This is a genomic window from Kitasatospora sp. NPDC058492 (genome assembly GCF_042720685.1).
GTDB lineage: Bacteria > Actinomycetota > Actinomycetes > Streptomycetales > Streptomycetaceae > Kitasatospora.
Window position 1 is genome coordinate 1 of the sequence record NZ_JBHXMU010000021.1, and the last position, 57306, is coordinate 57306.

Here is a 57306-nt window from a genome sequence, read left to right on the forward strand (position 1 = left end):
GGTTACATTCCGAACCCGGAAGCTAAGCCTTACAGCGCCGATGGTACTGCAGGGGGGACCCTGTGGGAGAGTAGGACGCCGCCGAACAATCATTCGAGAGAAGCCCCCGCCGGGTGAACCTGGCGGGGGCTTTTCTGTTGTAGGGTCAACGTGCATTGTCATCACACGGGACAGGAGGCCCCCGGGTGGAGGTCCAGGAGACGCGGGTCCAGACCGATCGCGTCCTCACCATCCCCAACCTGCTCAGCATGGGCCGGCTGGTCGGTGTTCCGCTTTTTCTCTGGCTGATTCTCTGGCCGGTTTTCGATGGCCCCAACAACGATGGTTGGGCGCTGCTGATCCTGATGCTGAGCGGTGTCAGCGACTACCTCGACGGGAAACTCGCGCGGCGGTGGGGGCAGGTCAGCCGGGTGGGGCAACTGCTCGATCCGCTGGCCGACCGGCTCTATGTGCTGTCCACGCTGGTCGGTTTGACCTGGCGTGAGATTCTTCCGTGGTGGGTGACGGCGATTCTGCTGGCCCGGGAAGTGTTTATCGGCGCGCTGCTGCCCATTTTGAACCGGCACGGTTACGGGCCGCTCCAGGTGAGTTTTCTGGGGAAGGCCGCGACCTTCAATCTGATGTACGCGTTTCCGCTTCTCCTGCTCGGCAGCGTGGACAGCTGGATCGCGCGGCCGGCCGAGGTGGTGAGCTGGGCCTTCATCTGGTGGGGGACCACGTTGTACTGGTGGGCCGGTATTCTTTACGCGGTTCAGGCCAGGCGGATCACCCGAGCGGGCTCGACGGGCTCCGCGTCCGCAGTCTGAGACGTGATCTGAGAGAAGTCCCACGCCGCATCGGTGCGTCGGACGATACCTTCCGGGTAGGGATCCCTCTGGAACGGTTTGATGGACCTGTAGGTCCACCACCGCAAAGGAGGACGCACCCGTAATGAAAGCCGTTGTCATGGCAGGGGGCGAAGGAACCCGACTCCGCCCGATGACCTCAAGCATGCCGAAGCCGCTGCTTCCGGTGGCCAATAGGCCGATCATGGAGCACGTGCTTCGGCTGCTGAAGCGGCACGGCCTCTCCGACACCGTCGTCACCGTCCAGTTCCTGGCCTCACTGGTCAAGAACTACTTCGGTGACGGCGAGGACCTGGGCATGCATCTGACCTATGCCCACGAGGAGACGCCGCTAGGCACCGCGGGGAGTGTCAAGAACGCCGAGGACGCGTTGAAGGACGACTCCTTTCTGGTGATCTCCGGTGACGCACTGACCGACTTCGACCTCTCGGAATTGATCGACTTTCACCGCAGCAAGAACGCACTGGTCACCGTCTGTCTCACCAGGGTGCCGAATCCCCTCGAGTTCGGTATCACGATCACGGACGACGACGGACGGGTCGAGCGCTTCCTGGAGAAGCCGACCTGGGGGCAGGTCTTCTCGGACACTGTGAACACCGGTATCTACGTGATGGAACCAGAGGTCTTCGACTACGTCGCAGCAGGTGAGTCCGTCGACTGGTCGAGTGACGTCTTCCCGCAATTGTTGAAGGAGGGCAAGCGGGTCTACGGCTACGTCGCCGAGGGCTACTGGGAGGACGTGGGCACCCACGAGAGCTACGGCAAGGCCCAGGCGGACGTCCTGGAGGGCAAGGTCGACGTCGAGCTCGACGGGTTCGAGATCTCGCCGGGCGTCTGGGTGGCCGAGGGTGCGGAGGTGGACCCGGAGGCGGTGCTGCGCGGGCCGCTGTACATCGGGGACTACGCCAAGGTCGAGGCCGGTGTCGAGATCCGCGAGCACACCGTGCTCGGCAGCAACGTGGTGGTCAAGCGCGGGGCCTTCCTCCACAAGGCGGTCGTGCACGACAACGTCTACATCGGGCCGCAGAGCAATCTGCGCGGCTGCGTGGTCGGCAAGAACACCGACGTGATGCGGGCCGCCCGGATCGAGGACGGCGCGGTGATCGGGGACGAGTGCCTGATCGGCGAGGAGTCGATCATCGGTGCGAACGTCCGGGTCTATCCGTTCAAGACCATCGAGGCCGGCGCCGTCGTCAACACGTCGGTGATCTGGGAGTCCCGCGGCCAGGAGCACCTGTTCGGTGTCCGTGGCGTGTCGGGGATCCTGAACGTCGAGATCACCCCGGAACTGGCCGTGCGGTTGGCCGGCGCGTACGCCACGACCTTGAAGAAGGGGGCGACCGTCACCATTGCGCGTGACCACTCGCGTGGTGCGCGTGCGCTCAAACGGGCGATGATTTCGGCGCTCCAGACGTCGGCCATAGACGTTCGCGACCTGGAGAACGTGCCGATGCCGGTGGCCCGGCAGCACACCGCGCGGGGGAGTGCGGGCGGGATCTTCCTGCGGACCACGCCGGGGGTGCCCGACTCGCTGGACATCCTCTTCTTCGACGAGCGCGGGGCCGACCTCTCGCAGGCCGGCCAGCGCAAGCTGGATCGCGTGTACGCGCGCCAGGAGTACCGGCGGGCCTTCCCCGGTGAGATCGGGGACCTGACCTTCCCGTCCAGCGTCTTCGACTCCTACGCGGGCAACCTGCTGCGGGCCGTCGACACCACCGGGGTCCGGGAGGCCGGGCTGAAGGTGGTCGTGGACACCGCGCACGGCAGCGCCGGCCTGGTTCTGCCGAGCATCCTCGGGCGGCTCGGAGTGGAGGCGCTCACCGTCTCCAGCGGGCTGGACGAGGCGCGGCCGACGGAGGACGCGGAGGAGCGGCGGGCCGGGCTGGCCAGGCTCGGCGAGCTGGTGGCCTCTTCCCGGGCGGCTTTCGGCGTCCGCTTCGACCCGGTCGGCGAGCGGGTCGCGTTCGTCGACGAACTGGGCCGGGTGATCGACGACGACCGGGCACTGCTGGTGCTGCTGGACCTGGTCGCGGCCGAGCGGCGCAGCGGGCAGGTGGCGCTGCCGGTGACCACGACCCGGATCGCCGAGCAGGTCGCCGCGTACCACGGCACCCAGGTCATCTGGACCACGACGACGCCGGACGACCTGGCGAAGGCGGCCGCCACCGAGGGCACGGTGTTCGGCGGGGACGGGCGCGGCGGGTTCGTGGTGCCGGAGTTCAGCGGAGTGCTGGACGGGGCCGCGGCCTTCGTGCGGTTGGTCGGCCTGGTGGCGCGGACCCAGCTCACGCTGAGCCAGATCGACGCGCGGATCCCGCAGGCGCACATCCGTCGCCGGGACCTGGCGACGCCGTGGGCGGCCAAGGGCATGGTGATGCGCTCGGTGGTCGAGGCGGCCGGCAGTCGGAGGCTGGACACCACCGACGGCGTCCGGGTCGTCGAGGCGGACGGGCGCTGGACGCTGGTGCTGCCGGACCCGGCCGAGGCGACCACCCACCTGTGGGCGGAGGGCCCGGACGACGAGGCGACCGAGGCGCTGCTGGACGAGTGGGCGGCGGTGGTCGACGGGGCCGGGCGGTGACGACACCGGCCTGATCGTCCGACGGTCCTGACGGTCGGGGCGCGCGGCATGGTCCGCGCGCCCCGCTGTCCGATTTCACACTGTTCGCAATGATCCGTCACTTTGTGTCGTGTGTGCAGCTCAGGGGGTGTGCGTGGGCCCCTTCGCCGACGTGGGACGATGGTCCGCATGCCAGCGACGCCGACGCCGAGTGCCCCGAACGGACGGTACAACCGTCCGGACGCCTCGATGTCCCTGCTGACCAACGTCATGGACCACAGCCTCGACGAGGGCTACGCCGAGGCGGCCGCGGCGCGGGGCGGAGACCACGACAGCCGGATACCCAGGACGGTCCGAGGCCTGCTCACGCTGGGCGCCGGGCTGGCGTTGGCCGGGGTCGTGGTGACGGTCGGCGCGGTGAACGCGCACAAGGCGGAGCCGACGCTGGCCAAGGAGCGGGACGCGCTGATCCACCGGATCAACGACACCAACGGCTCGGCCGACCACCTCCAGCAGCAGGTGCAGGACCTGCGGCGCAAGGTCGAGAGCACGCAGCAGCAGGCGCTCGCCACGGGCGACGGCGACGAGGGCGGTCTGACCGGCGCGGTGGGCCTCGGCGAGGTCGCGGGGCCGGGCGTCAAGCTGGTCCTGGAGGACGCGGCGGGGACCGGTGGCGGGGGGAACGTCGACCCGCGGGCCGGGCAGGGCTTCTCCAACAGCGGCCGGCTGCGGGACCGCGACCTCCAGCTGGTGGTGAACGGCCTGTGGGGATCCGGCGCGGAAGCCGTGGCGATCAACGGCCAGCGACTCACCGCGCTCTCGGCGGTCCGGGCCGCGGGCGAGGCGGTGCTGGTGGACAACCGGCCGCTCGTCCCGCCGTACAACATCCAGGCGATCGGCGACGGGCCGAAGCTGCTCACCGCCTTCGAGAACGACATGGCCGGGCAGTACCTGCGGCTGCTCCAGGAGAAGTACGGCATCAAGTCGACCATGTCCGCGCAGAAGAGCCTGACGCTGCCGGCCGCGGTGGGTGTGACGCTGCGGACCGCCCAGCCGGTCACGTCCGAGCCCTCGCCCCCGGCGTCCTCGTCGGCGGCTTCGGTCACCCCGACGCCGTCACCCACCGCCGGAACCTCCGGGAGTCCGAGCGCGTCCGTTTCACCGTCTGCGGGCACCGGGCGGCGTACGCCGAGCGGGTCCGCGAAGACCACGACAGCCCACTCGTCCACGACGGCCCCGACCGGGTCGTCGTCCGCAGGGACAGGAGCAGCTAGACCGTGATTGCCGTACTGGGTCTCGTGATCGGGGTGGTCGTCGGACTCTTCGTCCAGCCCGAGGTGCCGGACGCCGTCGTGCCGTACCTGCCGATCGCGGTGGTGGCGGCGCTGGACGCCGTGTTCGGCGGCGTCCGGGCGATGCTGGACGGGATCTTCAACGACAAGGTGTTCATCGTCTCGTTCCTGTCGAACGTGGTGGTCGCGGCACTGATCGTCTTCCTCGGTGACCAGCTGGGCGTCGGCTCGCAGCTGTCCACGGGTGTGGTCGTCGTCCTCGGCATCCGCATCTTCTCCAACGCGGCCGCGATTCGGCGCCATGTCTTCCGCGCCTGAGCCGGGCCGCGGGGCGGCGGAGGAGCACGCGGACGGCGGCGGGAAGGCGTTGGAGCGGGCTGCCGAGGCGCCAGGGCCGGAGTCGGCGGCCGAGGCGGGCCCGGTCGAGCCGGTGGTCGGGGCCGGAGAGGTCCAGCACGCCGACCAGGCCGACCAGACCGAGGAGCCGGAGAGGGCCGAGGGGCCCGTAGCGGCGGTGGAGGAGCCCGAGGAGCGGGCTGCGGCGAAGTCTGACGCTAAGCCTGAGCTTGATGCGGAGGCGGCGCCCGCGCCCGTGGTGCGGCTCGCGAAGGCCGCGGCGCCTGAGCCCGGGCCTGTGTCTGAACTCGGGCCTGCGTCTGAGTCCGAGCCTGCGTCCGAGCCCGTGGCGGAGCCGGCAGCGGTGGACCGCAGTGCGGGGCGGCGGCGCCTCAAGGCGGCCCTGTGGCCGCCGCGGATGTCGCGCGGGCAGCTGGTGGTGGCGCTGCTGCTGTTCTCGCTCGGCCTGGGGCTGGCGATCCAGGTGCGGTCGACCAACGACCACCACAGCCAGCTCCGCGGGGCCCGCCAGGAGGACCTGGTGCGCATCCTCGACGAACTGGACAGCCGCCAGCAGCGTCTTCAGCAGGAGAAGGCGGAGTTGGAGCAGTCCCTGGCCAAGTTGGAGAACAGTTCCAACCAGGCCAAGGAGGCCCAGGAACAAACCAGGAAGAAGGCGACGGAGCTCGGCGTGCTCGCCGGTACCGTCAAAGCCACTGGTCCGGGCATCGTACTCACGGTCGATGATCCCCAAGGGCAGGTGAAGGCAGATATGCTGCTGGACACCCTGCAAGAACTTCGAGCGGCGGGGGCGGAGGCGATTCAGATCAACGATGTGCGCGTGGTGGTCAACACCTACTTCACCGACGTGTCGGGCGGCGGGGTGCAGATCGACGGGAAGAAGGTCTCGCAGCCCTATCGGTTCACCGTCGTGGGGAACCCGCAGGATCTGACACCCGCGCTGAACATCCCGGGGGGTGTCGTCCGTACTCTGGAGAGTCACCAGGCTCGGGCGACGATCACCCAGCAGCAGAAGGTGGTCGTCGACGCCCTCGTGGATCTGAAGACGCCGCAGTACGCCAAGCCGGCTTCGAAGTGACGGGGCGCCCGACGAACAGCCCGTCACCCGCGGGCGGCACCCGGTGCGGGGCGCCGCCGTCGCGTGGGCGAGACTGGGTCGTACCAGCACGCACCGGAGCACCAATCGCAGTACCGACCGTCGGAGTACCACTCCAGCAGGCCCGGTCCGCAACCGGGCCCGCAGCCTGTCCGAGGTTCTCACCCTGCCCCGCGGGCGGGTCTGTCACACGCAAGGGGATTCGCCCGTGAGTTTCTTCTCGAAGTTGTTCGGTCGTAACAAGGGCCGTGGCGCGGCCTCCGTCGAGGCGCCCACCGCGCGGCACCGCCGGCCCGAGGACGAGGCCGCCGTGCCGGGCATGCGCCCCGCCCCCGAGGGGGCGGCGTACGCCGAGCAGCAGCTGTTCCGGGACGGCGCGGCCGCCCAGTACGCCGGGAATCCGGTGGGCTACGGCGCGTCGGTTGACCCTTCCGGCGACCCGCGCATAGGTTTCCAGTCAGGACCCTCAAGCTCTGGTGGAGGGTTTGCCCCGGACCCGTACGCCGGGCACAACCCGTCGGGTGTGCCGCGCCAGGAGGCTGTGAACATGGCTGGCCCCACTCCGTGCCCCAGGTGCGGCAACCAGAACCCGGCCGCGGCCCGGTTCTGCTCCAACTGCGGTACGGCCCTGCGCGGTGGCCTGCTTCCGGAGGGGGCGGCGGAGACCACGTCGACCATCTCCATCTCCGGCCTGGAGTCGTACGACCCCAACACCACGACCGGCACCGGCGCCACGCCGGCCCTGTCGGCCGAGGTGCTGTCGGCGATCGACGCGCTGCCGCCGGGCTCGGCCCTGCTGATCGTCCAGCGCGGTCCGAACTCGGGCAGCCGCTTCCTGCTGGACTCGGACGTCACCACGGCCGGCCGTCACCCGCAGGGCGACATCTTCCTGGACGACGTCACGGTCTCGCGGCGCCACGTGGAGTTCCGCCGGACGCGGGCCGGGTTCAGCGTCGCGGACGTCGGCAGCCTCAACGGCACCTACGTCAACCGGGAGCGGATCGACGAGGTGTCGCTGAACAACGGTGACGAGGTGCAGATCGGGAAGTACCGGCTGGTGTTCTTCGCCGGCCACAACCGGGGGTACTGAACCCAACGTCGGTAGGAGCCCGAGTGAGTACGAATACCCCTTCATCTTCTCTCGGGGCGGCCACCCCCGCATCGTCCGGTCCGCAGGCGGACCGCGGCGGGCGCGGGGTGGTCGCGGGCCCCAGGCAGCCGATCCGCCCGGACCGGCCGGGTGGGCGGCGGCGCGGCGGTGACGAGCTGCTGAGCATCGGCGCGGTGTTGACCTTCCTGCGCGACGACTTCCCCGAGGTCACCATCTCCAAGATCAGGTTCCTGGAGGCGGAGGGCCTGGTCGAGCCGCAGCGCACGCCCTCGGGGTACCGCAAGTTCAGTCCGGCCGACGTCGAGCGGCTGGCCTACGTCCTGCGGATGCAGCGTGACCACTACCTGCCGCTGCGGGTGATCCGCGAGCACCTGGACGCCATCGAGCGCGGTGAGGCACCGCCCGCGCTGCCGTCCGCCGACACCCGGCCCGGGCCCGTGGAGGAGGCGGACCGGGAGCTGGGGGCTTCGGCCGACGTCCCGTCCGGAGTCCGGCTGGGGCGTGCCGAACTGCTGGCGGCCGCCGAGTCCGGGGAGCGCGAGCTCTCCGAGTGGGAGTCCTACGGTCTGGTCGCGCCGGGCCCGGACGGCGGGTACGACGGCGAGGCGCTGCAGGTGGCCCGGCTGGTCGCGGAACTCGGCCGGTACGGGCTGGAACCGCGGCACCTGCGGGCCATGAAGGCCGCGGCGGACCGGGAGATCGCGCTGGTGGAACAGGTGGTGGCGCCGCTGCGCCGGCACCGGAACCCGCAGACCAGGGCCCATGCCGAGGCCACTGCGCGGGAGCTGGCGACACTGTCCGTGCGGCTGCACGCGGCGATGGTCCAGGCCGGTCTGCGCGGCCGCGGATAGCGTCCCCGCGGGGTTCCTGCGGGGTTCCTGCGGCTGTCCGCCCAGGGCCCCGGCTGACCGCGGTGCAGCGCGCTGACCAGGGGCGTCGGCCCTGCGCTTTCATATCCGGGGCCTGAGCCATAGGGTTGCCTGTGTGAATGAGCTCGACGTCGTGGGTGTCCGAGTGGAGATGCCTTCCAACCAGCCGATCGTGCTGCTGCGGGAGGTCGGGGGCGATCGGTACCTGCCGATCTGGATCGGTCCCGGCGAGGCGACCGCGATCGCCTTCGCCCAGCAGGGCATGACGCCGGTCCGCCCGCTGACGCACGACCTGTTCAAGGACGTCCTGGAGGCGCTCGGGCAGCAGCTCACCGAGGTCCGGATCACCGACCTGCGGGAGGGCGTCTTCTACGCCGAGCTGGTCTTCACCGGCGGGGTCGAGGTGAGCGCCCGGCCGTCCGACGCGATAGCGCTGGCCCTGCGCACCGGCACTCCGATCTACGGGAGCGAGGAGGTGCTCGCCGAGGCGGGCATCGCGATCCCGGACGAGCAGGAGGACGAGGTCGAGAAGTTCCGCGAGTTCCTCGACCAGGTGTCGCCCGAGGACTTCGGGGGCAGCGGTCCGCAGTAGCGCGGACCGGATTTCCCTACAGGTCAGGCCGTTGTTTGGCTTGCCGTTTTGCCAAAAACCGTCGACCTACCCACACTAGGGGCACGAAAAACCACTCTCCTGAGTGATGTGGTTTGGCTGGCCCGGCGTGGCGATCGTTGACGGGTCATAGGGGACTGCCTACCGTCAGGAGTGGCTGTCCGGGTGACCGATGCCCGCAGTTCGGGTTGCCCGCAGCACCAGTGGACGGAGGCAGGCATGAGCAGCACCGGCGATGGCACGGCCGTGGGAGGCCTGTGTGCCGTGCACCTGCCGCGCACCGCTCGCACCGTGACGGACCTGCCCCGGGTGGGCAGGTTCCCGGCCGTGCAGCCGGGTCAGCCCGCCATCGAGCGGCTGGCCCCGACGTCCGAACTGATCGGCTACCGCGGTCCGACGGCCTGCGCGGCGGCCGGCATCACGTACCGCCAGCTGGACTACTGGGCCCGGACCGGACTGCTGGAGCCCAGCGTCCGTTCGGCGTACCCGGCCACCAGCCAGCGGCTCTACAGCTTCCGCGACATCCTGCTGCTGAAGATCGTGAAGCGGCTGCTCGACGCGGGCGTCTCGCTGCAGAACATCCGGGTGGCGGTCGCCCATCTGCAGGCGGCCGAGCAGGGCGACCTGGCCGGGATGACGCTGATGTGCGACGGCGCCACGGTGTACGAGTGCACCACGCCGCAGCAGGTGGTGGACCTGCTGAAGGGCGGTCAGGGGGTGTTCGGCATCGCGGTGGGAGTGGTCTGGCGGGAGCTGGAGCTCACGCTCGGGCGGCTGCACGCGGAGCGCACCGACACCGGCGAGACGCTGGTCGGCCATGACCCGTCCGACGAGCTGGCCCAGCGGCGCAACCGGGCGGTCTGACCGCAGAACTGACGAGGCCGCGGGCCCGGACGGGGAACCGTCCGGGCCCGCGGCCTCGTCGTTGCGCCTGGTGAGGCGATCGAGGGAGGGCACGTGGGGTTCGGCACCGGGATAGCGGGTCTGCTGCGGCGTCGGGGCGGGCTGTTGAAGGTCCGGTTCCGGCGGCGGCCCGTGCAGCGCAGGGCCTTCCAAGCGGCGACGGTGCTCTGCTCGTTGGCGCTGGCGCCGAGCGCGTGGCTGTGGTGCTCGGCCGGGGACCGGGTCGGCACGGTGGCCAGCGTGCCGACCGCGCCGGTCGCGGTGGTCTTCGGCGCCGGGCTGGACCAGGGCAAGCCGTCGCCGTACCTGGAGCACCGGCTGAGCGCGGCGCTGGACCTGTACCGGGCGGGGAAGGTGCAGGCGATCCTGGTGACCGGCGACAACGGCCGGGACAGCTACGACGAGCCGGACGCGATGCGGACGTACCTGATCGAGCACGGGGTGCCGGCGGTCCGGGTGGTGGGCGACTACGCGGGCTTCGACACCTGGAACTCCTGCACCCGGGCCCGGCGGGTCTTCGGGGTGGAACGGGCGGTGCTGGTCAGCCAGGACTTCCACGTCCGCCGGGCGCTGGCCCTGTGCGAGGCGGCGGGCATCGACGCGTACGCGGTCGGGGTGCCGGAACCGCACGACGGCACCTGGCTGTACGGCGGGCTGCGGGAGATCCCCGGGGCGGGCAAGGCGGCGGTCAACGCCTGGCTGCGGCCGGACCCGCTGTTCCTCGGCCCCCGGGAGGACGGCATCCCGAAGGCTCTGGCGGACGCGGCGCAGCGCTAGGGACAGGACCTGGGCCCTGTGCGGGTTCGTACGCATTGTCGGACCCCTGCGGGATGATCGGCGGGTGCGATCACTGCCGAGCATCATCCACCTCGACATGGACGCCTTCTTCGCGGCGGTGGAGCAGGCGGCCAAGCCGAGCCTGCGCGGTAAACCGGTGGTCGTCGGCGGGCTCGGCGGGCGCGGGGTGGTCTCCACCGCCTCGTACGAGGCGCGGAGGTTCGGGGTGCACTCGGCGATGCCGATGGCGCAGGCGCGCCGGCTCTGCCCCAACGCGGCCTTTCTGAGCGGCCGGTTCGAGGCCTACCGGCAGGTCAGCGAGCTCGTGATGGGTCTGCTGCGCGAGCTGTCGCCGCTGGTGCAGCCGCTCAGCCTGGACGAGGCCTTCGTCGACCTGGAGGCCGGCCCCTACGGTCCGGTGCTGGCCGAGTCCGACCACGAGACCGGGGAGCGGCTGGTGCTCGCCCTGGCGGAGGACCTGCGGGCGGACATCCAGCGGCGCACCGGGCTGACCGGGTCGGTCGGGGCCGCCGGCTCCAAGCTGATGGCGAAGATCGCCTCCGAGCAGGCCAAACCGGACGGGCTGGTGCTGATCGAACCCGGGCAGGAGCGGGCCGTGCTCGGCCCGATGCCGGTCCGGGCGCTGCCCGGGATCGGGCCGGCCACCGAGCAGGTGCTGCGGCGGGCCGGACTGAACACCGTGGCGGACCTCGCCGAGGCGGGGGAGGGCGAACTGGTGCAGCTGCTCGGGCGGGCGCACGGCGCCGGTGTGCACCAGATGTCGATAGGGCTGGACGACCGGCCGGTGGTGGCCGATCAGGACGCCAAGTCGGTCTCGGTGGAGGACACCTTCGAGGTGGACCTCGCCGACCGGGATCGGGTGCTGCGCGAGGTGGAGGTGCTGGCCGCCCGGTGCGTGCGGCGGCTGCGCGCGGCCGGGCGGTCGGGGCGGACGGTGGTGCTCAAGGTCCGGCGGTTCGACTTCTCGACGCTGACCCGTTCGGAGACGCTGCGCGGGCCCACCGACGACGAGGCGGTGGTCATCGAGACGGCGCGCCGGCTGGCCTCCCAGGTGGACATCACCGGCGGGGTGCGGCTGCTCGGGGTGGGGGTCGCCCAGCTGGCCGACTACACCCAGGAGGACTTGTTCGCGCAGGCCCTGCGGGAGGAGGCGGCCGAGCACGCGGAGGCGGAGGTCGAGGCGGCGGAGGAGGAGCCGGAGGCGGCCGCGCCGCGCCGCTGGATGCCCGGGCAGGACGTCCGCCATGCCGAGCTGGGGCCCGGGTGGGTGCAGGGCAGCGGTGTCGGGCGGGTCACCGTGCGGTTCGAGACGCCGTGGAGCGGGCCGGGGCGCATCCGGACCTTCGCGGTGGACGATCCGGCGCTGGAACCGGCCCGTCCGCTGCCGCTGTGGGGGGCCGAGGGGCCGGAGGAGACGGGGGCACCCGGGGGGACGGAGGCGCCGGGGGAGACGGGGGCGCCGGGGGTGTGAAACGCGAAGCGGCCCCAACCGGTGGGGGGGAGTACCGGTTGGGGCCGCATACCGTGCCGGACTTCGTGCGGTCGTGATGCCCTCGCGACCGTCCGAAGGCCGGGCCGCCGCGCCCTGTCCCTGAGCGCGGCGGCCGGACGCCTGGTCAGGCGTCGGTCTTGGCCAGCTCGGGGCTGGAGTTCCGCTCGGCCGCGCCGCCCGAGGCGACGACGGTGGCGGCCGACTTGGTGCCGCGGATCAGGAACGGGACGACGCCGGCGACGGCGCAGACGACGGCCGCGACCCAGAACGCGTGCTTGTAGGCGTCCAGGGTGGGCAGCAGCAGCGGGATCTGCGGCGGCAGCTTCATGGTGTCGCCGGTCAGGATGGCGGCCATCACGGCGGTGCCGATCGCGCCACCGACGGTGCGCAGCACGGCGTTCATGCCGTTGGCGATGCCGCTCTGCTCCACCGGGACGGCGCCGTTGATGTAGGCCGGCATCGCGGAGAACGCCAGGCCGATGCCCAGGCCGAAGATCGCCGAGGAGGTGTAGATGTCGCCCTCGTGGCTGTGCCGCACGGCCAGGTAGGCCATCGCGACGGCACCCAGGACGCCACCGAGGACCAGCGGCAGGCGCGGGCCGCGGCGGGCGATCAGCATCGCGCCGACCGGAGCCGCCACCATCGAGCCGATCGCGGACGGCAGCAGCAGCAGACCGGCGTGCAGGACGGTCGCGGTGAAGCCGTAGTGGGTGAGCTTCTCCGGGGTCTGGGCGAAGTTGCTGATCACCATGAACGAGCCGTACATGCCGAAGCCGATCAGCAGGCCGGCCAGGTTGGTGAAGGCGACGGCCGGACGGGACATCATCTTCATGTCCACCAGGGGGTGCGCGACCTTGGTCTCGATGACCCCCCAGATCAGGGCGACGACGGCGGCCACGGCGAACAGGCCGAGGGTCTTGGTCGAGGTCCAGCCCCAGTGGTTGCCCTGGCTGACCGCGACGAGCAGGGCGGAGAGCCAGCCGGCCAGGGTGAGGGCGCCGAGCGGGTCGGCGCCGCCCTCCTTGTCGGTGACCGGGTCGGACGGGACGCGGAACGCGACCAGGGCGACCGCGATCAGGCCGAAGACCAGGCCCATCCAGAAGATCGACTTGTAGCTCCAGTGCTCCAGCAGGAGACCGGTCGCGACCAGGCCGAGGCCGGAGCCGACACCCATCGAGGCGCTGATGGCGGCGACGCCGCCGGTCACCTTCTGCTTGGGCAGCTCGTCGCGGACGATGCTGATCGCCAGCGGGAGCACGCCACCGCCGGCGCCCTGAAGGACGCGGGCGACGACCAGCCAGGTGAAGGAGTGGGTGCTGACCGCCAGTGCCGAACCGGCGACCAGACCGGCCAGCGAGATCAGCAGCATCGGCTTACGGCCCCGGAGGTCGCCGAAGCGGCCCAGCAGGGGAGTCAGCACGGCGGCGGAGAGCAGGTTGGCGGTCATCAGCCAGGTGATGCTGGACGCGGAGACGCTCAGTTCCTTGGCCAGCGAGGGCAGGATCGGGACGACCGCGGTCTGCACCACGCTGAACGACAGCATCGCCAGGATGAGGGCCGGCAGGACCCGGGCGCTGCTCTGCTTCTCGGCCGCGGTGGTGGGCTGTGGTGCCTCACTCACGGTTGCTTCCTCCCGTACATAGTGAATGAACTGAAGTAACCATGCCGGGAGATACTTCAGAGTGTCAAATATCCATTGGTGACGCTTTGGCAAAATCGAAGGATTCCGGCCGGGCGGCGACCGGGACGGGGCATGCCGAGGGCCCCGGACCGAGGGGTCCGGGGCCCTGGGGGCGAGGGTCAGGCGAACGGGCGCAGCACGGCCGGGCGGGGGGTCTCGGCCACCGGGGTGGCTGCCGGGGTCGCCGGGGCGGCGGCGGTGTTGTCGTGGACCTCGACGTGCTCGCGGCGCAGTTCGTCCCGGATCACCTCCTCGGCGGTGTAGCGCTCCACCACCAGGCGGACCCGCTCGATCGGGGTGAGGTACTTGCGGACCACCGGGCGCTCCTCGCGCAGGGTGACCTCCTCCACCGCCTCGGCGATCTCCTTCTCGGTGAGCGAGGCGCGCTCGGCCTCGCTCACCGGCATCCGCTCCACCCGGACGCGCTCGCGGACCACCGGGACGCGGCGCTCGACCTGCTCGCTGGTCACGTACTTGCGCAGCTTCGCGGTGCCCACGATGTGCCAGTCCGTGGTGATGTCCAGGCGCTCCTCGCGGCAGGTGATCTCCACCGGGCCGTTGGGGGACGAGGTGGCCGGGCCGGTCGAGCGCTCCGAGACCGGCGCGGCCATGACCGAGTTCGTGGTCGCGGCGGTCGTCACGACCGGGGCGGGCTGCGGCTTGGGCTCGGTCGTCGTGGGGGCTGCTGCGGGCGCGGGGGTGTTGAGGGTCCGCACGTTGACCTCCGTCGCGGTGCCGGTGGGGTCGGCAGGGGTGGTCGGGGCGGGGCCGAGGGAGTGGAAGGTGATGGGCTTCACGGGCTCGGCCGCCGAGGTGGTGCCGAAGTCGAGGTCGGGCCGCGCCGGTCGGTCGTCCTCGCGGCCGATGGGCCGGTCGCCGTCCCGGCCGACGGGCCGGTCGGCGTCCCGGCCGACCGGCCGGCCGTTCGCCGGGGTGTCCAGGCCGTAGTAGCGGTAGAGCTGGAGCTCCTGGGCGGGCGACAGGTGCTGGCCGACGCCGAAGTCCGGCGACTCCTTCACCAGCGACTTGTCGTACGGCACCCGGAGCTCGTCGCCGGAGAACTCGCTGGTGGTGAGCGGGACGAAGGCGTCCCGGCCGAAGATGCCGGTCCGGACGGCTGCCCACTCCGGCTGGCCGGTGGCGTCGTCCAGGTAGACCTCGTCGACCGTGCCGATCTTGTCTCCGTTGCGGTCGACCGCCTTGTGGCCGATGAGGTCCCGGGGATCGATGTCGGTTTGCACTCTTTCCTCCAGTGCGCTGCGCCTGCGGAACTCCCGCAGGACCGTGGCCGGAGCACCCGTTCCGCCTGCCACTTCACACCAAAGGCCATGAATCGGACGGGCGCGACCGGGGTGCGCCGGACGGGCTTCGGGCTGGACCGTCCGGGGGACGCGCGTAGACCCGGAGTGACCCGACGCGGCCGTGATCAGGGGGCCTGCCGCTGGTACCCTGGGCGGCGACCGCCGAGCCCGCTCGGGAGAGTCCCCGGCCACGGAAAGCGCTGGTCGGGGCGCCGAAGGAGCAACTCCTCCCCGGAATCTCTCAGGCATCCGTACCGTGTGGGGTAGGTCACTCTGGAAAGCAGGGCAGGACCGTCGGCAGGGAGCCGACGGCCACCACCCTCACCGACGGTGCAAGCCGGCGGCGTGCCACAGCGCGCCGTGCGGGTGAAGCTCTCAGGTCCCGATGACAGAGGGGGAGGCCTGTCGGGTTCGCCCGCCCGGGTCGAATCGCTGTCCGCAGCGGCTCCGGCCGGCCGGCGTGCGCACCCCCGCCGGTCCGTGACCAGGAGGCCTCGACCACCATGAACGCCCAGCCGAACGCGGGACGCCCCACCGGCGCCTCGACCCTCACCGAGCTTGAGCTGGCCAGCCCCTTCGAGAACCGCCACATCGGCCCCGACGACGCCGCGCAGCAGAAGATGCTGGCGTCCATCGGCTACGGCTCGCTGGACGAGCTCGCCGCCACCGCCGTTCCCGAGGCGATCCGCTCCATCACCGGCCTGGACCTGCCCGGCGGCCGCAGCGAGGCGCAGGTGCTCGCCGAACTGCGCGAGCTGGCGAGCCGCAACCAGGTGCTCCAGCCGATGATCGGCCTGGGCTACTACGGCACCTTCACCCCGCCGGTGATCCTGCGCAACGTCATGGAGAACCCGGCCTGGTACACCGCCTACACGCCGTACCAGCCGGAGATCTCCCAGGGCCGCCTGGAGGCGCTGCTCAACTTCCAGACCCTGGTCTCCGACCTGACCGGCCTGCCGACCTCCGGCTCCTCGCTGCTCGACGAGGGCACCGCGGCCGCCGAGGCGATGGCGCTCGCCCGCCGCGTCACCAAGGTCAAGGGTGGCGTCTTCCTGGTCGACGCCGAGACCCTGCCGCAGACCACCGCGGTGATCAACACCCGCGCGGTGCCGACCGGTGTCGAGGTCGTCGTCGCCGACCTGTCCGAGGGCATCCCGGCCGAGATCGCCGAGCGCGGCGTCTTCGGCGTGCTGCTCCAGTACCCGGGCGCCACCGGTGTGGTCCGCGACCTCGCCCCGGTCATCGAGCAGGCGCACGGCCTCGGCGCGATCGTCGCGGTCGCCGCCGACCTGCTGGCGCTGACCCTGCTCGCCTCGCCGGGCTCGCTCGGCGCCGACATCGCCTGCGGCACCTCGCAGCGCTTCGGCGTGCCGATGGGCTTCGGCGGCCCGCACGCCGGCTACCTGTCGGTGCGCGCCGAGTACGCCCGCTCGCTGCCCGGCCGCCTGGTCGGCGTCTCGGTCGACTCCGACGGCAACCGCGCCTACCGCCTGGCGCTGCAGACCCGCGAGCAGCACATCCGCCGCGAGAAGGCCACCAGCAACATCTGCACCGCCCAGGTGCTGCTCGCCGTCATGGCCTCGATGTACGCCGTCTACCACGGCCCGGACGGCCTGGCCGACATCGCCCGCCGCACCCACCGCTACGCCGCCGCCCTCGCCGAGGGCCTGCGGGCCGGCGGCGTCGAGCTGCTGCACGGCGAGTTCTTCGACACCGTCACCGCCGTCGTCCCGGGCCGTGCCGCCGAGATCGCGGCCGCCGCCAGCGCCAACGGCGTCAACGTCCACCAGGACGGCGCGGACCGGATCTCGGTCTCCACCGACGAGACCACCACCCGCGAGCACCTGGCCGCCGTCTGGGCCGCGTTCGGCGTCTCCGCGGTCGAGGTCGCCGAGGGCGCCGACGCGCTGCCGGCCGCGCTGCTGCGCCAGGACGAGTACCTGACCCACCCGGTCTTCCACAGCCACCGCTCGGAGACCGCCATGCTGCGCTACCTGCGCCGCCTGTCGGACCGGGACTACGCGCTGGACCGCGGCATGATCCCGCTGGGCTCCTGCACCATGAAGCTCAACGCGACCACCGAGATGGAGGCCGTCACCTGGCCGGAGTTCGGCCAGCTGCACCCCTTCGCGCCGATCGAGCAGGCCCAGGGCTTCCTCAGCCTGATCCGCGAGCTGGAGCGCCAGCTGGTCGAGGTGACCGGCTACGACGCCGTCTCGATCCAGCCGAACGCGGGCTCGCAGGGCGAGCTGGCCGGCCTGCTGGCCGTCCGCGCCTACCACCACGCCAACGGCGACACCGAGCGCGACGTCTGCCTGATCCCGTCCTCCGCGCACGGCACCAACGCGGCCTCCGCGGTGATGGCCGGCATGCGCGTGGTCGTGGTGAAGACCCTGGTCGACGGCGACGTGGACGTCGAGGACCTGAAGGCCAAGATCGAGCAGCACCGGGACAGCCTCTCCGTGCTGATGGTCACCTACCCGTCCACCCACGGCGTGTACGAGACCCAGATCACCGACATCTGCGCCCTGGTGCACGAGGCCGGCGGCCAGGTGTACGTGGACGGTGCCAACCTGAACGCCCTGGTCGGCCTCGCCAAGCCGGGCAAGTTCGGCGCGGACGTCTCGCACCTGAACCTGCACAAGACCTTCTGCATCCCGCACGGCGGCGGCGGCCCGGGCGTCGGCCCGGTCGCGGTGCGCGCCCACCTGGCGCCGTACCTGCCGAACCACCCGCTGCAGCCGGAGGCCGGCCCGGCCACCGGGGTCGGCCCGATCTCGGCGGCGCCGTGGGGCTCGGCGGCCATCCTGCCGATCTCCTGGGCGTACGTCCGGCTGATGGGCGGCGAGGGCCTCAAGCGCGCGACCCAGGTCGCGGTGCTGAACGCCAACTACATCGCCAAGCGGCTGGCACCGCACTTCCCGGTGCTCTACACCGGCCCCGGCGGGCTGGTCGCGCACGAGTGCATCATCGACCTGCGCCCGCTGACCAAGGAGACGGGCGTGACGGTGGACGACATCGCCAAGCGCCTGATCGACTACGGCTTCCACGCGCCGACGATGTCCTTCCCGGTGGCCGGCACGCTGATGATCGAGCCGACCGAGTCCGAGGACCTGCACGAGATCGACCGGTTCTGCGACGCGATGATCGAGATCCGGGCCGAGGTCGACAAGGTCGGCTCGGGCGAGTGGGCGGCCGCGGACAACCCGCTGCGCAACGCCCCGCACACCGCCGCCGAGCTGGCCGGCGAGTGGGCGCACGGCTACTCGCGACAGGAGGCGGTCTTCCCGGCGGGCGTGAACCCGGCGGACAAGTACTGGCCGCCGGTCAGCCGGATCGACGGCGCGTACGGCGACCGCAACCTGGTCTGCTCCTGCCCGCCGCTGGAGGAGTACGGCGTCTGATCCGGACCGGACGTACGGCAGGGCCCCGACGGCACGTACCGTCGGGGCCCTGCCCGTTGTCGTCGTCCGGCGGCTGCCCCCGCCGGTGCGGTCAGGCCGCGTGGGCGACGGTGCGGCGCGGCGCGATCACCCGGCCGTCGGGCAGCAGCTCTCCGGTGTCCTCGAACAGCACGACGCCGTTGCAGAGCAGGCTCCAGCCCTGCTCCGGGTGGCAGGCCACCGTGACGGCAGCCTCGCGGTCCTCGCACTCGGCCGACGGGCACTCAGGACGGTGCTGGCACATGCGTACCCTCGCTTCGCTCTGCGATCCTCCCCCGTGGTGCGGCCGCCGGCGGAGCCGTCGGGAGCCGCCGCGGTAGCCGGATCCTGTCCGCGCGCCGACCAGGTGTTGACCGGCGCTCAAGTGGGTAGGACAGGTGGTCCTTCCACGCTGGTTCCCAGTGTCGGCATCTGTGGACGCGCGCGCAGGGATTTCGTGACATGCGCCACAACTCCCGGGCAGAGATCACCCGTTCAGGTGGGTCCGGCGGGAAAGGGCGCACCGATGGGTCAGCTGCGGCATGGCCCGAGGAGGTCAGGGCGGATGGCCCGTCCGGGTGGTTCGGGCGGATGAGGGTGACACGCGCGCCGACGGGCCACCGGGTGCTGGCCCGGTGGCCCGTCGGCGTGGGGCCGGCTCAGGAGGAGCCGAGCAGCAGTGGCTTGGCGAGCGGCGCCCGGGCGAGCAGCGGCAGCAGCTCGGCGGCCGGGTAGGCGCGGTGCGCGGTGACGCCGAGCGGGGCCGGGGCCAGCGGGATCAGCTGGTCGGCGGCCGGGCCGGCGTCGGGGCTGTGCAGCCACAGTGCCGTCGCGTACTGCCCGGGGAAGGTCAGCAGTCGGGGCTGCTGGCGGGACCGGGAGCCCTGGGCGAGCTGCCAGGCCTGGCGCAGCGCCCGGACCGTCGAGTCGAGGTAGGGGCCGGCGGTGAAGTGCGAGAAGGTGTGGCCCTCGACGGCCTGGACGACCTCGGCGGCGGCGGCGACCTCGGCGCCGTCCTTGATCAGGAAGCGCCAGCCCGTCCGGCGGGCGGCGGGCAGCTCCGGGCGCGGCCCGTCCAGGACGTGGACGGCGAGGGGGTGCGCGGGGAGCAGCGGGCCGACCGGATGGCGCAGTGCTGCGGCGGCGGGTTGGCGCAGCGCGGTCTCCGAGTCGAGTGCGGCCAGGACGGCGCGCAGGGCGCTCGGCGGGGGCTGGGGGGTCTGCAGAGTCATGGCGGGGTCCGCCTCTCCGTGCGAGATCGGCGTGCGAGTGCGGCATACCGGCGTGGCGCGGTGTGTCATCGGTGACGGGACCTGGCCGTGTCCGGTTGTGCATGATCGCGGTGCCGGCGCGGTCGCCGCCGTCGACGAGGGTTTCGAGGCGGAGCGGGCCGGCCGGAGCGCAGTGCGAATTCTATCGAACAGGTGCGCAGGGTGACCTGTTTATCACAGGCGGTGGCGCCGGGCAAGTCGGCAGATCTGCTGAATATCCGTCAGTTTCCTTGCATTGCAAGCCAGTACAAGCATTCGGGTATCGATCTTCGAGGTGGGCATGATGCTTGCACGGTCGGGTCGGCCGGTGTCTCAGGAGGAGGGGACCGTGGGCGAGAAGGTCGTGGCGACTCGGGCTGATCTGGCGGACCGGCAGCTGTACCGGCGCAAGCTCCAGGCCTGCCTCGACGCGCTGGGGCGGATGCTGCGCGAGGACCGGTTCGACCGGCCGCGGGCGGTCATGGGCCTGGAGATCGAGCTCAACCTGGCCGACGAGGACGGCCTGCCGGCGCTGCGCAACGCGCAGGTGCTGAGCGCGATCGGCTCCAGCGACTTCCAGACCGAACTGGGCCAGTTCAACGTCGAGGTGAACATCGTGCCGCACCGGTTGTGCGGGCACGTCTTCGAGGACCTGCGCGAGGAGCTCGACACCGGGCTGCGCTACGCCGACCGGCGGGCCGCCGAGGCCGGTGCCCGGATCGTCATGGTGGGGATCCTGCCGACCCTGGAGCACGGTCACACCGGCCTGGACGCGATCTCCCACAACCCGCGCTACAGCCTGCTCAGCGACCAGATCCTGGCCGCCCGCGGCGAGGACATCGCGCTGGACATCGAGGGCGTCGAACACCTCCAGCTGGAGACCATCACCATGGTGGCCGAGGCCGCCGCGACCTCCCTGCAACTGCACCTGCAGGTGACCCCGGAACGCTTCTCCTCGGTGTGGAACGCGGCCCAGGCGATCTGCGGGGCGCAGCTCGCGCTCGGTGCCAACTCGCCGTTCCTGTTCGGGCGGGAGCTGTGGCGGGAGACCCGTCCGGTGCTGTTCCAGCAGGCCTGTGACACCCGTACGGCGGAACTCAAGGCGCAGGGCGTCCGGCCGATCACCTGGTTCGGCGAGCGCTGGGTGGACTCGGCGTACGACCTGTTCGAGGAGAACCTGCGGTACTTCCCCGCCCTGCTGCCGATCTGCGACGACGAGGACCCGATGAAGGTGCTCTCCTCCGGCGGCGCGCCCCGGCTCGCCGAGATGCGGCTCCACAACGGCACGATCTACCGCTGGAACCGGCCGGTGTACGACATCGCGGGCGGGATCGCGCACCTGCGGGTGGAGAACCGGGCGCTGCCGGCCGGGCCGACGGTGGCCGACACGCTCGCGAACGCCGCCTTCTACTACGGGCTGGTCCGGGTGCTCGCCGAGCAGCCCCGGCCGGTCTGGACCAGGCTGCCGTTCGAGCGGGCCGACGAGAACTTCCGGCAGGGCGCCCGCTACGGCATCGACGCGGTGTTCCAGTGGCCGCGGGCGGGCCGGGCGGGCCGCGGCGGCGGGCTGACCACGGTGTCCGCCGTCGACCTGGTGCTCAACGAACTGCTGCCGATGGCCCACCAGGGCCTGGACGAGTGGGGCGTGGAGCCCGCCGACCGGGACCGCTACCTGGGGATCATCGAGCAGCGCTGCCTGCGCCGCACCAACGGCGCGGCCTGGCAGAGCGCGACCTTCCACCGGCTGCGCGAGCAGTACGGGATGGACCGCCCGGCCGCGCTCGCCGCGATGACCAGGCGCTACATCGAGCACATGCGCACCGGCGAGCCGGTGCACACCTGGCCGGTCGGGTAGCCGGACCGCTGTGTCAGGATGATCGCTCCGGCGGTCGGCCGACGGCCGGAGCGACGCCCGCCCCGCTGGAGCCGCCCGTGACCACCCTCCCGACCGCACCGGAGACCGCGAAGCCCACGCGCCGGCTGCTCGGCGTGGAACTGCTGATCGTCCTCGGCCTCTCCCTCGGGGCCAGTGGCGTCAGCGCGCTGATCAGCTTCGCGGCCTCGCTCACCGAACCGATCCAACTCGGCCAGCAGGTCGCCACGTTGAACGGCTCGCGGGCGCCCGGTCGGCCCTGGCTGGACCTGGTGTGGCAGCTGTACTACATCGGGCGCGGGTTGATGCCGGTGGTGCTGGTCGGGTACCTGCTGGTGCGCGAGGGCGCCGCGCTTCGGGTGCTCGGCTTCGACCTCGGGCAGAAGCTGCGCGACCTCGGCCGGGGCGCCGCCGTGGCGGCTGCGATCGGCGGCTCCGGGCTGGTGCTGTACCTGGCCTCGCAGGCGGCCGGCTACAACCTGACGGTGGCGCCGTCCGGGCTGCCGGACGTGTGGTGGCGGGTCCCGGTGCTGGTGCTCTCCGCGTGGCAGAACGCCGCCCTGGAGGAGGTCGTCGTCCTCGGCTACCTGCTGCGCCGGCTCGGGCAGCTGGGCTGGTCGTGGCCGGCGGCGGTGGTGGCGAGTTCGGTGCTGCGCGGTTCGTACCACCTGTACCAGGGGGTCGGCGGGCTGGTCGGCAACATGGTGATGGGGGCGGTGTTCTGCCTGCTGTACCGGCGCTGGGGGCGGGTGATGCCGCTGGTCGCGGCGCACGCGTTGATCGACACGGTGGCCTTCGTCGGGTACGCGCTGCTCGCCGGGCACGTCAGCTGGCTGCCGACCCCCTGAGCGGGAGGCGGCCGGCCGGGGTGCGCGGCGGCCGGGCGAGCAGGCGGTCGACGTGCCGGCGCTCCAGGCCCGGGCCCGGGTCGATCGGCAGCAGCAGGCGGTCGCGGCGCCAGAGGGAGTTGCGGACCAGCCGCGGCGGGATGACGTCGTCCACCCAGGCGAACGGGCGGCCCGCGGCGTAGCGCAGCAGCGGGGCCCACTTGCGGGCCGAGAGCAGCTCCATCAGCGGGACGTGCGGGTCACCGGGCTGCGGGACGTCGCCGGTGAAGCGGACCAGCGGGAGGGCGGGCAGGCCGATGGCCGGGGCGATGTGCGCATTGGCGTGCTCCTCCCAGGTGGTGGCCCACACGAGTTCGTAGGTGCCGGCCAGCTCGCGGAGCCAGGCGCCGTGCCGGGCGGAGAGGAGCACCGAGTAGCCGAGCAGGGTGTGGGTGTCGAACCCGGCGTCCGGGTGCGGGCAGACCGGGTTGAGCACCCCGTCGACGTCCAGGAACAACAGAGGCTTCGGCACCAGTGGCCCCCCAGAGACGGTGGTGTGACTTACCTGGTCGGACGAACCTGGCGTACCAGTGGTTGCGTACGGCCGGGCGCACGCGGGGCGCACGGGGCGCTCACGGCGCGGCCACCGGCTCGGCGGCGGCCACCGGTGCGTCGGCGGTGCTCCTGCGGGCCAGTCGGCGGACCTGAGGCTCCAGCAGCACGACCGCGCTGAGCACCAGGCAGACGACGGCGCAGGCCCACAGCGCGCCCGAGAGGCCGAGCACCGTGGCCGCCGGGCCGGCCAGCGCGATGCCGATCGGGGACAGCGAGAAGGAGCCGAGCTCGTCGTACGCGGCGACCCGGGAGAACATCTCCTCGGGGATCTCCTGCTGGAGCGCGATCATCCAGTTGACGCCGAAGACGGTGACGCCGACCCCGGACAGGAACATCGCGAGGGCGAGCAGCGGCAGCGGTGCCTCCGCCGCCAGCGCCAGGGCGGGCACGCCGAACAGGAACACCCCCCAGTTGCCGACCAGCAGGATCCGGCGGGGCCGCCAGCGGGCCATCAGCACGCCGGTCACCACCAGCCCGACGCCGTAGGCGGCCATCGCCAGACCCCAGTCGGACGCCCCGCCGAGGCGCTCCTTGGCGACCGTCGGCCCGTACACCGACTCGACCGCGCCGATGCAGGCGACCAGGACGGAGAACTGCGCCACGACCACCCAGAGCCAGCGGCGGGAGGCGAACTCCCGCCAGCCCTCCCGCAGGTCGCGCAGCATGCTGTGGCCCTGCGGGGCGGGCGCCTGCTCGGCCTCCAGGAAGAACCGGAGCGAGGCGGCGACCAGGAAGCAGGCGCCGTCCAGGGCGAGCACCCAGCCGGGGCCGACGGCGGCGGTGAGCGCGCCGCCGAGCGCGGCGCCGCCGATCTGGGAGGCGTTCTGGCCCATCCGGAACACCGAGAAGGCCCGGGCGGCGTGTTCCGGGGCGACGGCCTGCAGCATCATGCCGCCGGAGGCGGGGGAGTAGAGCGCGTACCCGGCGCCGCCGGCGGCGGAGAGCAGCATCAGCTGCCAGAGCCGGATGTCCCCGGACAGCACCAGCGCCGCCAGGACGACCTGGGACAGGCCGCTGAACAGGTTGGCGGCGACCATGAGGTGGTGCCGGGGCATCCGGTCGGCGAGGGCGCCGCCGACCACCAGGAGCAGGACGGTGGGCAGCAGCCGGGCGGCGGTGACGTAGCCGACCTCGGACGTGGTGCCGCCGTGGCCGAGCACGGCGAAGGCGGTGGCGATGGGGGCGCCGGCGTTGCCGAGGCCGCTGACCACGGTGGCGGCGGTCTGGATGCGGAAGTTGCGGCTCGCCCAGGCGAGGCGGCGGGGGCGCGGGAGTCGGGTCGGCACCTGGAGACTATGGCCGCGGTTCGTACAGCTGTCCATCGGGTTTTCGCGGCCGGGACGGGCTCAGCCCAGGTGGCCCCAGAGGAAGGTGAGGGTGCGGCGCCAGGCGGTCGCGGCCTGGAGCGGGTCGTAGGTGCCGAGCGGGTTCTCGTCGTTCATGAAGGCGTGGCCGGCCGGGTAGAAGTGGATCTCGGGGCGGACGTCGGTGGCCTCGCCGATCCGGATCGCGGCCTCGTCGACGGCGGCCATCGGGATCGAGCCGTCCAGTTCGCCGAAGTGCCCCAGGACGTGGGCGGTCAGGCCCCGGTAGTCGAAGTCCGGGTCGGGCGGGAGGCCGTAGAAGGGCACCACCGCGGCGACCCGGTCGCCCTCCCGGGCGGCCAGCAGCAGGGCGAAGCCGCCGCCCATGCAGAAGCCGACCACGCCGACCGCGTCGCCGACCACGCCCTCCAGGGCGAGCAGGTGGTCGACGGCCCCGGAGAGGTCCTCGACGGCCCGCTCGACCGGGAGCTCGCGGGTGAGCCGGGCCGCCTCGGTGCGGTCGTGGGTGGTGGCGCCGCCGAACAGGTCGGGGGCCAGCACGGTGAAGCCCTCCGCGGCGAAGCGGTCGGCCATCGTCGCGACGTGCGGGGTGAGGCCCCACCACTCCTGCACCACCACCAGGCCCGGCCCGACGCCCTGGGGCGGGCGGGCCAGGTACCCGTGCGCGGTACGGCCGTTGCTCGGGAAGGCGACGTTCTGCCGGGAGCCGCCCTGGTCAGGCATGGGTTCCTCGCGGGGGGTCGGGCCGGATGCGGCGGGGACTCGACGGGGGCGGGCTCAGCCCATCTCCTCCAGGGCGCGGCCCTTGGTCTCCTTGATGCAGAAGGCCACGAACGGGATGGAGAGCAGTGCGAAGGCCGCGTAGATGACGTACGTCGCCGACAGGTTCCAGTCGGCGAGGTTGGGGAAGCTGACGGTGATCGCCCAGTTGGCGATCCACTGGGCCGAGGCGGCGACGGACAGCGCGAGCGCGCGGATCCGGTTGGGGAACATCTCGCCGAGCAGGACCCAGACCACCACGCCCCAGGAGAAGGCGAAGCAGAGCACGAAGACGTGTGCCGCGATCAGGGCGACGGTGGCGTGGGTGTTGTCGAGGGTGGCGGTGTCCCCCGTGCCCTGCCGGTAGGAGAACGCCCAGGCGGCGGTGCCCAGCGCGAGCGCCATGCCGATCGAGCCGGCCAGGGCGAGCGGCTTGCGGCCGATCCGGTCCACCAGCGCCATCGCGATCACCGTGCCGATCACGTTGATGATCGAGGTGGAGAGGCTGATCAGCAGCGAGTTGGACTCGTTGATGCCGACCGACTGCCAGAGGAACGAGGAGTAGTAGAAGATCACGTTGATGCCGACGAACTGCTGGAACACCGAGGCCCCGATGCCGACCCAGACGATCGGCAGCAGGCCGAACCGCCCGCCGAGCAGGTCCTTGAGCCGGGGCTTGTGCGAGGACTCCAGCACCGCGCGGATCTCCGCGACCCGGGCGTCCAGGTCGACGTCCTCGCCCTCCACCTCGCGCAGCACCTTGCGGGCCTGGTCCTCCCGGTGGTCGGCGATCAGGTAGCGCGGCGACTCCGGGATGGCGAGCGCCATCAGCCCGTACACCAGGGCCGGGATGGTCTCCACGCCGAGCATCCACTGCCAGGCCTGGATGCCGCCCAGGTGGCCGGTGGACTCACCTCCGGCGGCCTGGTTGATCGCCCAGTTGGCGAGCTGGGAGATGGTGATGCCGAGCACGATCGCCATCTGCTGGAAGGAGGCGAGCCGGCCCCGGTAGGCGGTCGGCGCGACCTCGGCGATGTAGGTGGGCGCGATCACCGAGGCGATGCCGATCGCGATGCCGCCGACCACGCGCCAGGTGGCCAGCACCTGGATGCTCGGCGGGAACATCGAGCCGAGGCCGCTGATCGCGAACAGGCCGGCGGCCAGCAGCATGGTGCGGACCCGGCCGAGGTGGTCGGCGAGCCGGCCGGCGGCCACCGCGCCGGCCGCCGAGCCGAGCAGCGCGATGGCCACCACGAAGGCCGTTTCGCCGTTGCCCACGGCGAAGTGCTTCTGGATGCCCGTCACCGCACCGTTGATCACCGCGCTGTCGTAGCCGAACAGGAACCCGCCCATCGCGGCGGCGGCGGAGATGAAGATGACGTGCCCGAGGTGGGCCTCGCCCGCCCGATGGCTGTTGAGTGTGGACAAGCGCGCTCCCCGAGGTGGACGGGCCCGCTCTGACGGCCGAGTGGGCAGGACTCGTCTCACATTCGAGCAGCGGCGGGGCCGCCCTGCTCGAATTGGGGGCCGATCGGGTGATTCGGGGTCAGTCAGGGGCAGTCATCAGGGGCGCGATGGGCCGTTCGCGCCGGGAGCGTGAACGGGCGGACGCGCCCCCGGGCCAGCCGGTGCGCCTGCCGGGGCAGTTGACGCGCCCCCTGGTCGCCCGGTGCGCCCCGGTCAGCTGACGCGCCGCCGGTGCCGGCGCAGCAGTTGGGTGCGGGCAGCGGCGTCCTGGTCGCGCCGGGGGTGCGGGGCGTTCGCTCGGTCGGCCGCGCGCTCGGCCAGCCGGTCGGCGATCGCGTGCTGGGCGTCGGCCGGCTTCTTGTCGTCGTACTTGAACTTGGCCCGCACCTCGCGGACCGTCAGGCGGAGCCCGCGCAGGCCGGGGAGCAGCCGGGAGAACTCGCCCTCACCGGGCACCACCCGGGTGTCCGGCGTCTCCGGCTGGAAGTGCGCCAGCTGGCGGTTGAGGATCTCCGCCTTGCCCGCCGCGGACTCGACGAGCTCGGCGGTGCAGTGGAAGTGGACGGAGGCGTAGTAGCTGGTGGGCGTGCCCGGCTCGCCGCGCCAGTGGCCGGGCGCGAAGGCGTAGCCGTCGGTGACCGCGAGGGTGACCTGCGGGTCGGTCCGGACGGCGGCCAGCAGCGGGTTGGGCGTGGCGAGGTGGAGCAGGATCTCGCCGCGCTCGGCGTCCAGCAGGAAGTGCGTCGGGACGAGCACCGGGCCCTCGCCCGGTCCGCCGTTGGCGGCGAGCAGGCCGAAGTCGCGGCCCTCGGCCAGCCAGGCGCGCCATTCCTGTTCGTCGCCGCGGTCCCAGGATCTGATCAGCATCGGCGGGCCCTCCGTCAGCGGGGGTAGCCGCGCAGGTGCGCGGGCAGCGGGACGGTGGTGGAGTCGGCGGGCTCGGGGGTGCCGTGCACGGTGGTGACCGGGATCAGGCCGGACCAGTGGGGCAGGTCGAGGTCCTCCGGGTCGTCGTCGGCGCCGTCCGCGCGGGTCTTGGCCGAGACCTCGTCCAGGTCGAGCCGCAGGACGGCGGTGGCGGCGAGTTCCTTGGCGTTGGCCGGGCGGACGTCGGCGGAGCGGCCGGGGATCGCATGGTCGACCAGCGCGGCCAGCGCGACGTCCAGTTCCTCGGGGTCGGTGACCTGGTGGGCGGTGCCGTGCGCGATGACCGAGCGGAAGTTGACCGAGTGGTTGAACGCGGACTTGGTCAGCACGAGCGCGTCGACCAGGGTGACGGTGAGGCAGACCGGCAGGCCCTGGTCGGCGGAGGCGTTGCGCAGCGGACGGCTGCCGGTGGAGCCGTGGACGTACAGTCGGCCGCCGACGCGGGCGTAGATGGTCGGCAGGACGACGGGGGCGCCGTCGGCGACGAAGCCGAGGTGGCAGATGTACGCGTGGTCGAGGATGTCGTGGATCGCCTCCTGCTCCCAGGTGGCGCGGTCCTTGTAGCGCGTGGGGGTGGTGCGGGGGGTGCGGGAGTAGCTGGCGGAGCCTTCTGAAGGGGCCGACATGACAACCTCTATGTACTAGTGCATAATTTGCTTTGTGCTAGGAGACTATCCGCTGAAAGGGCGACGCGCCAGCGAAATCGCGTCCCACATCGAACAGGGCGTGAGCACCGGACGCCTCGCCCCCGGAACCGCGCTGCCCCCGCTGCGCGACCTCGCCGCCGAACTCGGCGTCAACCCCAACACCGTCGCCGCCGCCTACCGGCTGCTCCGCGACCGCGGGGTGATCGAGACCGCCGGCCGCAAGGGCAGCCGGATCCTCCCCAGGCCCGCGCTCACCCCGCGCGACCAGATCCGCGTCCCCGTCCCCCCGCACGCCCGCGACCTGTCCGCCGGCAACCCCGACCCGGCGCTGCTGCCCGACCTCGCCCCGGTCCTCGCGGCCGCCGCCGAGGCCGCCCACGCCGAGCCCGTCCTGTACGGGCACCCGGCCATCGACCCCGGGCTGCTCGCGCTCGCCCGCGCCTCCTTCGAGGCCGACGGCCTGCCCGGCGGCCCGATCGCCGTCGCCTCCGGCTCGCTCGACACCATCGAGCGCATCCTCGCCATCCGGCTGCGCCCCGGCGACGCCGTCGCCGTCGAGGACCCGGGCTGGGGCAGCCTGCTCGACCTGCTGCCCGCGCTCGGCCTGCGGCCCGCGCCCGTCCGGCTGGACGACGAGGGTCCGCTGCCCGACTCGCTCGCCGTCGCGCTGGCCGAGGGCGCCCGCGCGGTGGTGGTCACCAGCCGGGCGCAGAACCCGACCGGCGCCGCGGTCACCGCCCGCCGGGCCGAGGAGCTGCGGGCCGTCCTGGCCGAGCACCCCGGCGTGCTGCTGATCGAGGACGACCACGGGCACGGCATGGTCGACCAGCCGTACCACTCGCTGGTGGGTGCCGGTGCGCGGCACTGGGCCGTGGTGCGCTCGGCGGCCAAGGCGTACGGCCCGGACCTGCGGCTCTCGGTGGCCGTCGGCGACGAGGACACCATCGGGCGGGTGACCGGGCGGCTGCGCCTCGGCGCAGGCTGGGTCAGCCACCTGCTCCAGCGGGCCGTCGCCGAGCTGTGGCGCACCGACGCGGTGCCGGTCGCCCGGGTGGCCGGCGTCTACCGGGCCCGCCGGGACGCGCTGCTCGGCGAACTCGCCGCGCGCGGCATCGAGGCGCACGGCGAGAGCGGACTGAACGTCTGGGTGCCGGTGCCGGACGAGACCTCCGTGCTGGTGGCGCTGGTGCAGCGCGGCTGGGTCGCGGCGCCCGGCGCGCGCTACCGCATCCAGTCCCCGCCCGGGCTGCGGCTCACCGTGGCCCAGCTGGAACCGGCGGACGCGCAGCGGCTGGCCGAGGACCTGGCGGCCGTGCTGGGGGCGGGCGGGGCCGGCTCGCGGCTGGTGTGAACCGGGCTCCGCCGGTCCGGTTCGACCCGTGCGCTCCGCCGGTCTGAACCCGGTGCTCCGCTGGTCTGAACCCGGCGGTAACAAAGCGGGAAACCTGGTGCAGATACCTAGCGGTAACCAGTGCGGGCATGTCATGTTCATCGCGCCACCGGCCGGCGGCCCACCCTCACCTAGGCGTCTTCCCGTCTCCACCGCACGGGAAGACCGAGCCGCAGGAGTTCCGCCGTGCCCGAAAACAGTTCGAGCATCACCCGCAGCGCCCCTCGACTCCGCCGACGGCTGCTCACCGCGGCCCTCGCCCTCCCGCTGGCCGCCGGCGGTCTGATGGCCGGCGGCCTCGCCGCCGCCGCGCCGGCCGCCGCGGCCCCCTCCGTACCCCTCGCCGCACCGGGCGGCCCCACCGCCAGCGTCACGCTCGGCGACAGCTACATCTCCGGCGAGGCCGGCCGCTGGATGGGCAACGCCGCCGGCACCAGCGGCAGCCGGGCCGGTACCGACCGCGCCTGGAACGGCAGTTCCGCCGACGCCTCCCGGATCTACGGCCCCACGGCCGCGAGCGGCTGCGACCGCTCCGACGTCGCCGAGGTGCTCAGCGCCTCCACCGGCGCGCAGAACGAGATCAACCTGGCCTGCTCCGGCGCCGTCACCGCGAACATCTTCCGCGCCGCCAACGGCGGCCAGACGCTCAAGGGCGAGGCCCCGCAGGCCGACCAACTCGCCACCGTGGCACGGCAGAACAACGTCAAGCTGATCACGCTGTCGATCGGCGGCAACGACCTCGGCTTCGGCGGCATCATCTCCAACTGCGTCCAGGACTACCTCATCTGGTACTCCTACTGCCACGACTCCGCGCAGTCCTCGATCGACTCGAAGATGCCCACGGCGATGGCCGGGGTCGGCAAGGCGATCGACGAGATCCGCGCGGTGATGGCCGGCGCCGGCTACGCGCAGGGGGACTACCGCCTCGTCCTGCAGTCCTACCCCTCGCCGATCCCGCGCAGCGCCGAGATGCGCTACCCGGAGAGCGGCTGGACCCGCTCGAACACCGGTGGCTGCCCGTTCTGGGACGGTGACGCCGACTGGGCGCGCGACTCGATGGTGCCGCAGATCTCCAAGTCGCTGGCCGGGGTCGCGGCGTCCAAGGGTGCCCAGTTCCTCGACCTCTCCGACATGCTCCAGGGCCGTGAGGTCTGCTCGACGGCCACCCGGCAGCCGACCGCCACCGCCGGACCGTCCGCGACCACCAGCGAATGGGCACGCTTCCTGGACGGCGGCCTCAACTCCACGCAGGGCGTGCTGCAGGAGTCGATGCACCCCAACTACTACGGGCAGCAGGCGCTCGGGCGCTGCCTGACCCTGCTGTGGGGGCAGAGCAGCGGCGACTACGCGTGCCGCAACACGGCGGGGCAGGACGCGGGCGGGATGTACCTGGCGGCGCGGTGACGCCGTGACGTTGTGGCGCTCGGCGCCCGTTCTCCGGATCGGTTCCGGAGGCGGGCGCCGGGTGGCTCAGCCCTTGGCGAGCAGGGCCTGGGCGTGCGCCCGAACCTGATCCTTCGTCAAGTAGGCGTCGGTGTACTCGAAATCGCGCATCCGGGCGGGCTGCCGGGCGAGGAAGCCGGTCCGGACGAAGTCGTCCCCGGCGGTCGCGTTGAGCAGCCAGTTGGCGCCCACCCGGAACTTGGCCGCGTTGGTGCGCATCGCCATCAGGTGGTAGCCGCGGGCCACCAGCTGGGCCGGCACCCCGTGCAGCTCCACGCCGAGCGGCTTGGACACCGCGTCCTTGCCGCCCAGGTCGACCACCAGGCCCAAGTCCTTGTGGTAGTAGGGCTCCAGAGGCTCGTCGCGGAGCGCGGCGATCACGTTGTCGGCCACCACGCGGCCCTGCCGGGCGGAGTGCTGGGCGGTCGGCGGGCAGACCGCGCCGTCGCCCTTGGCGAGGTCCGGCACGGCGGCCGCGTCGCCCAGCGCGAACACGCTCTCGAACTGCGGCACCCGCATCTCCGCCGTCACCGCGAGCCGGCCGCGGACCGTCTCCGCGTCCAGCGTGCCGATCAGCGGGCTCGCGGCCACCCCGGCGGTCCAGATCAGCGTGCGGCAGGGCAGCACCCTGCCGTCGGTGAACTTGACCGACTCGGCGCCGACTTCGGCCACCGAGACGCCCAGCGACACCTCGATGCCGCGGCCGCGCAGCACCTCCAGAGCGGCCAGGCCCAGCGCGTCGCCCAGCTCCGGCATCAGCTTCGGGGCGATGTCGATCAGGTGCCACTTGATCTGCCGGGTGTCCAGGCGCGGATAGCGGTGGGACGCGGCGGTGGTCAGACGCTGCAGGCAGGCGGCCGTCTCGGTGCCCGCGTAGCCGCCGCCGACGACCACGAACTGGAGCCGGGACTCGCGCTCCCGCTGGTCCAAGGTGGCCGAGGCGAGGTCGAGTTGGGCGATCACGTGGTCGCGGACGTAGGCCGCCTCGGCGAGCGTCTTCATGCCGCGGGCGTAGTCGGTCAGGCCGGGGATGTCGAAGGTGCGGGTGACGCTGCCGGGGGCGAGGACCAGGTAGTCGTACTTCTGCGCCACCACCTCGTCGGTGATCTTGCGGACCACGCACACCTTGGAGGCCGGGTCCACGCCGATCGCGCCGCCCGGAACGATGTGGGTGCGGCGCAGCGTGCGGCGCAGGGAGACCGCGACCGACTGCGGGGTCAGCACGCCGGCCGCGACGTGCGGCAGCAGGGGCAGGTAGAGCTGGTAGCTGAACGGTGTGACCAGCGAGATCTCGGCCTCCGACGGCGCGAGCTTGCGTTCGAGTCGGCGGGCGCACTCCAGGCCGGCGAAGCCACCGCCCACGATCAGGATCCGAGGTCGTTCCATCGCTCATCCCTTTGCCGTGCAGGTCGTAACCGCGAAGGTCCCCATTGCTGTCCGCCACACTCGCACGGAGCAGCGGGGGCTGCCACCGGGGTGGGGCGGATGGTGGAGGGGTGGGACGGGGGGGCGTACGGAGGGGAAGAGGTGACGGGTCGGCACCGATAGGCTGTGGGGCGTGCTCCCCGAGGTGACGGCGGTCCGTTATGTGACGCCACTGCGAGAAGGCGGCTCGATGCCGGGCCTGGTCGAGGCCGACGACCGGCGGCTGTACGCGCTGAAATGGGTCGGTGCGGCGCAGGGCCGGAAGGCGTTGGTGGCGGAGGTGCTGGCCGGGGAGTTGGGCCGGCGGCTCGGGCTACCGGTGCCGGAGCTGGTGACGGTCGACCTGGATCCGGTGCTGGCCCGCAGCGAGCCGGACCAGCAGGTCCAGGACCAGATGCGGGCCAGTGGCGGGACCAACCTCGGGATGGCCTTCGTCAGCGGCGCGCTCAACTTCGACCCGCTCTGCTTCGAGGTGGATCCGGAGCTGGCCGGCCAGGTGCTCTGGTTCGACGCGCTGATCGGCAACGTCGACCGCTCCTGGCGCAACCCCAACCTGCTGGTGGCGACCGGCGGGCTGCGGCTGATCGACCACGGCGCGAGCCTGATCTTCCACCATCACTGGGCGGGCGCCGCCGCCTGGGTGCGCCGCCCGTACGACGCCTCGGACCACGCGCTGCTGCGGGCCCGGCCGGACCTGACGGCCGCGGACAAGGCGCTCGCGCCGCTCGCGGAGGCCGCGATCGAGGGCGCGGTGGCGAGGATCCCGGAGGTCTGGCTGCTGGACGAGCCAGGCTTCGACTCGCCCGAGGCGGTGCGCGCCGCGTACCGCGCCCAGCTGACCGGCCGACTGGCCGGTCCGCGCGACTGGCTGCCGGAGGTGCCCGCATGACCGAGCCGAGGACGCCCGCGCTGCCGGCCGCCGTCGAACTGCACGACTACGAGTACGCCGTGATCCGCGCGGTGCCGCGGGTGGAACGCGGCGAGTGCGTCAACGTCGGGGTGCTGCTGTACTGCCGGCAGAACGGGTACCTGGCCGCGCGCACGCACCTGGACCAGGCCCGGCTGCTGGCGCTCGACCCGGTGGCGGACGTGAACGGGGTGCGGCGGGCGCTGCACGGGATCGAGGCGGTGTGCGCCGGGGGCCCGCAGGCCGGTCCGGCGGCGGGGGACAGCCCGGGGCAGCGGTTCCGCTGGCTGACCGCTCCTCGCAGCGCGATCGTCCAGCCGGGGCCGGTGCACACCGGGCTGACCGCGGACCCGGAGCCGGAGCTGCGGCACCTGTTCGATCAGCTGGTGCTCTAAGCTCTGTCGACCGGCCGGAAGCTCTGTCGACCGGCCGGTGCTGCAGTTCTGGTCAAGCCGTCGACGGTTGCCGTGGTCAAAGCTTGAGTTGCTGAAGCACTCGGCCGTACGCTGACCCCATGGGTTCGACAGCGACGACGACCGTACCGACCAACGCCGAGTTGATGGAGGCGTTGGCCGCCGTCGGCGCCGCGTATTTCCAGGACTTCGCGGCGGCCGCGGCCCGGCACGGGCTCTCCTCCTCGCAGGCCAAGGCGCTCGGCGCGGTACAGGAGCCGGTGCCGATGCGGGCGCTGGCCGGACGGCTGGGCTGTGACGCCTCCAACGTCACCGGGATCGTGGACCGGCTGGAGACGCTGCGCCTGGCCCACCGGGAGGCCGCCGCCGGCGACCGCCGGGTGAAGATCGTCGTGATCACGGACGAGGGCCGGGAGATCCTGAACCGCATCCGCGGCGAGATGGCCCGCACCCACCAGGCGTTCGAGGCGATGACCGACGAGCAGCGGATCGCGCTGCACTCTATCTGCGGGCAGGTCCTGCCGGTGCTGGCCGGCCGGGCCGGCGCCGCGCAGTAAGCCGCGCAGTGAGCCGCCCGGTAACGGACCGCGCCGCGCCCGGCGGGAGCCGTCGGGCGGGCCCGGCCGGAGCCGTCCGCTCCGGCCCGGGCCGTAGCCGCCCGATGCGCCGACGTTCCGGCTGACCTCGGCTGTTAGGCTTGCGAAGCGTGAGCGCGAAGCCCCAGATCCCCAATGTCCTGGCCTCCCGGTACGCCTCGGCGACCCTGGCCCAGCTGTGGTCCCCCGAGCACAAGGTGGTCCTTGAGCGCCACCTGTGGCTCGCCGTCCTGAAGGCCCAGCAGGACCTCGGTGTCGAGGTACCGGCGAACGCCGTCGCCGACTACGAGCGGGTGATCGACCAGGTCGACCTCGGCTCGATCGCCGCCCGTGAGCGGGTCACCCGCCACGACGTGAAGGCCCGCATCGAGGAGTTCAGCGAACTCGCCGGCCACGAGCAGATCCACAAGGGCATGACCTCCCGGGATCTGACCGAGAACGTCGAGCAGCTGCAGATCCGCCAGTCGCTGGAGCACGTGCGCGACCGTACGGTGGCCGTGCTGGTCCGGCTGGCCCGCCTGGCCGCCCAGCACTCCGAGCTGGTCATGGCCGGCCGCTCGCACAACGTGGCCGCGCAGGCCACCACCCTGGGCAAGCGCTTCGCGTCGATCACCGACGAGCTGCTGGTCGCCTTCCGCCGCCTGGAGGAGCTGATCGCCCGCTACCCGCTGCGCGGGATCAAGGGCCCGGTCGGTACCGCCCAGGACATGCTGGACCTGCTCGGTGGCGACACCGACAAGCTCGCCGAGCTGGAGCGCCGGGTCGCCGGGCACCTCGGCTTCGACAACGTGTTCATCAGCGTCGGCCAGGTCTACCCGCGCTCGCTGGACTTCGAGGTGCTCACCGCCCTCGTCCAGCTGGCCGCCGCGCCGTCCAGCCTGGCCAAGACCATCCGTCTGATGGCCGGCCACGAGCTGGTGACGGAGGGCTTCAAGGAGGGCCAGGTCGGCTCCTCGGCGATGCCGCACAAGATGAACACCCGCTCCTGCGAGCGCGTCAACGGCCTGGCCGTCATCCTGCGCGGCTACGCCTCGATGACCGGCGAGCTGGCCGGCGACCAGTGGAACGAGGGTGACGTCTCCTGCTCGGTGGTGCGCCGGGTCGCGCTGCCGGACGCCTTCTTCGCCTTCGACGGCCTGCTGGAGACCTTCCTGACCGTCCTCGACGAGTTCGGCGCCTTCCCCGCCGTGATCGAGGCCGAGCTGGACCGCTACCTGCCGTTCCTCGCCACCACCAAGGTGCTGATGGGCGCGGTGCGCGCGGGCGTCGGCCGGGAGACCGGGCACGAGGTCATCAAGGAGCACGCCGTCGCCTCCGCGCTGGCGATGCGTGCGGGCGCCCGCGAGAACGAGCTGCTGGACCGGTTGGCCGCCGACGAGCGGATCCCGCTGGACCGGGCCGGGCTGGACGCGCTGCTGGCCGACCGGCTCTCCTTCACCGGTGCGGCCGGCGCCCAGGTCGCCGAGGTGGTCCGCCAGGTGGAGGCCGTCGCCGCCGCCTACCCGGAGGCCGCCAAGTACGCGCCGGCCGACATTCTCTGACGGGCAGTACTTCCTGACGATTCGTCAGCCGGCTGAGGGCCCTGCCGCCGATCCGGTGGCGGGGCCCTCGTCCGTGTGGACGTGGCCCGGGTCGAGTGGTGGGGTGGTGCCGCAGGCCCACTCGCAGTCCGGCTCGGCCACCGGGCGGTCCACCGGCGCGAGCACGTTGCCGCGGACGGTGGCGAAGGCCGTCAGCCCGCCGGTGACCAGCAGCCCGGCGCAGATCAGCATCGCGGTGCGGAAGGCGGAGTCCACCGCGGACGGCACCCGGTAGGCGTCGCCGCTCAGCCCGGCGAGCGAGGGCAGCGCGGCGACCGCGAGCAGCCCGGCCGCGCGGGCGGCGGCGTTGTTGACGCCGCTGGCGATGCCCGCGTGCCGGACCTCGACGGCGGCCAGCACCGTCGCCGTCAGCGGCGCGACCAGCAGGGTCATCCCGCAGCCCAGCACCGTGACGGCGGGCAGCACGTCCGCCCAGTAGGAGGAGCCGGGGCCGGTGCGCAGCATCAGCAGCACCCCGGCGGCGCACAGCAGCGGACCGACGGTGAGCGGGATCCGGGGGCCGATCCGCTTGCCCAGCCGCCCGGCGCGCGCCGACAGGGTCAGCATCAGCACGGTGATCGGGACCAGGGCGAGGCCGGAGACCAGCGGGGAGAAGCCGGAGACGATCTGCAACTGCACCACCAGCAGGAAGAACACCCCGCTGAACGCCGCGTAGACGCAGAGGGTGACCAGGTTGACGGCGGTGAACAGCCGGGAGGAGAAGAGGCCGAGCGGCAGCATCGGCTCGGCGGCGCGGCGCTCGACCGCGATGAAGGCCGCGCCGAGCAGCAGGCCGATCGCGCCGGTGAGCCAGACCGCGGGGGACAGGCCCTCTCCGGCGGCGGTCAGCGCGTAGGTGATCGCGCCGAGGGCGAGCGCGGCGAGCAGCGCGCCGAGCACGTCGAAGCGGCCGACGGCGCTCTCGTTCCGGCTCTCGGGGACGAACCGGGAGGTGACCGCGACCACGGCGGCCGCGAGCGGCAGGTTCAGCAGGAAGATCCACCGCCAGCCGGGGCCGTCCACCAGCCAGCCGCCGAGGAAGGGGCCGACCGCGGCCGACACCCCGCCGAGGCCCGACCACAGGCCGACCGCCGCCGAGCGGTCGTCCGGGTGGAAGACGGCTTGCAGCATGGCGAGCGAGCCGGGGGTGAGCAGCGCCCCGCCGATGCCCTGGACGGCGCGGGCGGCGATCAGCACGTGGATGGTGGGGGCGGCGGCGCAGGCCGCGGAGGCGGCGGCGAACCAGAGCACGCCGATCAGGAAGACCCGGCGCCGGCCGTACCGGTCGCCGAGCGCGCCGCCGAGCAGGATCAGTCCGGCCAGGGTGAGCAGATAGGCGTTGAGCGTCCACTGCAGGGACGCGAGGGAGGCGCCGAGATCGGTGCCGATGCGGGGCAGCGCGACGTTCACCACGGTGCCGTCGAGCATCGCCATGCTGGAGCCGAGCACCGTCGCGAGGAGGACCCAGCGTCCCCGCGAGGTGCCCAGGCGCAGTGTTCCTGCTTCGGAGGTGGCCACGGGCCGATCCTGCGCCCGTGGGGCGTACGTGACAAGGGTCACCGGGGGGTGTGTCGGTGGGTGCGCGGTGCGTGAGCGGGTGGGTGCGCAGCGGTGGCGGAATCGGCGCAGCGTCGTGGATCAGTGGCGCCGGGTGAATGGATTGTGCACGTACGGTGCAGCCGATCATTCGGAGGGTCACCGCAGCTCGGGGGGTTGTTGCCGGTTCAAGTGATCGACATTGCTTCACCCGAACGGATGGGTTTTAGTTCAGCGACCGCCCGGCCAGTCCGGACGGATCCACCGGGTGGAACGCCGAATCCTGCCGCTGCCCGGTGGCTCGCACCGAACTCTGTACGGCAGGAGCGGGGGACCCACAGGTAAGTCGCCGGACCGGAAACGGCACGCTTTCGCGTACCCGGATCCAGGGCCGGCTAGGGGTGAAGCCGCATGTGCGGCCGGGCAACTCCAGCCCGAACCCGACAGCTCACCTCGCAGGCGTCGGAGAGGAAAATTCCATGCCTGCACAGGCTCGTCGTATCGCCCTGCCCCGCGCCGCCCGCATCGGGATCGCCACCGCCGTCACCGGTGTCTCCTTCGCCCTGCCGCTCGTCACCGCGATGAGCGCCCAGGCCTACCCCGCGCCGGCCGCCGCCGTCACCGCCGCCCCGGCCGCCGCTCCCGCCGACCAGGCCCAGGCCCCGTCGCAGGAGAGCTACCGCGTCGTCAGCGGCGACACCCTGTCCCGGATCGCCGACGCCCAGCACGTCGAGGGCGGCTGGCAGGCGCTGTACGACCACAACCGCGAGGTCGTCGGCGGCAACCCGGACCTGATCTTCCCCGGTCAGCAGCTCGTGATCGCCGGCCCGGCCGCCCCGGCCAAGCCCGCCGCCCCGGCGAAGCCCGCCCAGCCGTCCGCCCAGGACGCCGCGCCGGCCACCACCGCCGCCAAGCCGCAGGCCCAGCTGGAGGTCCGGACCGAGGCGGCCAAGCCGTCCGCCCAGCTCCAGACCCAGCTGCAGACCGCCGCGCCGACCACCGCGGTCACCGCCGTGCCGGTCGCCGCCGCCTCGGCCTTCGTCGCCCCGCTGGCCAGCCCGAAGCTGGGCACCGCCTACGGCGTGGCCGGCTCGATGTGGGCCTCCGGCCACCACACCGGCCAGGACTTCGTCGCCTCCACCGGCACCCCGCTGCGCGCCGTCGGCAACGGCGTCGTGGTGAAGGCCGGCAACGGCGGCGCCTACGGCAACGAGGTCGAGATCAAGCTCGCCGACGGCCACTTCGCCGAGTACGCGCACCTCTCCTCGATCGGTGTGAAGATCGGTCAGGCCGTCAAGGCCGGACAGCAGATCGGCCTCTCCGGCGCGACCGGCAACGTGACCGGCCCGCACCTGCACTTCGAGATCCGCAACGGCTCGGAGTACGGCTCGGACATCAACCCGGTCGCCTACCTGCGGGCCCACGGCGTCGCGCTCTGACCCGTGCCGGATGCACCGGATGCACCGGATGCACCGGATGTGTCGGATGCGTCGGGTGAGGAACCACCGCTGCTACGGGGCGAATCGACCACCCGGGATGGTCATGTCGGGTGACCGCTCGACCGGGTGATCGCCGCAGCAGTGGACATGGGCGCGGGACACGCCCAGGCCGGCCCGGCTCGCGAGACTTCTCTCACGAGCCGGGCCGGCCGCTGTCGTTTCCGGACCTTTTCGGGTGCCCTCGGGGCAAGTTGACGATACGTCAGGCGCGTTGGTGGGCCGGTTCAGATCCGGTGGGCGGGCAGCCCGTGCTGGGCGGCGGTCAGCAGCTCGTGCATCCGCTGCCCGAAGTCCTCGGTGTCGGCGGCCGGTTCGGGGAAGACCAGGCGGACGTCGCGGTGGCCGTGCGGGTGGTCCAGGCGCAGGACCAGGCCGTGGCGGTCCAGGGCGAGCGGGCGGACCTCCGGGTGCTGGGCGAGCAGGTCCGGGTCGAGCAGCCGGGTGAGGACGGCGAGGGCGTCGGCGTGGTCGTCGGCGAGGTGGGTGAGCATGGCGGCCTCGTAGCGGGCCAGCGGGTCGGGTGCGGCGTGGGCGAGGTCGCCGGCGGTGAGTGCGCCGGTGCCGTACGGGGTGGAGAGGACGGCGTGGGCGACGTCCACGCGCAGGTGGACGCTGAGGCCGTCGTCGGCGAGGTGGGCCAGGTGCAGTCGGCCGGCCAGGGTGAGGCGGGCGCGGATCCGGTCGCGGACGGCGACGGGGGAGATGTCGGTGACGTCCAGGACGACGGCGAGTCCGTCGGTGGCGCGGGCGGCGGCGGTGGCGAGCGGGTCGCCCAGCGGGGCGCGCAGGCGCAGCCGGGAGCCGTGGACGGAGACCGGGGTGTCGAGGTCGTGGTGCTCGCCGCAGGCGCGGACGGTGAGCGAGGAGGTCGCGCTGAGCAGGCTCTGGACCCGCTCGGCGGTGGTGGGTTCGGGCACCTCGGCGTCGCCGGCGGGCAGGCTCATGACGGACCTCCAGTTAGTTAGGTGAGCCTAACCTAATCTCCGCTCGGGGGTGTGGCAAGTGGCGTGGTCGGGGTCGCTGCCGTCGGGGATAGAAAGCGCTTGCAAGTACCTGCGAATGTCTCGTATTGTCGACGCTGGTAGTTGCATGCGCAACGGTTCTCTCTGGAAAGCGGTCCCTCATGCCCCTCGCGCTCCTGGCGCTGGCGATCAGCGCCTTCGGTATCGGCACCACCGAGTTCGTGATCATGGGCCTGCTGCCCGAGGTCGCCGGCGACTTCTCGGTCGCCATCCCCACCGCCGGTCTGCTGATCTCCGGCTACGCGCTCGGCGTCGTGGTCGGCGGCCCGCTGCTCACCATCCTCGGCACCCGCGCCCCCCGCAAGGGCATGCTGCTGACGCTGATGGGCCTGTTCGTGGTGGGCAACCTGATCGCGGCCGTCGCCCCCGCCTTCGGGCTGCTGATGGTCGGGCGGATCGTCAGCGCCTTCGCGCACGGCGCGTTCTTCGGCATCGGCTCGGTCGTCGCCGCCGACCTGGTCGCCCCGCACAAGCGGGCCGGCGCCATCGCCCTGATGTTCACCGGCCTCACCGCCGCCAACGTGCTGGGCGTCCCGATGGGCACCCTGCTCGGCCAGCACTTCGGCTGGCGCTCCACGTTCTACGTCGTCGCCGGGCTCGGCCTGCTCGGCCTCGCCGGAATCGCGGCGCTGGTGCCCGTCCAGCCGCGGACCGGCGCCGCCCGTCTCGGCCCCGAACTGGCCGTCTTCCGGACCCTGCGGCTCTGGCTCGCGCTCGCCATGACCGTGCTCGGCTGGGGCGGCATCTTCGCGATGTTCACCTACATCACGCCGATGATGACCGAACTGGCGGGCTTCGCCCCGAGCAGCGTCACCTGGCTGCTCTTCCTGTTCGGCGTCGGCCTGTTCGTCGGCAACCTGCTGGGCGGCTGGTTCGCCGACCGCGCGCTGATGCGCAGCCTCACCGTGATCCTCGCGGTGCTCGCGGTGCTGCTGTTCGCCTTCACCTTCGCCGCGCACAGCAAGCCGGCCGCGATCGTCCTCATCCCGCTGATCGGGCTGTTCGGCTTCGCGACCGTCGCGCCGCTGCAGAAACGGGTCATGGACCAGGCGGCGGGCGCGCCGACGCTGGCCTCGGCCGCCAACATCGCCGCGTTCAACCTGGGCAACGCGCTGGCCGCCTGGCTCGGCGGACTGGTCATCTCCGGCGGCCTCGGCTACGACGCGCCGAACTGGGTGGGCGGGCTGCTCACCGCGGTCGCCCTCGGGGTGACGGTGTTCGCGGCGGCGCTGGACCGGCGCGGCGCGGCGGGCGAGGGGCGGGTCGTGGCGCGCTCGGGTGCCCCGGCCGAGCAGGGTGTGCCCGTGGGGCGGTGAGCTCCGGCCGAGCAGGGCGTGCCCGCGGGGAGGTGAACGAGGGGACGGCACAGGGCCCGGACGCCTGGCGTGCGTCCGGGCCCTTGCGGTGGTCGGGCTGCTCGACGGTGTTTCAGGCGACGACGGCCTGGGCGTCGATCTCGACCAGCATCGGCTCCTGCGGCAGCTCGACGAAGATCGTGGTGCGGCAGGGCTTCACGCCGCCGGGCTTGATGTTCTCGTCGATGAACTCGGCGTACACCTCGTTCATCAGCGGGAAGTCCGCCCGCTTGGTGAGGTAGACCCGGAACATCACCACGTCCTCGATGGTGGCGCCGCCGGCCTCGACGATCGCCTTGACGTTCTCCAGCGTGCGCCGGGTCTGCGCCTTCACGTCGCCGTGGTACAGGTACTCGCCGGTCGCCGGGTCCTGCGGGCCCTGGCCGGAGACCTGGAGGATCGGGCCCTTGCGGACGCCCTGGGAGAACATCCAGGCGGGGGCGGGGGCGCCGTCGGTGCGGATCTCGGTCTTGCCGTTGGTCGGGTGCTGCTCGTTCATGAGGTTCCTTACGGTCTGACGGTTGATCAGTTGTGGTCCGGGCGACCGCAGTCGGCCGAGATGGCGCGGGTGGTGGCGAGCAGCTGCGGGAGGAGGTCCAGCACCTGCTCGTAGGGGAGGACGACGTCCGGGACGGAGATGGACGCGGCGGCGACGACCCGGCCGCTGGCGTCCCGGATCGGGGCGGCCACGCAGTTGATGAACGCCTCGTGCTCGGCGTGGTCCTGCGCCCAGCCCTGGACGGCGACCTTCTCCAGCTCGGCGAGCAGCGCCTCGGGCGTGCTGAGGGTGCGCGGGGTGTGCGGGGTGAAGTCGATCCCGGCGGCCACCCGGCGGCGTTCGGGCAGCGGCAGGTCGGCGAGCAGCACCTTGGAGACGGCGGCGCTGTGCAGGGCGGCGCGCAGGCCGATCCGGGAGTACATCCTGACCGGGTGCCGGGAGTCGAACTTGTCGATGTAGACGACCTCGCCGCCCTCGTACGCGGCCAGGTGCACGGTCTGGCCGGTGGTGGCGTTCAGCTCGGCCAGGTGCGGGGCGGCGATCCGGCGGACGCCGCGCTGTTCCAGGGCGAGGCCGGAGAGGGCGAACAGGCCGGCGCCCAGGTGGTAGCGGTAGGCGGCGTCACGGTAGACGAACCGTTCCTCCTCCAGGCTCTGGAGCAGTCGGAGCACGGTCGTCTTGTGGACGCCGAGCACCTCGGCCAGCTGGTCGAGGGAGCGCTCGCCCTCGCCGAGTTCGGCGAGCAGGCGCAGGGCGCGGGTGACGGTCTGGCTCATCGTGCTCCGCCGGGGTCGTTCGGGCTCGGGTTGGTGCTCATTGTGCCCGGGCCCGCCGGGTGTCGCGGGACCGGTCCGCGGGGACGGCCGGGCCGGTGATGCCCTCCACCGAGACCCGGGTGGCGGCCCAGTCGGCGGGCGAGGCGTCGAGCAGCGCGGCCACCACGGCGGCGGGCGGCAGTTCGGCCTGGTCGCCGTGGGCGGTCAGCGCGCAGGCGGCGCTCAGGTGGCCGAGCCGCAGCCGGCGGCGCTGGTCCAAACCGCGGACGGTGCCGGCCAGGTAGCCGGCGGCGAAGGCGTCGCCCGCGCCGGTGGCCTCGACCACCTCGACGGCCAGGGCCGGTTCGCTCACCGACGTGCCGTCCCGCTCCAGGGCGGTGACCAGCCGGGCGGCGTCCTTGACCACCACGGTGGCCGGGGAGGCGAAGCGGCGGCGCAGCGCGACCGGCTCCCCGGTGCCGAACGCGGCCTCGGCCTCGTCGGCGCCGATCAGCAGCAGGTCGGCGGCGTCCAGCAGCGGCGGCAGGACGGCCGGGTCGCGGTCGTGCCAGAGTGCGGGGCGCCAGTTGAGGTCGAAGCTGACGGTCCGCTCCGGGCGGCGGTCGGCGAGCAGGGCGCGCAGCAGCGCCAGGCAGTCGTCGGAGAGCGCGGCGGTGATGCCGGACAGGTGCAGCAGGCGGGCGCCGGACAGCAGCCGGACGGCCGCCGGGTCGGCCAGCAGGGCGGGGGAGAGCGCGGCGGCCGCGGAGCCGCGCCGGTGGTAGTGCAGCCGGCTGCGGCCGGGGCCGAGGTCGTGGTGGTGGCCGGTGGCGCCGCCGACCTCCTTGAGGTACAGGCCGGTGGGGCGGTGCGGGTCGACGGCGACCGCCGAGACGTCCACGCCGCGGGCGGCGACCTCGGCGAGCAGCCGGCGGCCGAAGCCGTCGTCGCCGACCCGGCTGATCCAGGCGGTCGGCACGCCGAGCGCGGCCAGTGCGCCGGCCACGTTGGACTCCGCGCCGCCGACCGACAGCCGGAAGTTCTCCACGGCCTCCAGCGGGCCCGGCCGGTCCGGCAGCAGCACCGCCATGGACTCGCCCACGCACACGGCCGTCGGGGAAGGACCGGGGCGGGCCGGGCCCGGGGTGTCCTGTCGCGGCATCTGCTGGGCTCCTCCGTCTGCGGCGGCCGTTCCGTTGACCGTGATCCGGCGCCGATGCTAGAACCGTCATGCCAACATGTGCAACCCTCATTGCACATGTTGCAACACGGCAGATGGAGGAAGACGGTGGAGCAGACCTTCGCAAGCATCGGCACCGGGCCGGGCATCGACGACGGCGCGGTGGCGGCCCTCGCCGACGAGACGCTCGACTGGCGGTTCAAGGCCGCCCCGCCGGAGGCCTGGGGGCACTCCGTCCGCGACTGGCTGGCCACCGGACCCACCCTCACCGGGCTCGGCACCCCGCTGCTCACCCTGGACGGCGCCGCGCTCGACCACAACCTGCGCACCATGGCCGACTGGTGCGCCAAGGCCGGGGTCGCGCTCGTGCCGCACGGCAAGACCACCATGGCGCCCGCCCTCTGGCAGGCGCAGCTCGCCGCCGGCAGCCACGGCATCACCCTCGCCAACCTGCCGCAGGTGCGTGTCGCCCGGGCCTTCGGAGTCGAGCGGATCCTGCTCGCCAACACCCTGCTCGACCCGGCCGGACTGGCCTGGCTCGCCGCCGAACTGGCCGCCGACCCGGCGTTCGCCTTCGTCTCCTGGGTGGACTCCACCGAGAGCGTCCGGCTGATGGACGAGGCGCTGCGCGCCGCCGGGGCCCAGCGGCCCGTCGAGGTCCTGGTCGAACTCGGCGGCCCCGGCGGGCGCACCGGCGCCCGCGGCGTCGACGCGGCCGTCGAGATCGCCGCCGCCGTGCTGCGCGCCCCCACCCTGCGCCTCGCGGGCGTCGGCGGCTACGAGGGCGCGCTCGCCCACGACGCCACCGCCGACGGGCTGGCCACCGTCCGCGGCTACCTCAAGGCGCTCGCCGACCTGCACGGCCGGCTCGCCCGCGCCTACCCGGACGACGCCCGGCCGATCGTGACGGCCGGCGGCAGCGCCTACTTCGACCTGGTCGTCGAGGAACTCGCAAGCCTGCCGGAAGCCCTCGTGGTCCTGCGCTCGGGCGCGTACATCGCCCACGACGACGGCTTCTACCGGGGCATCTCGCCGCTGGTCCGGGGCGCCGGCGCCACGCCGTTCCGCAGCGCGCTGCACGGCTGGGCCCGGGTGGTGTCCCGGCCCGAGCCGCAACTGGCCCTGCTGGACGCCGGCAAGCGCGACCTGCCCTTCGACGAGGGCCTGCCCGAGCCGCAACACGTGCGCGGCGGCGCCGAGTTGACCGGCACTGCGGCCCGGATCACCGCACTCAACGACCAGCACGCCTTCCTGCGCGACGCGGGCGACCTCGCCCCGATCGGCGCGGTGCTGCGACTCGGCGTCTCCCACCCGTGCACGGCCTTCGACAAGTGGACCGCGATCCCGGTGCTCGACTCCGCCGACGCGGCCGAGCCGAAGGTCACCGGGCTGGTCAGGACGTTCTTCTGATGGCGGGCGGCAGAACGCCCGACACCGTCTTCCGGGGCGCCACCGTCGTCGACGGCACCGGCGCGGACCGCTACCGGGCGGACGTGCGGATCACCGACGGGCTGATCGCCGGGATCGGCCCCGGCCTCGACGCGCCGACGGTGGTGGACGCCGACGGGCTGGTCCTCGCCCCCGGCTTCATCGACATGCACGCCCACTCCGACCTCGCCCTGCTGCTCGAACCCGAGCACCCGGCCAAGGTCACCCAGGGCGTCACCTGCGAGGTCCTCGGCCAGGACGGCCTGTCCTACGCCCCGGTGGACGACACCACCCTGCCCGCGCTGCGCCGCCAACTGGCCGGCTGGAACGGCGATCCGGAGGCCTTCGACTGGGACTGGCGCGGCGTCGCCGGCTACCTGGACCGGATCGACCGCACCGGCGTCGCCGTCAACGCCTGCTACCTCGTCCCGCACGGCTCGCTGCGGATGCTCGCCATGGGCTGGGCCAACCGGCCGCCCACCCCGGCCGAACTCGACCGGATGCGCCAGGAGTTGGCGCAGGGCCTGCTGGACGGCGCGGTCGGCATGTCCAGCGGCCTCAGCTACACCCCCGGGATGTACGCGGACACCGCCGAACTGGTCGAGCTGTGCACCGTGGTCGCGGCCTACGGCGGCTTCCACGCCCCGCACCAACGCTCGTACGGCGAGGGCGCATTGGAGGGCTACGCGGAAATGGTGGAGATCGCCCGGCGGACCGGCTGCGCGCTGCACCTGACCCACGCCACGATGAACTTCGGCGTCAACCGGGGCCGGGCCGGCGAACTGCTGGAACTGGTCGACCAGGCACTCGCCGACGGCGTCGACCTCACCCTGGACAGCTACCCCTACCTGCCCGGCTCCACCACCCTGGCCGCCCTGCTGCCCAGTTGGGCCACCGAGGGCGGCCCGGAAGCGACCCTCACCCGGCTCGCCGACCCGGCCGCCCGCGAGCGGATCCGGTACGAGGTGGAGGAGAAGGGCAGCGACGGCTGCCACGGCGTCGTCACCGACTGGGCGACGATCCAGATCTCCGGCGTCCGGACGGCCGAGCTGGCACGGACGGTCGGCCGGACCGTCGCCGAACTCGCCGCCGAGCAGGGCCGCAGCGGGACGGAGGTCTTCCTCGACCTGCTGCGCCGCGACGAACTGGCCACCACGATCCTCCAGCACGTCGGGCACGAGGAGAACGTCCGGGCGATCATGCGCCACCCGGCGCACACCGTCGGCAGCGACGGGCTGCTGGTCGGTGCCCGGCCGCACCCGCGCGCCTGGGGCACCTTCCCCCGCTACCTCGGCCACTACAGCCGGGAGTTGGGCGTGCTGACGCTGGAGGAGGCCATCGCCCGGATGACCGGCCGGCCCGCCGCCCGGCTCGGGCTGCACCGGCGCGGCCTGATCGCCCCCGGCCACCACGCCGACCTGGTGCTCCTCGACCCCGAGAAGGTCCGGGACGCCGCCACCTTCGAGCACCCCCGGCTGCCCGCCGAGGGCGTCCAGCACGTGTACGTCAACGGCACCGCCGTCGTCCGGCAGGGCCGCACCACGGGCGCCCGGCCCGGGCGCGCCCTGCGCCGCACCGACCGAGGAACCAGATCCCTGTGAATCCCCCCTCCGTGAACCCCCTCGCCGACCTGCGGGACGACCCGGTGATCGCCGTGGTCCGCGCGCCCCGGATCCCGGACGCGGCCGCGCTGTGCGCCGCGCTCGCCGACGGCGGCATCAACTGGACCGAATTCACCTACACCACACCGGAGGTGACGACGCACCTGCGGCGTGCCGCGGACGCGGGCTGGCGGGTCGGCGTGGGCACCGTGCTGACCGCCGAGCAGGCCGAGCGCGGGGTCGCGAGCGGGGCGTCCTTCCTGGTCACCCCCGGCTGCCGGCCCGAGGTGGCGCAGGCCGCCCGGGCCGCCGGGGTGCCGGTGGTGCTCGGGGCGCTCACCCCGACCGAGGTGGCCCGGGCGGTGGACCTCGGGGCCGCCGCCGTGAAGATCTTCCCGGCCCGGGCGTTCGGCCCCGGCTACTTCAAGGACCTGCGCGGCCCGTACCCGGACGTCCCGCTGGTGGCCTCCGGCGGGGTGAACGCGGGCAACGCCGCCGACTTCCTGGCGCACGGCGCGCTCGCGGTCTGCGCGGGCACGGACGTGGTGCCGCCGGACGCGGTCGCGGCGGGGGACTGGGCGGAGATCACCCGGCGGGCCCGGGCGTTCACCGCGGCGTGCGCGGTGGCCCGGGCCTGAGGGGCCGGCGGGTGGCGGGGTGCCGGGGCGGCGGTCGGCGGACTGTCGGGACTGTCGGGACGGCCGTCGGCGGGTAGTAGGGACGGCCGGTCGGTGGGCTGTCGGGACGGCCGGGGATGGGCGAGAATCGTGCTCCCCAGCCCCAGCCCCAGCCTCGGCCCCAGCCCTGGCCCCGGCCCCCGGATCCGGCAGGAGGACCCACCCCCATGACCTCGCCCCGCCCCGGCCCCGACTGGCTGGCCGACGCCGTCCTGTACCAGATCTACCCGCAGAGCTTCGCGGACTCCGACGGCGACGGCATCGGCGACTTCGCCGGCATCGCCGCGCACCTCGACCACCTCGCCTGGCTCGGCGTCGACACCGTCTGGCTCAACCCCTGCTTCGCCTCCCCGTTCCGCGACGCCGGCTACGACGTCGTCGACTACCTCGCCCCGGCCCCGCGCTACGGCGGCACCGAGGACCTGGTCGCGCTGGTCGAGGCCGCCCGCCGCAAGGGCATCCGGATCCTGCTCGACCTGGTCGCCGGCCACACCTCCGACCGCCACCCCTGGTTCCTGGCCGCCGCCGAGGACCCGGCCGACCACCGGTACATCTGGTCCGACCAGCGGGTGGACGGCTTCGTCGCCTCGCCCGGCAGCCGCCCCGGCTGGTACCGGCCGAACTTCTTCGACTGCCAGCCCGCGCTCAACTTCGGCTACGCGCGCCCCAGTTCCGTGGAGCCCTGGCGCCAGCCGGTGGACGCCGAGGGTCCGCGCGCCAACCGGGCGGCCCTGCGCGACGTCATGGCGCACTGGCTCGGCCTCGGCCTGGCCGGCTTCCGGGTCGACATGGCGTCCTCGCTGGTCAAGGACGACCCGGGCCTGGTGGAGACCGCCAAGCTGTGGACCGGGCTGCGGGCCTGGCTGGACCGCGCCCACCCGCAGGCCGCGCTGTTCGCCGAGTGGGGCGATCCGGCGGCCGCCGTCGCGGCGGGCTTCCACGCGGACTTCTTCCTGCAGTTCGGCGGCGCCGACCGCGGCCTGCCGCTGCGCTCGCTGTGGAACAACGGCGCCGGCACGGTCGAGGAGTTCTGGCAGCAGGGCCCGTGCTACTTCGAGGCCGAGGGGCGAGGCACCCCGCAGGTGTTCCTGGACGCCTGGCGCGCCGCCGCCGAAGCGACCGAGGGCGTCGGCCACATCGCCCTGCCCACCGCCAACCACGACTTCTCCCGGCTGGCCACCGGCCCGCGCACCGACGAGCAACTGGCTGCCGCCTTCGCGTTCCTGTTCACCTGGCCCACCCTGCCGGCCGTCTACTACGGCGACGAGATCGGCATGCGCTACCTGCCCGGACTGCCCGACGTCGAGGGCAGCGTGCTCGGCCCGCGGTACAACCGGGCCGGCTCGCGGACCCCGATGCAGTGGGAGCCCGGGCCGGCGGCGGGCTTCTCCAGCGCGCCGCCCGAGCGCCTCTACCTGCCCGTCGACCCGGACCCGGGGCGCCCGGACGTGCTGTCGCAGCGGGTCGATCCGACCTCGCTGCTGCACACCGTCCGGCGGCTGATCGCGCTGCGCCGGGCGCATCCGGGGCTGGGCGCCTCCGGCGGGGTGGAGGTCCGGCACGCCGGGTACCCGCTGGTGTACACCCGGGCCGGACGGTACCTGGTGGCGGTGAACCCGCGCCGGGAGCCGGGGGTGGTGCGGCTGGAGCACGGCGGGGTGTGCCCGCTGGAGGTGCGGGGCGTGCGGGTGGCGGACGGGGAGCTGCGGGCGGACGGCTTCTCGTACGGCGTGTTCGAGCTGTCCTGAGCGTTCGGCCGTGGCCCCGCTGGGGCGGGCGGCTTTCGATCGGCGTCAGATAGTTGTAAGCTACATCCATAGATGGTTGCATTTACCACCTGGTGTGGGTGCATGCGACACCCTTGACGGTTGCATTTGCCACTCATCTCCACTCGACGCCACCGGAGGACGGTACGAACGCCATGAGCACACCCCAGACCCCCGCCGCAGCGCCCGCCCTGGGGCACTCGCTCAAGCACCTCGCCGTCCACCTGATCACCCCGCTGCTGATGTGCCTCGGCATGGCGCTCGCCTACCAGGGCGCCTTCCACCAGCCCGAGCCGCACCACCTGAAGGTCGCCGTGGTCGGCACCACCCCGCAGGCGCAGGGCCTGGCACAGGCGATCCAGACCAAGGCCGGGGCGGCGGTCGACGTCCGCACCCTGCCCGACCGGGTGACCGCCGAGCAGCAGCTGCGCGACCGCGACCTGGTGGGGGCCTTCCTCCCGGACGCCAGGAGCCCCGAACTGCTCGTCGCCAAGGGGAACTCGGACACCTCGGCGGTGGCCGCCACGGCGGTGTTCAGCAACGTCACCGACCGGCAGGGCGTGCCGCTGCACGTCACCGACCTCACCACCCCGGCCGAGGGCGACCCGACCGGCCAGGGCCTGTTCTTCCTGCTGGTCGCGCTGAGCATCGGCTCCTACGCCAGCGTCGCCGTGATCGGCGCGGCCGGCGCCGGGCTGAGCATGCGGATCCGGGCGCTGGTCGGCGTGGCGGTGTCGCTGGTGGTGAGCGTGATCGGGATCGTCACCGCCGGACCGGTCTTCCATGTGGTCGACCACGACCTGGCCGCGGTGTGGGCGCTCGGCTGGCTCTACTCGGCGGGCATCGTCCTGATCGGCATCGGCCTGCACAGCTTCCTGAAGAAGTGGACGACCCTGGCCCTGATGGTGCTGTTCGTGATGCTGAACTTCACCAGCTCCGGCGGCATCTTCCGGCCCGAGCTGCAGAACGGCTTCTTCGGCGCGCTGCACGGCTTCTGGACCGGCGCCGGCTTCCTGGAGGGCGCGCGCAGCATCCTGTACTTCGACGGCGGCGCGGGCCTCGGCGGGCACGTCGTGACCCTGGTGGTCTGGCTGCTGCTGGGCGGGGCCGCACTGGTGGCCGCCGCGCTCCACGAGGAGCGCGGGCGCCGGGCGGTGGAGAGCCCGGTGGAGGCCGAGGAGGAGATGGCGGAGGCGGTCGCGGTCTGACCGCACCGCACGTGAGTACTCCACCCGGCGCTGAGGGCATCGGCACCGGGTGGGGACCGACGGCCCGCGCCCGGCTCTGGACAAGCCGGACGCGGGCCGGTTTCGCGGCTCCGGTTCCGTGGCTCCGGGCTCGTGGCTCCGGTTTCGTAACTCCGGTTCCGTGACTCCGGGTTCATGACTCCTGGCTCATGGCGCGCCTTCGGGGTGCCCGTCGTCCGGGGCGCGGCCGGAGGCGGCGACGGGGATTCCTCCAGGGGTGAGGGCCATCAGGCGTCCCCGGCGGGGGCCGTCGCGTCGCCGGACGGGGCGTCGCTGCGCAGGTGCGGGCGGGCCAGCAGCAGGTAGAGCCCGCCGGCCGCGAGCACCGCCACGGCCGAGAGCAGCACGAGGTAGTCGTCGTACCAGGCGGCGTCCGGGGTGCGGCCCCAGCAGATGTTGACGATCGCGGCGAGCCCGTACACCAGCGCGCCGATGTTCACCGCCAGGCCCCAGCGCCCGAGCCGGAAGTCCCCGCTCGGGCGCCAGCCGCGCAGCCGGGCGCGCAGGGCGGCCAGCACCACCATCTGGAAGGCCAGGTAGATGCCGATGCTGGAGAAGGAGATGATCTTCGTCAGGGCGCCCTCGGAGAGCGCCGAGGCGCCGACGATGATCACGCCCGGCACTGCCGCCGCGAGCAGCAGTGCGTACGGCGGCACCCGCAGGCGGTCCGAGACGGTGGCGAGCAGCCGGCTGCCCACGATCATCCGGTCCCGGGCGAAGGAGTACGCCAGCCGGCTCGCCGCCGCCTGGAGGCTCAGCACGCAGGACAGGAAGGAGATCAGCACCACGCCGATCACCACCCGGGCGCCGGTGGCGCCGAACGCGTCGTGCAGCACCGAGGCCACCGGGTCCTTGTCGTCGCCGGAGACCACCGCGCCGATGTCCTGGATGGACATCACCAGCGCCAGGCTGACGCCGATCGCCGCCGCGCCGCCGACGTAGAGGGTGCGCCGCATCGACTTGGGGATCTGTCGACCGGGGTTCGGCACCTCCTCGGCGACGTCGCCGCACGCCTCGAAGCCGAAGAAGAGGAAGACCGCGATCAGTCCGGCAGCCAGGAAGGCGTCGGTGTACGAGCCGCCGTCGCCCGCGCCGAAGCGGTCGAAGACCACGCCGAGGCCGTGGTAGCGGTGGGTCAGCAGCAGCCAGGCGCCGACCGCCAGAGCGCCCAGCAGCTCGGCGGCGAAGCCGAACACGGCCGCCGCCGACAGCACCTTGGTGCCGCCCAGGTTGATCACGGTGGCGAGCAGCAGCAGGCCGAGCGCGCACCAGACGGTCGTCGCGGTGCTCGGTTCGACGCCCAGCAGCGCGGCCACGTACGGGCCGGCGCCGTAGGAGACCGCCGCGATGGTGGACATCAGCGCCAGCAGGTACACCCAGCCGGTCAGCCAGCCCCAGGTGCGGCCCCAGAGCCGGCGCGACCACGGGTACACCCCGCCCGCCACCGGGAACTGGGCGACCACCTCGCTGAACACCAGCGCCACCAGCAACTGGCCGACCCCGGCGATCAGGAAGCTCCACACCATCGGCGGGCCGGCGGTCGCGAGGGAGGAGGCGAAGAGTGTGTACACGCCGACGACCGGGGAGAGGTAGGTGAAGCCGAGGGAGAAGTTCGCCCAGAGGCTCATGTCGCGTTTGAACTCGGAGGTGTAGCCGAGGGCGGCCAGCCGAGCGGCATCGGCATCGGCATCGATGTCGGGGCCCTGAGGGGGGAGGGGGCCGGTCGGGGAGGTGGCACGTGCGCTGGCATCGGTCATGACCTGCTCCTGCTCCTGGGAACGTGGCGTGACGCGTGAGGGCTTCCCGGGGGTGGTGCTCGGACCGGGATCGCGGGAAAACATACGAGATCGGGTTTCTAGCGGCAAGGGTGCGTGCCCGACCGGGAGGTACCCTGCCGGGAGCACCCAGTCCGACGGTGATCGAGGAGGGGGCCGGCGTGGCGACGATCGGGAGCACGACCCCGCTGCTCAGCGCCGTCCTCGCGCCATTGACCGACCTCGGCCGCGCCGATGCCGTGGCCCGCCGGATCACCGAGGCGATCGCCCTCGGCCTGGTCGTCGACGGGGACCAACTGCCCAGCGAGAACGACCTCGCCGACCGGCTCGGCGTCGCCAACGGCACCGTCCGCGAGGCGCTCGCCCTGCTCCGCGAGGCCGACCTGATCGAGACCCGGCGCGGCCGCAACGGCGGCAGCTTCGTCCGCACCCCCGGCGAGGGCTCCGAACGCCTCCAACTCGCCCGGCTGCGCGACCTCGCCACCGTCGACCTGCGCGATCTCGGCGACGAGGAACTGGCCGTCTCCGGGACCGCCGCCCGGCTCGCCGCCGAACGCGCCCCCGCCGATCTCGCACCCCGGCTCACCCAGCTGGTGCACGACTTGCGCGACGCCGCCGGGCCCGCCGAGCAGCGCCGCGCCGACGCCCGCTTCCACATCGAACTCGCCGTCGCCGCCCGGTCCGTGCGCCTCACCCGGCTCGCCGTCCGGCTCCAGGCCGAACTCGGCCCGCTGCTCTGGCTGCCCGCACCGCACGGCCCCGACCAGGAACGGTTCGCCGAGCAGCACCGGGAGATCCTGGTCGCCGTCCTGGCCGGCGACGCGGCCGGGGCCCGGGCCGCCGCCGAGGTGCACACCGTCGCCTGCGTGCACCACCTGGTGCGGGGGCACCTCCAGCTGGCGGGCGACGGCTGACGGCTGACGGACACGGCTGACGGACGACGGCTGACCGGAGGCCCGGATATGACCTGCACTCCTGGATGTATCAGCCCCGTCTTGGCGCGGGCGGCCGGGCGAAGCAGCAGTCGCCGCAGACCCCGGCGCCCGGCCCCACCCGGTAGTACAGGCAGCAGCTCGTCCGCCGGAAGGCGGCACCGTGCGGGCCGGTCCGCAGCGTCCCGGTGCCGGCCAGCGGCGGGCGCGCGAGCAGCTCCGCGACCAACGCCCGTGCGGGGCCCGGCGCGTGGGCGTCCAGGACCCGCAGCGTACCGGCCAGGGCGGAGGCGGCGTTGCCCGTCAGCAGCCGGGCGGAGAGCGGGACGGCGGACCGCACCGCCGCCGCCAGCGGCTCCAACTGGCCCACCAGGACGGCCTCGTACAGCTGGTCGGCGAGCGGGAGCGGAGCGGGGAGCGGGGGCTCCGGCGGCGTCCAGAGGTCGAGCGGCCCCTGATCCGGGAGCCGCACCCAGGCGTGCTCCAGCGTCGGGACCGTACCCAGCAGGACGGCCGCCCCGAGGCCCACCGACCAGAAGCGGGCGGCCAGTCCGAGGTGCAGGATCGACGCGGCGACCCGGGGCTCGGCGGTGCCGAGCCGCTGCGCCACCACCCGGATCCGCCGGGCCAGCGGCGCGTCCGGCCCGGTGCCGTACAGCTCGGGCAGCGGCCGGAAGCCCGGGGGCGGCCCCGCGCCGGGCTCGGCGGGGGTGTCGAGCGCGAAGTACGGGCCGACGGCGGCGAGTCGGCCGTAGTCGGGGCGGCCGGCGTTCCCGGTGCCGTCGGCGGGGCGGTCGACGGGCATCGGGCGGGCCTCCAGGGCGTTCAGGCGTTCAGACGTTCGGTGTGATCGGTGCGTCCGGGCGCGCGGAGGAACGGTACCGCGCCCGTCGGGGTGGCGGCCGGTGAGCGCGCCACCCTGACGGGCGCGACCGGGGTCAGCGTCCCCGGCCGCCGCCGCGGGCGCCGCGCGGGCGGGTGAGCGTGAAGCGGTCGACGGGGACGAGGTCTCCGTACGGGCCGCTGACGGAGTAGTAGGTGACATCGATGGTGGTCCGGCCGCCGCGCTCGCCCGGGTCGACCTCGAAGGCGGCGAAGCCGTACGGGTTGTCGGCGTCGCGGAAGGCCGACCAGGGGGCGTCCTCGATCACGTACTGCGGGGGCCGCTTGCCGGTGGCCGGGTCGACGGCGCCGACGCCGGTGATGACGCGGGCCTTGGCGGGTTCGAAGAAGAGGCCGTTGGAGGGGGCGGAGGTGCCGCCGCCGCCGATCACCATGTGGACGGTGCCCCGGGTGGTGTCGATGGTCCGGGTGTCGGTGGCGACCGGGATGGGGGTGCGGGTGTCGGTCTGCTGCTGGCCGCGGATCGGGTGCGAGCGCTCGTAGTGGTGCTCGTGGCCGCAGACCACCAGGTCGACGCCGTACTTGTCGAACAGCGGCACCCAGGTCTCGCGGATGCCGAGGTCGGCGCCGTTGAACTTGTCGGCGGTGGAGATGACGACCTGGTGCATGCAGACCACGATCCAGTCGATCTCGGGGTTCGCGTTGGCGGCGGCCAACTCCCGTTCCAGCCAGCGCTGTTGGGCGCCCCCGGAGTAGCCGTGGACGTAGGAGTCGCCGGCGTCCTGGTAGGCGACGTCGTCGTTGTTGAGGCTGATGACGCGGACCGCGCCGGCGGTGAACGCGTACCAGAGGCCGTGCAGTTCGTCGTCGGAGCCGGACGGGGGGAGGTCGAAGTAGGCCTGGTAGGCGCCGTAGCCGGTCGGGCCGTTGCCGCGCTCGTTCTCGTGGTTGCCGGCGGCGGGCATCCAGGGGCGGTGGCGGGCGGAGCGGCTGTTGTTCTCGAACCAGTCGGACCAGGTGCGGACCCGGTCGGTGGCGAGGTTGGCGTAGCAGAGGTCCCCGTTGACGAGGTGGAACAGCGGGGCGATCCGCTCGACTCCGGCGGTGGTGTCGCCGGCGGCGGGGCTGCCCAGGTTGTCGTTGGCGTAGCCGTTCGCGGTCTTCTTGCCGAGGGTGGGGGTGCCCTGGTCGCCGAAGCTGGTGAAGGTGAAAGCGGCCCGGCCGCGCGGGGCGGTGCGGACGGTGCCGAGCTCCGGGGTGGCGCCGTCGTGGACGGCGGCGTACACGTAGTCCGTGTCGGGGTGCAGGCCGCTCAGCCGGGCGTGGTGGATCTGGACCTCGGTGCCGGACTTGGCGTCCCGGTAGGTGCTGGTGTCGGCCTGCACGCTGCGGCCCAAGCCGCCGTTCGAAGTGCCGTACCGGACACGGGGGTTGCCGACCGAGGCGGTGGTGTGCCAGGAGACCACGACCTCGCGCGAGGCGTCCGAGCCGAACTGGAGGTGCAGCCCGGCGACGCGCGGGGCGCCGGAGCGGTCCGGCCGCTCCAGCAGCAGCGGGGAGGCGGCGGCGGGCGTGGCCGCGATGCCGGAGAGGGAGACGGCGCCGCCGAGACCGAGACCGGTGGCACCGGCCAGGATCCCGCGGCGGCTGACGGGGGGATGTCCACTGGAAGCGTTCATGGCCGCCAGCCTCGCCGGGCGTTGGTGAACCGCGCCGGGCCCGCGACGTGAACTTCCCTCCCGCCGGGCTCGTGACGTGAACCTCCCGTCCGTCGGGCCCGCGACGTGAACTTCCCGCCCGCCGGGCTCGTGACGTGAACTTCCCACCCACCGGGCCGCATTGGCGGCGGGCGGGGTCGGCGGTCCGGACGGGCGTGGCAGACTGCCTGCCGTGACGAGTACGAACGGTGTGACGAGTGCGAACGGTGAGTGCCCGCGGATCATCCGTACGCTGATCGCGGACGACCAGGAGGGCGTCCGGCGCGGCGTCCGGCGGATCCTGGCGGCGCAGCCGGACATCGAGGTGGTGGGGGAGGCCGCCGACGGGCTGGCCGCGCTGGAACTGGCGGCCGAACTGCGCCCGGACGTCGCGCTGGTGGACATCCGGATGCCGCGGATGGACGGACTGGAGCTGACCCGGCGGTTGGCCGGGCCGGGGGTGGCGGAGCCGGTGCGGGTGGTGGTGCTGACCACCTTCGACCTGGACGAGTACGTGTACCCGGCGCTGCGGCACGGTGCGTCCGGGTTCCTGCTGAAGCGCTCGGGGCCGGCGCTGCTCGTCGAGGCGGTGCGGGCGGCGGCGGACGGGGAGAGCCTGATCAGTCCGTCGGTCACGGTCCGGCTGCTGCGGCAGGTGACGGCGCCGCGCCGTCCGGAGCCCCGCTCGGCGCCGGTGGTGCCGTTGACCGAGCGGGAGGTGGAGATCGCCGGTCACGTGGCGGCGGGCCGGACGAACGCGGACATCGCCGCCGAACTGTTCATCTCGCCGGGCACGGTGAAGACGCACGTCGCGAGCGTCCAGCGCAAGCTCGGGGTGGCGAACCGGGTCGGCATCGCCGTCCACGCCTGGGAGATGGGCTACCCGGTGCCGCAGTGACGGGTCTCGCAGTCACGGGCACCGTAGTGACGGGCGCCGCCGCGAAGGGCCCCTGCCGCGACGGACGCGTCCACGGAGCCGAGGGGGCGCTCCGTGGACGCGGGGAACCTACGAGGCGGGGGTGGCCTCCGGACATCGTGTCCTCCGGCCGGCAGTTCGATCGTCGACCGAGGTAGTACCAGTGGCAGACCCTGATCCGTCTCGATCTGTCACCACTGCCTCCTGCGGTCGAACTCCTTCAGCTGCCTCGCAGGTCCACTTCCCATCATGCGCTTCCCACGCCGTGTGCACCAGGGGTCAACCGCCCGAAATCGGATGGATTTCGCAAGTCGGGAGATTTCGGGCGGTGTTACGGCTTCGGCCAGCCGTCGACGAAGGAGAGCGTGCGGTGGTACGGCCCGTCGGGCCCGGTGCTGCGGTAGTCCTCGGTGCTGGTGCCGGTGCGGACGGTGGAGTCGCCGTCGTGGCGGCGGGCGGTGGGGCGCAGGGTGTGGTCGACGGTGGAGCGTTCGGTGACGTGGCCGCCGGTGGCCGCGGTGCTCTCGCGGTGGTATCCGAGGTCCATGGCGGTCTGCTGGTCGGTGTTGCCGGCGGCGTCGTGGGTGACGCGGTAGGTGACGTCCAGCGGTTCGCCCTCGCGCACGGTGGTGGTGCGGTGCGGGCCGCCGCCCCAGGTGGCGGTGGTGCGGGTGAGGTCGGTGCGGTTGTGCAGGGTCACGTCGTTGCCGCTGTCGCGCAGCTGCTGGGCGGAGCGGAAGGCGAGGTCGTCGCGGACCTCGGTGGTGATCCGGCCGTGCGAGGTCTGGACCCAGCCG

At 73.0% G+C, this 57306-nt stretch carries 49 protein-coding genes, 1 rRNA gene, 1 pseudogene and 2 riboswitches (1 of these 53 only partly in view); of the genes and pseudogenes, 30 read left to right on the forward strand and 21 right to left on the reverse strand.

Annotated features, from left to right (window positions below; all coding sequences use genetic code 11):
- The 12 genes from rrf to ACFWPI_RS16115 form a co-directional block, all read left to right on the forward strand.
- Positions 1–87, forward strand: a 5S ribosomal RNA gene (gene rrf / locus ACFWPI_RS16060); the annotation flags it as partial.
- Between the two features lie 98 nt (positions 88–185).
- Entirely contained in the window at positions 186–806 is a 621-nt protein-coding gene (pgsA, locus tag ACFWPI_RS16065) for a CDP-diacylglycerol--glycerol-3-phosphate 3-phosphatidyltransferase (RefSeq protein ID WP_063350199.1), read from the forward strand.
- A gap of 124 nt (positions 807–930) precedes the next feature.
- Positions 931–3426 (forward strand): mannose-1-phosphate guanyltransferase, encoded by a 2496-nt coding sequence (locus tag ACFWPI_RS16070; protein WP_063350200.1) that lies wholly within the window; start codon positions 931–933, stop codon positions 3424–3426.
- A gap of 168 nt (positions 3427–3594) precedes the next feature.
- A complete protein-coding gene (locus ACFWPI_RS16075; RefSeq protein ID WP_380380629.1) occupies positions 3595–4686 on the forward strand; it encodes a DUF881 domain-containing protein in 1092 nt (363 codons plus the stop codon).
- Complete coding sequence (locus ACFWPI_RS16080; RefSeq protein ID WP_030062488.1) at positions 4683–5015, forward strand: small basic family protein; 333 nt, start codon at positions 4683–4685, stop codon at positions 5013–5015. The genes ACFWPI_RS16075 and ACFWPI_RS16080 overlap by 4 nt, the downstream gene beginning before the upstream one ends.
- Positions 4999–6132: a DUF881 domain-containing protein gene (locus tag ACFWPI_RS16085; protein WP_380380628.1), complete on the forward strand. Its 1134-nt coding sequence runs from the start codon at positions 4999–5001 to the stop codon at positions 6130–6132. The genes ACFWPI_RS16080 and ACFWPI_RS16085 overlap by 17 nt, the downstream gene beginning before the upstream one ends.
- Positions 6133–6358: 226 nt before the next feature.
- A complete protein-coding gene (locus tag ACFWPI_RS16090; RefSeq protein WP_079136055.1) occupies positions 6359–7240 on the forward strand; it encodes an FHA domain-containing protein in 882 nt (293 codons plus the stop codon).
- A gap of 179 nt (positions 7241–7419) precedes the next feature.
- Entirely contained in the window at positions 7420–8112 is a 693-nt protein-coding gene (locus ACFWPI_RS16095) for a MerR family transcriptional regulator (RefSeq protein ID WP_208869207.1), read from the forward strand.
- Between the two features lie 133 nt (positions 8113–8245).
- A complete protein-coding gene (locus tag ACFWPI_RS16100) occupies positions 8246–8722 on the forward strand; it encodes a bifunctional nuclease family protein (protein ID WP_063350203.1) in 477 nt (158 codons plus the stop codon).
- Between the two features lie 237 nt (positions 8723–8959).
- Complete coding sequence (locus ACFWPI_RS16105; protein WP_063350204.1) at positions 8960–9604, forward strand: MerR family transcriptional regulator; 645 nt, start codon at positions 8960–8962, stop codon at positions 9602–9604.
- Between the two features lie 93 nt (positions 9605–9697).
- Entirely contained in the window at positions 9698–10420 is a 723-nt protein-coding gene (locus ACFWPI_RS16110) for a vancomycin high temperature exclusion protein (RefSeq protein WP_380424847.1), read from the forward strand.
- 64 nt (positions 10421–10484) lie between these two features.
- Positions 10485–11912, forward strand: a complete 1428-nt coding sequence (locus ACFWPI_RS16115) for a DNA polymerase IV (protein ID WP_363377875.1) — start codon at positions 10485–10487, stop codon at positions 11910–11912.
- Between the two features lie 145 nt (positions 11913–12057).
- On the opposite strand, the gene ACFWPI_RS16120 is transcribed toward ACFWPI_RS16115, so the two are convergent.
- The 3 genes and pseudogenes from ACFWPI_RS16120 to ACFWPI_RS16130 all read right to left on the reverse strand — a co-directional run.
- Complete coding sequence (locus ACFWPI_RS16120) at positions 12058–13554, reverse strand: MFS transporter (RefSeq protein WP_079136056.1); 1497 nt, start codon at positions 13552–13554, stop codon at positions 12058–12060.
- Between the two features lie 179 nt (positions 13555–13733).
- A complete protein-coding gene (locus ACFWPI_RS16125; RefSeq protein ID WP_363377917.1) occupies positions 13734–14225 on the reverse strand; it encodes a DUF2382 domain-containing protein in 492 nt (163 codons plus the stop codon).
- Between the two features lie 267 nt (positions 14226–14492).
- A pseudogene (locus tag ACFWPI_RS16130) lies at positions 14493–14855 on the reverse strand (PRC-barrel domain-containing protein); the annotation flags it as partial.
- A gap of 223 nt (positions 14856–15078) precedes the next feature.
- Positions 15079–15182, forward strand: a riboswitch (glycine riboswitch).
- Positions 15183–15418: 236 nt separating this feature from the next.
- Here ACFWPI_RS16130 and gcvP point away from each other — a divergent pair.
- The gene (gene gcvP / locus ACFWPI_RS16135; RefSeq protein ID WP_380370438.1) at positions 15419–18319 is read left to right on the forward strand and encodes an aminomethyl-transferring glycine dehydrogenase; all 2901 of its coding nucleotides are present in this window, start codon (positions 15419–15421) and stop codon (positions 18317–18319) included.
- A gap of 91 nt (positions 18320–18410) precedes the next feature.
- Here gcvP and ACFWPI_RS16140 read toward each other — a convergent pair whose 3' ends face one another.
- Both ACFWPI_RS16140 and ACFWPI_RS16145 read right to left on the reverse strand, forming a co-directional pair.
- Positions 18411–18602, reverse strand: coding sequence for a DUF5999 family protein (locus tag ACFWPI_RS16140; protein ID WP_063350207.1), 192 nt, complete (start codon positions 18600–18602; stop codon positions 18411–18413).
- A gap of 394 nt (positions 18603–18996) precedes the next feature.
- Positions 18997–19569, reverse strand: a complete 573-nt coding sequence (locus ACFWPI_RS16145) for a hypothetical protein (protein WP_063350208.1) — start codon at positions 19567–19569, stop codon at positions 18997–18999.
- Between the two features lie 367 nt (positions 19570–19936).
- On the opposite strand from ACFWPI_RS16145, the gene ACFWPI_RS16150 reads away from it, so the two are divergent.
- Together ACFWPI_RS16150 and ACFWPI_RS16155 are read left to right on the forward strand one after the other, a co-directional pair.
- A complete protein-coding gene (locus ACFWPI_RS16150; RefSeq protein WP_063350209.1) occupies positions 19937–21442 on the forward strand; it encodes a hypothetical protein in 1506 nt (501 codons plus the stop codon).
- A gap of 77 nt (positions 21443–21519) precedes the next feature.
- The gene (locus ACFWPI_RS16155; protein WP_208869123.1) at positions 21520–22308 is read left to right on the forward strand and encodes a CPBP family intramembrane glutamic endopeptidase; all 789 of its coding nucleotides are present in this window, start codon (positions 21520–21522) and stop codon (positions 22306–22308) included.
- On the opposite strand, the gene ACFWPI_RS16160 is transcribed toward ACFWPI_RS16155, so the two are convergent.
- The 6 genes from ACFWPI_RS16160 to ACFWPI_RS16185 form a co-directional block, all read right to left on the reverse strand.
- Entirely contained in the window at positions 22286–22822 is a 537-nt protein-coding gene (locus ACFWPI_RS16160) for an HAD domain-containing protein (RefSeq protein ID WP_380370442.1), read from the reverse strand. The two genes, ACFWPI_RS16155 and ACFWPI_RS16160, sit on opposite strands and share 23 nt — an antisense overlap.
- 97 nt (positions 22823–22919) lie before the next feature.
- Positions 22920–24188 carry an MFS transporter gene (locus ACFWPI_RS16165; protein ID WP_380370434.1) on the reverse strand — a complete coding sequence of 423 codons (1269 nt, stop codon included), beginning with the start codon at positions 24186–24188 and terminating at the stop codon, positions 22920–22922.
- Positions 24189–24248: 60 nt separating this feature from the next.
- Positions 24249–24950 carry a dienelactone hydrolase family protein gene (locus ACFWPI_RS16170; RefSeq protein WP_380370432.1) on the reverse strand — a complete coding sequence of 234 codons (702 nt, stop codon included), beginning with the start codon at positions 24948–24950 and terminating at the stop codon, positions 24249–24251.
- Positions 24951–25004: 54 nt separating this feature from the next.
- On the reverse strand, positions 25005–26414 hold the full coding sequence (locus ACFWPI_RS16175) for a sugar porter family MFS transporter (protein ID WP_380370430.1): 1410 nt from the start codon (positions 26412–26414) through the stop codon (positions 25005–25007).
- A 252-nt stretch (positions 26415–26666) separates the two neighbouring features.
- The gene (locus ACFWPI_RS16180) at positions 26667–27320 is read right to left on the reverse strand and encodes an FMN-binding negative transcriptional regulator (protein WP_380370427.1); all 654 of its coding nucleotides are present in this window, start codon (positions 27318–27320) and stop codon (positions 26667–26669) included.
- A gap of 14 nt (positions 27321–27334) precedes the next feature.
- Positions 27335–28006 (reverse strand): pyridoxamine 5'-phosphate oxidase family protein, encoded by a 672-nt coding sequence (locus ACFWPI_RS16185; protein WP_380370425.1) that lies wholly within the window; start codon positions 28004–28006, stop codon positions 27335–27337.
- 34 nt (positions 28007–28040) lie between these two features.
- Between ACFWPI_RS16185 and ACFWPI_RS16190 the strand changes: the two genes are divergently transcribed.
- Complete coding sequence (locus ACFWPI_RS16190) at positions 28041–29378, forward strand: aminotransferase class I/II-fold pyridoxal phosphate-dependent enzyme (RefSeq protein ID WP_380370422.1); 1338 nt, start codon at positions 28041–28043, stop codon at positions 29376–29378.
- A 225-nt stretch (positions 29379–29603) separates the two neighbouring features.
- Positions 29604–30821 (forward strand): GDSL-type esterase/lipase family protein, encoded by a 1218-nt coding sequence (locus tag ACFWPI_RS16195; protein ID WP_380370420.1) that lies wholly within the window; start codon positions 29604–29606, stop codon positions 30819–30821.
- A 66-nt stretch (positions 30822–30887) separates the two neighbouring features.
- Here ACFWPI_RS16195 and ACFWPI_RS16200 read toward each other — a convergent pair whose 3' ends face one another.
- The gene (locus ACFWPI_RS16200; RefSeq protein ID WP_380370417.1) at positions 30888–32246 is read right to left on the reverse strand and encodes an NAD(P)/FAD-dependent oxidoreductase; all 1359 of its coding nucleotides are present in this window, start codon (positions 32244–32246) and stop codon (positions 30888–30890) included.
- 172 nt (positions 32247–32418) lie between these two features.
- Here ACFWPI_RS16200 and ACFWPI_RS16205 point away from each other — a divergent pair, with 172 nt between their 5' ends.
- The 4 genes from ACFWPI_RS16205 (at position 32419) to purB (ending at position 35742) form a co-directional block, all read left to right on the forward strand.
- A complete protein-coding gene (locus tag ACFWPI_RS16205) occupies positions 32419–33174 on the forward strand; it encodes a HipA family kinase (RefSeq protein WP_079136059.1) in 756 nt (251 codons plus the stop codon).
- Positions 33171–33587, forward strand: coding sequence for a DUF3037 domain-containing protein (locus ACFWPI_RS16210; protein WP_363377905.1), 417 nt, complete (start codon positions 33171–33173; stop codon positions 33585–33587). Before ACFWPI_RS16205 ends, ACFWPI_RS16210 begins: the two co-directional genes overlap by 4 nt.
- Positions 33588–33706: 119 nt before the next feature.
- Positions 33707–34162, forward strand: coding sequence for a MarR family winged helix-turn-helix transcriptional regulator (locus tag ACFWPI_RS16215; RefSeq protein WP_063350221.1), 456 nt, complete (start codon positions 33707–33709; stop codon positions 34160–34162).
- A gap of 149 nt (positions 34163–34311) precedes the next feature.
- On the forward strand, positions 34312–35742 hold the full coding sequence (gene purB, locus ACFWPI_RS16220) for an adenylosuccinate lyase (protein WP_380370413.1): 1431 nt from the start codon (positions 34312–34314) through the stop codon (positions 35740–35742).
- A 24-nt stretch (positions 35743–35766) separates the two neighbouring features.
- On the opposite strand, the gene ACFWPI_RS16225 is transcribed toward purB, so the two are convergent.
- On the reverse strand, positions 35767–37299 hold the full coding sequence (locus ACFWPI_RS16225) for an MFS transporter (RefSeq protein ID WP_380370409.1): 1533 nt from the start codon (positions 37297–37299) through the stop codon (positions 35767–35769).
- 312 nt (positions 37300–37611) lie between these two features.
- Positions 37612–37794: riboswitch (cyclic di-AMP (ydaO/yuaA leader) on the forward strand.
- 2 nt (positions 37795–37796) lie between these two features.
- Between ACFWPI_RS16225 and ACFWPI_RS16230 the strand changes: the two genes are divergently transcribed.
- Positions 37797–38756 carry a peptidoglycan DD-metalloendopeptidase family protein gene (locus ACFWPI_RS16230; RefSeq protein ID WP_380370407.1) on the forward strand — a complete coding sequence of 320 codons (960 nt, stop codon included), beginning with the start codon at positions 37797–37799 and terminating at the stop codon, positions 38754–38756.
- Positions 38757–39040: 284 nt separating this feature from the next.
- Here ACFWPI_RS16230 and ACFWPI_RS16235 read toward each other — a convergent pair whose 3' ends face one another.
- Positions 39041–39760, reverse strand: a complete 720-nt coding sequence (locus ACFWPI_RS16235) for a DUF2470 domain-containing protein (protein ID WP_380370405.1) — start codon at positions 39758–39760, stop codon at positions 39041–39043.
- 179 nt (positions 39761–39939) lie between these two features.
- On the opposite strand from ACFWPI_RS16235, the gene ACFWPI_RS16240 reads away from it, so the two are divergent.
- The gene (locus ACFWPI_RS16240; RefSeq protein WP_380370403.1) at positions 39940–41154 is read left to right on the forward strand and encodes an MFS transporter; all 1215 of its coding nucleotides are present in this window, start codon (positions 39940–39942) and stop codon (positions 41152–41154) included.
- Between the two features lie 112 nt (positions 41155–41266).
- Here the strand turns inward: ACFWPI_RS16240 and ACFWPI_RS16245 are convergent, their stop codons facing one another.
- The 3 genes from ACFWPI_RS16245 to ACFWPI_RS16255 are packed head-to-tail and all read right to left on the reverse strand — an operon-like array spanning position 41267 to position 43609.
- A complete protein-coding gene (locus tag ACFWPI_RS16245; RefSeq protein ID WP_063350227.1) occupies positions 41267–41692 on the reverse strand; it encodes a RidA family protein in 426 nt (141 codons plus the stop codon).
- 26 nt (positions 41693–41718) lie between these two features.
- Positions 41719–42468, reverse strand: a complete 750-nt coding sequence (locus ACFWPI_RS16250) for an IclR family transcriptional regulator (protein WP_063350228.1) — start codon at positions 42466–42468, stop codon at positions 41719–41721.
- A 37-nt stretch (positions 42469–42505) separates the two neighbouring features.
- Entirely contained in the window at positions 42506–43609 is a 1104-nt protein-coding gene (locus ACFWPI_RS16255) for a sugar kinase (RefSeq protein ID WP_380370401.1), read from the reverse strand.
- 126 nt (positions 43610–43735) lie between these two features.
- On the opposite strand from ACFWPI_RS16255, the gene ACFWPI_RS16260 reads away from it, so the two are divergent.
- The 5 genes from ACFWPI_RS16260 (at position 43736) to ACFWPI_RS16280 (ending at position 50307) form a co-directional block, all read left to right on the forward strand.
- A complete protein-coding gene (locus tag ACFWPI_RS16260; RefSeq protein WP_380370398.1) occupies positions 43736–45037 on the forward strand; it encodes an amino acid deaminase in 1302 nt (433 codons plus the stop codon).
- Positions 45037–46656 (forward strand): amidohydrolase family protein, encoded by a 1620-nt coding sequence (locus tag ACFWPI_RS16265; protein WP_380370396.1) that lies wholly within the window; start codon positions 45037–45039, stop codon positions 46654–46656. Before ACFWPI_RS16260 ends, ACFWPI_RS16265 begins: the two co-directional genes overlap by 1 nt.
- Positions 46653–47294, forward strand: coding sequence for a bifunctional 4-hydroxy-2-oxoglutarate aldolase/2-dehydro-3-deoxy-phosphogluconate aldolase (locus ACFWPI_RS16270; protein ID WP_208869124.1), 642 nt, complete (start codon positions 46653–46655; stop codon positions 47292–47294). Before ACFWPI_RS16265 ends, ACFWPI_RS16270 begins: the two co-directional genes overlap by 4 nt.
- 206 nt (positions 47295–47500) lie before the next feature.
- The gene (locus ACFWPI_RS16275) at positions 47501–49081 is read left to right on the forward strand and encodes an alpha-amylase family glycosyl hydrolase (protein ID WP_380370393.1); all 1581 of its coding nucleotides are present in this window, start codon (positions 47501–47503) and stop codon (positions 49079–49081) included.
- A gap of 173 nt (positions 49082–49254) precedes the next feature.
- Complete coding sequence (locus tag ACFWPI_RS16280; RefSeq protein WP_380370391.1) at positions 49255–50307, forward strand: hypothetical protein; 1053 nt, start codon at positions 49255–49257, stop codon at positions 50305–50307.
- A 266-nt stretch (positions 50308–50573) separates the two neighbouring features.
- Here ACFWPI_RS16280 and ACFWPI_RS16285 read toward each other — a convergent pair whose 3' ends face one another.
- The gene (locus ACFWPI_RS16285; RefSeq protein ID WP_380370389.1) at positions 50574–52103 is read right to left on the reverse strand and encodes an APC family permease; all 1530 of its coding nucleotides are present in this window, start codon (positions 52101–52103) and stop codon (positions 50574–50576) included.
- Between the two features lie 179 nt (positions 52104–52282).
- Between ACFWPI_RS16285 and ACFWPI_RS16290 the strand changes: the two genes are divergently transcribed.
- Positions 52283–53035, forward strand: a complete 753-nt coding sequence (locus ACFWPI_RS16290) for a FadR/GntR family transcriptional regulator (protein WP_380370387.1) — start codon at positions 52283–52285, stop codon at positions 53033–53035.
- A 70-nt stretch (positions 53036–53105) separates the two neighbouring features.
- Here the strand turns inward: ACFWPI_RS16290 and ACFWPI_RS16295 are convergent, their stop codons facing one another.
- Together ACFWPI_RS16295 and ACFWPI_RS16300 are read right to left on the reverse strand one after the other, a co-directional pair.
- Positions 53106–53858: a (2Fe-2S)-binding protein gene (locus ACFWPI_RS16295; protein WP_380370384.1), complete on the reverse strand. Its 753-nt coding sequence runs from the start codon at positions 53856–53858 to the stop codon at positions 53106–53108.
- Positions 53859–53991: 133 nt separating this feature from the next.
- On the reverse strand, positions 53992–55575 hold the full coding sequence (locus tag ACFWPI_RS16300; protein WP_380370381.1) for a purple acid phosphatase family protein: 1584 nt from the start codon (positions 55573–55575) through the stop codon (positions 53992–53994).
- A gap of 211 nt (positions 55576–55786) precedes the next feature.
- Between ACFWPI_RS16300 and ACFWPI_RS16305 the strand changes: the two genes are divergently transcribed.
- Positions 55787–56491, forward strand: a complete 705-nt coding sequence (locus ACFWPI_RS16305; protein WP_363371036.1) for a response regulator transcription factor — start codon at positions 55787–55789, stop codon at positions 56489–56491.
- Positions 56492–56840: 349 nt separating this feature from the next.
- Here the strand turns inward: ACFWPI_RS16305 and ACFWPI_RS16310 are convergent, their stop codons facing one another.
- Positions 56841–57306, reverse strand: partial view of a peptide-N4-asparagine amidase gene (locus ACFWPI_RS16310; protein ID WP_380370378.1) — the final stretch only. It continues 1199 nt past the right edge of the window; only the last 466 of its 1665 coding nucleotides appear in the window; its start codon lies off the right edge, out of view — the gene reads right to left on this strand; the stop codon is at positions 56841–56843.

Bases quoted from the DNA above. Each gene is read 5' to 3' on its own strand.
- ACFWPI_RS16185 (WP_380370425.1), bottom strand. From the start codon at position 28,006: ATGTCGGCCCCTTCAGAAGGCTCCGCCAGCTACTCCCGCACCCCCCGC.
- ACFWPI_RS16170 (WP_380370432.1), bottom strand. From the start codon at position 24,950: ATGCCTGACCAGGGCGGCTCCCGGCAGAACGTCGCCTTCCCGAGCAAC.
- ACFWPI_RS16075 (WP_380380629.1), top strand. From the start codon at position 3,595: ATGCCAGCGACGCCGACGCCGAGTGCCCCGAACGGACGGTACAACCGT.
- ACFWPI_RS16240 (WP_380370403.1), top strand. From the start codon at position 39,940: ATGCCCCTCGCGCTCCTGGCGCTGGCGATCAGCGCCTTCGGTATCGGC.
- ACFWPI_RS16230 (WP_380370407.1), top strand. From the start codon at position 37,797: ATGCCTGCACAGGCTCGTCGTATCGCCCTGCCCCGCGCCGCCCGCATC.
- ACFWPI_RS16255 (WP_380370401.1), bottom strand. From the start codon at position 43,609: ATGCCGCGACAGGACACCCCGGGCCCGGCCCGCCCCGGTCCTTCCCCG.
- ACFWPI_RS16215 (WP_063350221.1), top strand. From the start codon at position 33,707: ATGGGTTCGACAGCGACGACGACCGTACCGACCAACGCCGAGTTGATG.
- ACFWPI_RS16085 (WP_380380628.1), top strand. From the start codon at position 4,999: ATGTCTTCCGCGCCTGAGCCGGGCCGCGGGGCGGCGGAGGAGCACGCG.
- ACFWPI_RS16250 (WP_063350228.1), bottom strand. From the start codon at position 42,468: ATGAGCCAGACCGTCACCCGCGCCCTGCGCCTGCTCGCCGAACTCGGC.
- ACFWPI_RS16235 (WP_380370405.1), bottom strand. From the start codon at position 39,760: ATGAGCCTGCCCGCCGGCGACGCCGAGGTGCCCGAACCCACCACCGCC.
- ACFWPI_RS16210 (WP_363377905.1), top strand. From the start codon at position 33,171: ATGACCGAGCCGAGGACGCCCGCGCTGCCGGCCGCCGTCGAACTGCAC.
- ACFWPI_RS16280 (WP_380370391.1), top strand. From the start codon at position 49,255: ATGAGCACACCCCAGACCCCCGCCGCAGCGCCCGCCCTGGGGCACTCG.
- ACFWPI_RS16070 (WP_063350200.1), top strand. From the start codon at position 931: ATGAAAGCCGTTGTCATGGCAGGGGGCGAAGGAACCCGACTCCGCCCG.
- ACFWPI_RS16140 (WP_063350207.1), bottom strand. From the start codon at position 18,602: ATGTGCCAGCACCGTCCTGAGTGCCCGTCGGCCGAGTGCGAGGACCGC.
- ACFWPI_RS16300 (WP_380370381.1), bottom strand. From the start codon at position 55,575: ATGAACGCTTCCAGTGGACATCCCCCCGTCAGCCGCCGCGGGATCCTG.
- ACFWPI_RS16180 (WP_380370427.1), bottom strand. From the start codon at position 27,320: ATGCTGATCAGATCCTGGGACCGCGGCGACGAACAGGAATGGCGCGCC.
- ACFWPI_RS16200 (WP_380370417.1), bottom strand. From the start codon at position 32,246: ATGGAACGACCTCGGATCCTGATCGTGGGCGGTGGCTTCGCCGGCCTG.
- ACFWPI_RS16125 (WP_363377917.1), bottom strand. From the start codon at position 14,225: ATGGCCGCGCCGGTCTCGGAGCGCTCGACCGGCCCGGCCACCTCGTCC.
- gcvP (WP_380370438.1), top strand. From the start codon at position 15,419: ATGAACGCCCAGCCGAACGCGGGACGCCCCACCGGCGCCTCGACCCTC.
- ACFWPI_RS16145 (WP_063350208.1), bottom strand. From the start codon at position 19,569: ATGACTCTGCAGACCCCCCAGCCCCCGCCGAGCGCCCTGCGCGCCGTC.
- ACFWPI_RS16275 (WP_380370393.1), top strand. From the start codon at position 47,501: ATGACCTCGCCCCGCCCCGGCCCCGACTGGCTGGCCGACGCCGTCCTG.
- ACFWPI_RS16245 (WP_063350227.1), bottom strand. From the start codon at position 41,692: ATGAACGAGCAGCACCCGACCAACGGCAAGACCGAGATCCGCACCGAC.
- ACFWPI_RS16285 (WP_380370389.1), bottom strand. From the start codon at position 52,103: ATGACCGATGCCAGCGCACGTGCCACCTCCCCGACCGGCCCCCTCCCC.
- ACFWPI_RS16265 (WP_380370396.1), top strand. From the start codon at position 45,037: ATGGCGGGCGGCAGAACGCCCGACACCGTCTTCCGGGGCGCCACCGTC.
- ACFWPI_RS16105 (WP_063350204.1), top strand. From the start codon at position 8,960: ATGAGCAGCACCGGCGATGGCACGGCCGTGGGAGGCCTGTGTGCCGTG.
- ACFWPI_RS16295 (WP_380370384.1), bottom strand. From the start codon at position 53,858: ATGCCCGTCGACCGCCCCGCCGACGGCACCGGGAACGCCGGCCGCCCC.